Annotated in this window: 53 protein-coding genes and 4 pseudogenes (1 of these 57 only partly in view); 26 read left to right on the top strand and 31 right to left on the bottom strand. The window is 69.6% G+C overall.

The window, feature by feature from the left end:
* Window positions 1-30, bottom strand: the 5' end (the start) of a protein-coding gene (locus ACFY0D_RS26590) for a hypothetical protein (RefSeq protein ID WP_390800568.1). 117 nt of this gene lie to the left of the window's left edge; 30 of the gene's 147 nt are visible here — the first part of the coding sequence; it begins with the start codon at window positions 28-30; its stop codon lies beyond the left edge, outside the window.
* A gap of 268 nt (window positions 31-298) precedes the next feature.
* Between ACFY0D_RS26590 and ACFY0D_RS26585 the strand changes: the two genes are divergently transcribed.
* The 3 genes from ACFY0D_RS26585 to ACFY0D_RS26575 all read left to right on the top strand — a co-directional run bounded on the left by ACFY0D_RS26585 (window position 299) and on the right by ACFY0D_RS26575 (window position 2,387).
* Window positions 299-475, top strand: a complete 177-nt coding sequence (locus ACFY0D_RS26585) for a hypothetical protein (protein ID WP_390800567.1) — start codon at window positions 299-301, stop codon at window positions 473-475.
* A 16-nt stretch (window positions 476-491) separates the two neighbouring features.
* On the top strand, window positions 492-1,145 hold the full coding sequence (locus ACFY0D_RS26580) for a GNAT family N-acetyltransferase (RefSeq protein ID WP_390800566.1): 654 nt from the start codon (window positions 492-494) through the stop codon (window positions 1,143-1,145).
* A 372-nt stretch (window positions 1,146-1,517) separates the two neighbouring features.
* Window positions 1,518-2,387: a glycosyltransferase family 2 protein gene (locus ACFY0D_RS26575; RefSeq protein ID WP_390800565.1), complete on the top strand. Its 870-nt coding sequence runs from the start codon at window positions 1,518-1,520 to the stop codon at window positions 2,385-2,387.
* Window positions 2,388-2,704: 317 nt separating this feature from the next.
* On the opposite strand, the gene ACFY0D_RS26570 is transcribed toward ACFY0D_RS26575, so the two are convergent.
* The 3 genes from ACFY0D_RS26570 to ACFY0D_RS26560 form a co-directional block, all read right to left on the bottom strand.
* Window positions 2,705-2,923: a hypothetical protein gene (locus tag ACFY0D_RS26570; RefSeq protein WP_390800564.1), complete on the bottom strand. Its 219-nt coding sequence runs from the start codon at window positions 2,921-2,923 to the stop codon at window positions 2,705-2,707.
* A gap of 28 nt (window positions 2,924-2,951) precedes the next feature.
* Window positions 2,952-3,161 carry a hypothetical protein gene (locus ACFY0D_RS26565; RefSeq protein ID WP_390800563.1) on the bottom strand — a complete coding sequence of 70 codons (210 nt, stop codon included), beginning with the start codon at window positions 3,159-3,161 and terminating at the stop codon, window positions 2,952-2,954.
* 192 nt (window positions 3,162-3,353) lie between these two features.
* Window positions 3,354-3,725, bottom strand: coding sequence for a hypothetical protein (locus ACFY0D_RS26560; RefSeq protein WP_390800562.1), 372 nt, complete (start codon window positions 3,723-3,725; stop codon window positions 3,354-3,356).
* Window positions 3,726-4,199: 474 nt separating this feature from the next.
* On the opposite strand from ACFY0D_RS26560, the gene ACFY0D_RS26555 reads away from it, so the two are divergent.
* Complete coding sequence (locus ACFY0D_RS26555) at window positions 4,200-4,928, top strand: hypothetical protein (protein ID WP_390800561.1); 729 nt, start codon at window positions 4,200-4,202, stop codon at window positions 4,926-4,928.
* Window positions 4,929-5,139: 211 nt separating this feature from the next.
* Here the strand turns inward: ACFY0D_RS26555 and ACFY0D_RS26550 are convergent, their stop codons facing one another.
* The 4 genes and pseudogenes from ACFY0D_RS26550 to ACFY0D_RS26535 form a co-directional block, all read right to left on the bottom strand.
* Window positions 5,140-5,742 carry a hypothetical protein gene (locus ACFY0D_RS26550; protein ID WP_390800560.1) on the bottom strand — a complete coding sequence of 201 codons (603 nt, stop codon included), beginning with the start codon at window positions 5,740-5,742 and terminating at the stop codon, window positions 5,140-5,142.
* A gap of 226 nt (window positions 5,743-5,968) precedes the next feature.
* Window positions 5,969-6,280, bottom strand: a complete 312-nt coding sequence (locus tag ACFY0D_RS26545) for an immunity 53 family protein (protein ID WP_390800559.1) — start codon at window positions 6,278-6,280, stop codon at window positions 5,969-5,971.
* A 47-nt stretch (window positions 6,281-6,327) separates the two neighbouring features.
* Window positions 6,328-7,133: pseudogene (locus tag ACFY0D_RS26540) on the bottom strand (helix-turn-helix domain-containing protein).
* Window positions 7,134-7,300: 167 nt separating this feature from the next.
* A complete protein-coding gene (locus ACFY0D_RS26535; protein WP_390800558.1) occupies window positions 7,301-8,299 on the bottom strand; it encodes an AraC family transcriptional regulator in 999 nt (332 codons plus the stop codon).
* A 326-nt stretch (window positions 8,300-8,625) separates the two neighbouring features.
* Here ACFY0D_RS26535 and ACFY0D_RS26530 point away from each other — a divergent pair.
* A pseudogene (locus tag ACFY0D_RS26530) lies at window positions 8,626-9,484 on the top strand (IS5 family transposase); the annotation flags it as partial.
* 15 nt (window positions 9,485-9,499) lie between these two features.
* Here the strand turns inward: ACFY0D_RS26530 and ACFY0D_RS26525 are convergent.
* Window positions 9,500-10,249, bottom strand: a complete 750-nt coding sequence (locus ACFY0D_RS26525) for a hypothetical protein (protein WP_390800596.1) — start codon at window positions 10,247-10,249, stop codon at window positions 9,500-9,502.
* 330 nt (window positions 10,250-10,579) lie between these two features.
* Window positions 10,580-11,542 (bottom strand): alpha/beta hydrolase family protein, encoded by a 963-nt coding sequence (locus ACFY0D_RS26520; protein ID WP_390800557.1) that lies wholly within the window; start codon window positions 11,540-11,542, stop codon window positions 10,580-10,582.
* Window positions 11,543-11,710: 168 nt separating this feature from the next.
* Here ACFY0D_RS26520 and ACFY0D_RS26515 point away from each other — a divergent pair, with 168 nt between their 5' ends.
* Complete coding sequence (locus ACFY0D_RS26515; RefSeq protein ID WP_390800556.1) at window positions 11,711-12,307, top strand: TetR/AcrR family transcriptional regulator; 597 nt, start codon at window positions 11,711-11,713, stop codon at window positions 12,305-12,307.
* 403 nt (window positions 12,308-12,710) lie between these two features.
* Here ACFY0D_RS26515 and ACFY0D_RS26510 read toward each other — a convergent pair whose 3' ends face one another.
* Both ACFY0D_RS26510 and ACFY0D_RS26505 read right to left on the bottom strand, forming a co-directional pair.
* On the bottom strand, window positions 12,711-13,118 hold the full coding sequence (locus ACFY0D_RS26510; protein ID WP_390800595.1) for a hypothetical protein: 408 nt from the start codon (window positions 13,116-13,118) through the stop codon (window positions 12,711-12,713).
* Window positions 13,119-13,408: 290 nt separating this feature from the next.
* Entirely contained in the window at window positions 13,409-14,380 is a 972-nt protein-coding gene (locus ACFY0D_RS26505) for a helix-turn-helix transcriptional regulator (RefSeq protein ID WP_390800555.1), read from the bottom strand.
* A 101-nt stretch (window positions 14,381-14,481) separates the two neighbouring features.
* On the opposite strand from ACFY0D_RS26505, the gene ACFY0D_RS26500 reads away from it, so the two are divergent.
* Window positions 14,482-15,117, top strand: a complete 636-nt coding sequence (locus tag ACFY0D_RS26500) for a TIGR03086 family metal-binding protein (protein WP_390800554.1) — start codon at window positions 14,482-14,484, stop codon at window positions 15,115-15,117.
* Between the two features lie 164 nt (window positions 15,118-15,281).
* On the opposite strand, the gene ACFY0D_RS26495 is transcribed toward ACFY0D_RS26500, so the two are convergent.
* Complete coding sequence (locus ACFY0D_RS26495) at window positions 15,282-15,680, bottom strand: MmpS family transport accessory protein (RefSeq protein WP_390800553.1); 399 nt, start codon at window positions 15,678-15,680, stop codon at window positions 15,282-15,284.
* A 166-nt stretch (window positions 15,681-15,846) separates the two neighbouring features.
* On the opposite strand from ACFY0D_RS26495, the gene ACFY0D_RS26490 reads away from it, so the two are divergent.
* Window positions 15,847-17,016 carry a sensor histidine kinase gene (locus tag ACFY0D_RS26490; protein ID WP_390800552.1) on the top strand — a complete coding sequence of 390 codons (1,170 nt, stop codon included), beginning with the start codon at window positions 15,847-15,849 and terminating at the stop codon, window positions 17,014-17,016.
* Window positions 17,017-17,118: 102 nt separating this feature from the next.
* Window positions 17,119-17,775, top strand: a complete 657-nt coding sequence (locus ACFY0D_RS26485; protein ID WP_390800551.1) for a response regulator — start codon at window positions 17,119-17,121, stop codon at window positions 17,773-17,775.
* A 449-nt stretch (window positions 17,776-18,224) separates the two neighbouring features.
* On the opposite strand, the gene ACFY0D_RS26480 is transcribed toward ACFY0D_RS26485, so the two are convergent.
* Together ACFY0D_RS26480 and ACFY0D_RS26475 are read right to left on the bottom strand one after the other, a co-directional pair.
* A complete protein-coding gene (locus ACFY0D_RS26480) occupies window positions 18,225-19,421 on the bottom strand; it encodes a cytochrome P450 (protein WP_390800550.1) in 1,197 nt (398 codons plus the stop codon).
* Between the two features lie 252 nt (window positions 19,422-19,673).
* A complete protein-coding gene (locus ACFY0D_RS26475; RefSeq protein WP_390800549.1) occupies window positions 19,674-20,174 on the bottom strand; it encodes a hypothetical protein in 501 nt (166 codons plus the stop codon).
* A gap of 223 nt (window positions 20,175-20,397) precedes the next feature.
* On the opposite strand from ACFY0D_RS26475, the gene ACFY0D_RS26470 reads away from it, so the two are divergent.
* Together ACFY0D_RS26470 and ACFY0D_RS26465 are read left to right on the top strand one after the other, a co-directional pair.
* Window positions 20,398-21,999, top strand: a complete 1,602-nt coding sequence (locus ACFY0D_RS26470; protein WP_390800548.1) for an ISL3 family transposase — start codon at window positions 20,398-20,400, stop codon at window positions 21,997-21,999.
* 56 nt (window positions 22,000-22,055) lie between these two features.
* On the top strand, window positions 22,056-22,487 hold the full coding sequence (locus ACFY0D_RS26465; protein WP_266794119.1) for a DUF4259 domain-containing protein: 432 nt from the start codon (window positions 22,056-22,058) through the stop codon (window positions 22,485-22,487).
* A 225-nt stretch (window positions 22,488-22,712) separates the two neighbouring features.
* On the opposite strand, the gene ACFY0D_RS26460 is transcribed toward ACFY0D_RS26465, so the two are convergent.
* The 3 genes from ACFY0D_RS26460 to ACFY0D_RS26450 form a co-directional block, all read right to left on the bottom strand.
* Window positions 22,713-23,681: a WD40/YVTN/BNR-like repeat-containing protein gene (locus ACFY0D_RS26460; RefSeq protein ID WP_390800547.1), complete on the bottom strand. Its 969-nt coding sequence runs from the start codon at window positions 23,679-23,681 to the stop codon at window positions 22,713-22,715.
* A 339-nt stretch (window positions 23,682-24,020) separates the two neighbouring features.
* Complete coding sequence (locus tag ACFY0D_RS26455) at window positions 24,021-24,461, bottom strand: hypothetical protein (protein ID WP_390800546.1); 441 nt, start codon at window positions 24,459-24,461, stop codon at window positions 24,021-24,023.
* Window positions 24,462-24,710: 249 nt separating this feature from the next.
* The gene (locus ACFY0D_RS26450; protein ID WP_390800545.1) at window positions 24,711-26,114 is read right to left on the bottom strand and encodes an SMI1/KNR4 family protein; all 1,404 of its coding nucleotides are present in this window, start codon (window positions 26,112-26,114) and stop codon (window positions 24,711-24,713) included.
* A gap of 148 nt (window positions 26,115-26,262) precedes the next feature.
* Between ACFY0D_RS26450 and ACFY0D_RS26445 the strand changes: the two genes are divergently transcribed.
* Both ACFY0D_RS26445 and ACFY0D_RS26440 read left to right on the top strand, forming a co-directional pair.
* Window positions 26,263-26,520 carry a hypothetical protein gene (locus tag ACFY0D_RS26445; RefSeq protein ID WP_390800544.1) on the top strand — a complete coding sequence of 86 codons (258 nt, stop codon included), beginning with the start codon at window positions 26,263-26,265 and terminating at the stop codon, window positions 26,518-26,520.
* A 148-nt stretch (window positions 26,521-26,668) separates the two neighbouring features.
* Window positions 26,669-27,169, top strand: a complete 501-nt coding sequence (locus tag ACFY0D_RS26440; RefSeq protein ID WP_390800543.1) for a DUF6233 domain-containing protein — start codon at window positions 26,669-26,671, stop codon at window positions 27,167-27,169.
* Window positions 27,170-27,212: 43 nt separating this feature from the next.
* On the opposite strand, the gene ACFY0D_RS26435 is transcribed toward ACFY0D_RS26440, so the two are convergent.
* A complete protein-coding gene (locus ACFY0D_RS26435; protein WP_390800542.1) occupies window positions 27,213-27,830 on the bottom strand; it encodes a hypothetical protein in 618 nt (205 codons plus the stop codon).
* A 167-nt stretch (window positions 27,831-27,997) separates the two neighbouring features.
* On the opposite strand from ACFY0D_RS26435, the gene ACFY0D_RS26430 reads away from it, so the two are divergent.
* The 3 genes from ACFY0D_RS26430 to ACFY0D_RS26420 all read left to right on the top strand — a co-directional run bounded on the left by ACFY0D_RS26430 (window position 27,998) and on the right by ACFY0D_RS26420 (window position 30,505).
* Complete coding sequence (locus tag ACFY0D_RS26430; protein WP_390800541.1) at window positions 27,998-28,450, top strand: hypothetical protein; 453 nt, start codon at window positions 27,998-28,000, stop codon at window positions 28,448-28,450.
* Between the two features lie 846 nt (window positions 28,451-29,296).
* Window positions 29,297-30,310 carry an NAD(P)H-dependent glycerol-3-phosphate dehydrogenase gene (locus ACFY0D_RS26425; protein WP_390800540.1) on the top strand — a complete coding sequence of 338 codons (1,014 nt, stop codon included), beginning with the start codon at window positions 29,297-29,299 and terminating at the stop codon, window positions 30,308-30,310.
* 66 nt (window positions 30,311-30,376) lie between these two features.
* Window positions 30,377-30,505, top strand: coding sequence for a hypothetical protein (locus ACFY0D_RS26420; protein ID WP_390800539.1), 129 nt, complete (start codon window positions 30,377-30,379; stop codon window positions 30,503-30,505).
* A gap of 454 nt (window positions 30,506-30,959) precedes the next feature.
* On the opposite strand, the pseudogene ACFY0D_RS26415 reads toward ACFY0D_RS26420, so the two are convergent.
* From ACFY0D_RS26415 to ACFY0D_RS26405, 3 genes and pseudogenes are all read right to left on the bottom strand, one after another.
* Window positions 30,960-31,157: pseudogene (locus ACFY0D_RS26415) on the bottom strand (helix-turn-helix transcriptional regulator); the annotation flags it as partial.
* A gap of 47 nt (window positions 31,158-31,204) precedes the next feature.
* Window positions 31,205-31,789 carry a hypothetical protein gene (locus tag ACFY0D_RS26410; RefSeq protein WP_390800538.1) on the bottom strand — a complete coding sequence of 195 codons (585 nt, stop codon included), beginning with the start codon at window positions 31,787-31,789 and terminating at the stop codon, window positions 31,205-31,207.
* Window positions 31,786-32,115, bottom strand: coding sequence for a PadR family transcriptional regulator (locus ACFY0D_RS26405; protein ID WP_390800537.1), 330 nt, complete (start codon window positions 32,113-32,115; stop codon window positions 31,786-31,788). The genes ACFY0D_RS26410 and ACFY0D_RS26405 overlap by 4 nt, the downstream gene beginning before the upstream one ends.
* A 131-nt stretch (window positions 32,116-32,246) precedes the next feature.
* Between ACFY0D_RS26405 and ACFY0D_RS26400 the strand changes: the two genes are divergently transcribed.
* On the top strand, window positions 32,247-32,456 hold the full coding sequence (locus tag ACFY0D_RS26400; RefSeq protein ID WP_390800536.1) for a hypothetical protein: 210 nt from the start codon (window positions 32,247-32,249) through the stop codon (window positions 32,454-32,456).
* 15 nt (window positions 32,457-32,471) lie between these two features.
* Here ACFY0D_RS26400 and ACFY0D_RS26395 read toward each other — a convergent pair whose 3' ends face one another.
* Window positions 32,472-32,609 (bottom strand): hypothetical protein, encoded by a 138-nt coding sequence (locus ACFY0D_RS26395; protein WP_390800535.1) that lies wholly within the window; start codon window positions 32,607-32,609, stop codon window positions 32,472-32,474.
* Between the two features lie 89 nt (window positions 32,610-32,698).
* Here ACFY0D_RS26395 and ACFY0D_RS26390 point away from each other — a divergent pair, with 89 nt between their 5' ends.
* On the top strand, window positions 32,699-33,643 hold the full coding sequence (locus ACFY0D_RS26390; protein WP_390800534.1) for a LysR family transcriptional regulator: 945 nt from the start codon (window positions 32,699-32,701) through the stop codon (window positions 33,641-33,643).
* A 71-nt stretch (window positions 33,644-33,714) separates the two neighbouring features.
* Here the strand turns inward: ACFY0D_RS26390 and ACFY0D_RS26385 are convergent, their stop codons facing one another.
* Window positions 33,715-34,440 carry a class I SAM-dependent methyltransferase gene (locus ACFY0D_RS26385; RefSeq protein WP_390800533.1) on the bottom strand — a complete coding sequence of 242 codons (726 nt, stop codon included), beginning with the start codon at window positions 34,438-34,440 and terminating at the stop codon, window positions 33,715-33,717.
* Between the two features lie 273 nt (window positions 34,441-34,713).
* Between ACFY0D_RS26385 and tap the strand changes: the two genes are divergently transcribed.
* From tap to ACFY0D_RS26355, 6 genes and pseudogenes are all read left to right on the top strand, one after another.
* On the top strand, window positions 34,714-36,813 hold the full coding sequence (gene tap, locus ACFY0D_RS26380; protein ID WP_390800532.1) for a telomere-associated protein Tap: 2,100 nt from the start codon (window positions 34,714-34,716) through the stop codon (window positions 36,811-36,813).
* 234 nt (window positions 36,814-37,047) lie between these two features.
* Window positions 37,048-37,602, top strand: a complete 555-nt coding sequence (gene tpg, locus ACFY0D_RS26375) for a telomere-protecting terminal protein Tpg (protein ID WP_390800531.1) — start codon at window positions 37,048-37,050, stop codon at window positions 37,600-37,602.
* A 108-nt stretch (window positions 37,603-37,710) separates the two neighbouring features.
* Window positions 37,711-37,803: pseudogene (locus ACFY0D_RS26370) on the top strand (AAA family ATPase); the annotation flags it as partial.
* A 1,547-nt stretch (window positions 37,804-39,350) separates the two neighbouring features.
* Window positions 39,351-40,454 carry a bifunctional DNA primase/polymerase gene (locus ACFY0D_RS26365; protein WP_390800530.1) on the top strand — a complete coding sequence of 368 codons (1,104 nt, stop codon included), beginning with the start codon at window positions 39,351-39,353 and terminating at the stop codon, window positions 40,452-40,454.
* Complete coding sequence (locus tag ACFY0D_RS26360) at window positions 40,451-41,965, top strand: phage/plasmid primase, P4 family (protein WP_390800529.1); 1,515 nt, start codon at window positions 40,451-40,453, stop codon at window positions 41,963-41,965. The genes ACFY0D_RS26365 and ACFY0D_RS26360 overlap by 4 nt, the downstream gene beginning before the upstream one ends.
* On the top strand, window positions 41,962-42,336 hold the full coding sequence (locus ACFY0D_RS26355; RefSeq protein WP_390800528.1) for a DUF6009 family protein: 375 nt from the start codon (window positions 41,962-41,964) through the stop codon (window positions 42,334-42,336). The genes ACFY0D_RS26360 and ACFY0D_RS26355 overlap by 4 nt, the downstream gene beginning before the upstream one ends.
* A gap of 412 nt (window positions 42,337-42,748) precedes the next feature.
* On the opposite strand, the gene ACFY0D_RS26350 is transcribed toward ACFY0D_RS26355, so the two are convergent.
* From ACFY0D_RS26350 to ACFY0D_RS26340, 3 genes are all read right to left on the bottom strand, one after another.
* Window positions 42,749-43,054: a hypothetical protein gene (locus ACFY0D_RS26350; RefSeq protein WP_390800527.1), complete on the bottom strand. Its 306-nt coding sequence runs from the start codon at window positions 43,052-43,054 to the stop codon at window positions 42,749-42,751.
* Window positions 43,055-43,278: 224 nt separating this feature from the next.
* Window positions 43,279-43,695 (bottom strand): hypothetical protein, encoded by a 417-nt coding sequence (locus ACFY0D_RS26345; RefSeq protein ID WP_390800526.1) that lies wholly within the window; start codon window positions 43,693-43,695, stop codon window positions 43,279-43,281.
* Between the two features lie 51 nt (window positions 43,696-43,746).
* Window positions 43,747-44,451 carry a hypothetical protein gene (locus ACFY0D_RS26340; protein ID WP_390800525.1) on the bottom strand — a complete coding sequence of 235 codons (705 nt, stop codon included), beginning with the start codon at window positions 44,449-44,451 and terminating at the stop codon, window positions 43,747-43,749.
* A gap of 1,833 nt (window positions 44,452-46,284) precedes the next feature.
* Between ACFY0D_RS26340 and ACFY0D_RS26335 the strand changes: the two genes are divergently transcribed.
* Both ACFY0D_RS26335 and ACFY0D_RS26330 read left to right on the top strand, forming a co-directional pair.
* Window positions 46,285-49,134, top strand: coding sequence for a P-loop NTPase fold protein (locus tag ACFY0D_RS26335; RefSeq protein WP_390800524.1), 2,850 nt, complete (start codon window positions 46,285-46,287; stop codon window positions 49,132-49,134).
* A gap of 253 nt (window positions 49,135-49,387) precedes the next feature.
* On the top strand, window positions 49,388-49,729 hold the full coding sequence (locus ACFY0D_RS26330) for a DUF1330 domain-containing protein (RefSeq protein WP_390800523.1): 342 nt from the start codon (window positions 49,388-49,390) through the stop codon (window positions 49,727-49,729).
* A 247-nt stretch (window positions 49,730-49,976) separates the two neighbouring features.
* Here ACFY0D_RS26330 and ACFY0D_RS26325 read toward each other — a convergent pair whose 3' ends face one another.
* The 4 genes from ACFY0D_RS26325 to ACFY0D_RS26310 form a co-directional block, all read right to left on the bottom strand.
* Complete coding sequence (locus ACFY0D_RS26325) at window positions 49,977-51,068, bottom strand: ParB/RepB/Spo0J family partition protein (protein ID WP_390800522.1); 1,092 nt, start codon at window positions 51,066-51,068, stop codon at window positions 49,977-49,979.
* The gene (locus ACFY0D_RS26320) at window positions 51,065-52,249 is read right to left on the bottom strand and encodes a ParA family protein (protein ID WP_390800521.1); all 1,185 of its coding nucleotides are present in this window, start codon (window positions 52,247-52,249) and stop codon (window positions 51,065-51,067) included. Before ACFY0D_RS26320 ends, ACFY0D_RS26325 begins: the two co-directional genes overlap by 4 nt.
* A 331-nt stretch (window positions 52,250-52,580) precedes the next feature.
* Window positions 52,581-54,893, bottom strand: a complete 2,313-nt coding sequence (locus ACFY0D_RS26315; protein ID WP_390800520.1) for a tetratricopeptide repeat protein — start codon at window positions 54,891-54,893, stop codon at window positions 52,581-52,583.
* Window positions 54,890-55,366 (bottom strand): hypothetical protein, encoded by a 477-nt coding sequence (locus ACFY0D_RS26310; protein ID WP_390800519.1) that lies wholly within the window; start codon window positions 55,364-55,366, stop codon window positions 54,890-54,892. Before ACFY0D_RS26310 ends, ACFY0D_RS26315 begins: the two co-directional genes overlap by 4 nt.
* Window positions 55,367-55,477: the final 111 nt, after the last annotated feature.

The raw sequence follows: 55,477 nt of genomic DNA, 5'->3' as shown, positions 1-55,477 counted from the left end.
GGCGAACTGCCACAGGGTGGGCAGATCCATGACGTAGCCGCGCTCGTGGCCCGTATTGCGCAGACAGGGCGGCCCGGCCGCGGGCGGAGCCGCGGGCGGTCCGCCGCCCGGCGGGCCGCGCGCAGATTCGGGCTCTACCAGCGTGTATGTCGCCGGTGCGTCACGATCGTCTTGTCATCGCACAGCCGCTGCCCCGTCTCACTTGATCTCGCCTGTGGGGAAGGCAGTGATCAGGGGTGATGCAAAGACGGCTGAGACGGATCTGCGGCGAAGTCTCAGCTGGTGTTGCCTTCTCAACATGCGACGCCATGAACACGCCGGACCCATGGCGCTACGCGCCATGCAGGAGCTGGCCACCCGAACCTTCCCGGCGACCGGCTACCGGCACATAGGCGACCTCACCTGGAACTGGTGCCTGTCTCTCGACCGCGGTCTGGACCGCGGGCGACCGAACCCTGGCATGGGGCTGGCTTGAGCTACCGGACCACCTGATGCTCCAAGCCGACCCGGAGCTGGCCCACGATGTCCTCGCCTGGGCCGAACAAACCGCACCCGGACCGCTGCACGTCGAGGTAGCCGGAACCGAATCACACCTGGTCAAAGCGCTGGAACAGCGGGGATACACGCAGGCTGTCGACGGCCCGTTCATGGCGTGCCTCGACCTCTCCCTCACCGAGCTGCCGGACGTTGCCCCTCTGCCGGACGGCTATGCGATCCGAGCCCAGCATGACGACACCGACGTGGCCGGCCGGGCGGCCGCACACCGTGCCGCCTTCGGATCGACCAGGGTCACCACCGAACGCCGTGCCCGCATGAGGGGCACCTGGCCCTACCGCCCCGAACTCGATCTCATGATGACCGCGCCCGCCGGAGACGTCGTGGCCTACTGCCAGGGCTGGTACGACGAGGTCAACGCAACGGGCGCGTCCGAACCGGTCGGCACCCGTCCCGACCAGCGCCGTCAGGGCCTGGCCCGGGCCGTCTGCACCGCGGTGCTGCATGCCTTCGCCCGTGCCGGTGGCCGGCGTGCGATCGTCTACTCGCGAGGCGATGCCGCCTATCCCGTCCCCGAGCGGCTCTACGAATCCATGGGCTTCACCGCATACACCCGCACCCACACCTTCGTCGGCAGGCCAACGGGCTGAAGTGTTCTGTCAACCGCTCCCTTCCACCACCCTGTCTCACATGACGTTGCCCCTGAAGTGCGAAGCGGGCAAGGTCATGTGAGACAGAAGCAGGGGCCGGTGAGACGGGACAGTGAGAGAGAGCGCCCCCAGGCATCCCGCGGCAGGCCTGCGAGAAAGTCAGCCAGGTGTCCTGTCGGCGTTCACCCGGGGCCGTCGGGGGTGGCGGGGCAGGGCTGGCGCCGGGCTGGATGCTGTCGACCGGGGCGGTGACCGGCGACTGTGACGGCTGCCGGACCTGCCCGCGGTCGACAGCGCCACGTGGGCTGGGAGCAGCCCGTCCGAGGGCGGCTCCCGCAGTGGCAACCAGGCGTGAAAGGAACAGGCGACAGAATGCCGAAGATCGGGGTTGTGGTCCTGACCATGGGCGACCGGCCCGCTGAACTGGGAGCCCTGCTGGCCTCCGTGGCCGCTCAGGAAGGCGATCCGGCAACCGTCGTGGTCCTCGGCCAGGGCGTAAAGCTCCCACCCCTCCCGGACGACGTGGACGGTGTCGAGCTGACCGAGAACCTGGGCATCCCCGGCGGACGGAACGTCGGCGTCGACCGGCTGCGCGAGAAGGGCGGCGTGGACGTCGTAGTCGTCCTCGACGACGACGGCCTGCTCCCCCGCACCGACACCTTCCGACTCATCCGCGAAGCCTTCGCCGACAACCCACGCCTGGGCATCGCAGGCTTCCGCATCGCGGACGAGACCGGAGCGAGCCAGCGCAGGCACGTCCCCCGCCTGCGTGGCAAAAACCCGCTGATGTCCGGGCCGGTCACCACGTTCCTCGGCGGCGGCCACGCCATCCGCATGACCGTCATCGACCAGGTGGGCGACTTCCCCACCCCGTTCTTCTACGCCCACGAGGAAACCGACTTCGCCTGGCGGGCCCTGGACGCCGACTGGGAGATCGACTACCGGGCGGACATGGTGCTGCAACACCCCCGCACCGAGGCATCCCGCCACAAGGTGTACTACCGCAACACCGCCCGCAACCGGGTCTGGCTTGCCAAGCGGCACCTGCCCGCCATCCTGATCCCGGTCTACCTCGCAACCTGGGCCGGATACACGCTCGCGCAGCGGCCCCCTCTGTCCGGCCTCACGGCCTGGTGGGCCGGCTTCATCGAAGGCGTCCGCGTGCCATGCCCACCGAGACGGCCCATGCGATGGCGGACGGTATGGCAGATGACCCGGCTGGGCCGTCCCCCAGTCATCTGACACCACGACCGCCACCGCCCAGATCGGTGCGGTCAGGCGGGCTCGTACCCCTGCACGACCAGCATGGACTGGACCACCCCCGCAGGCCGGGGGCGGGACGACACCGCTGCCGTCGGCTCGCTCCTGCTCATCGCCGGACCCATCCCCGCAGGTGCGGGGTCGACACTTTCTGAGCTGTGGTCTCTTCGGCCCAGGTGGCTGTTCTCGTTCAGTTGCTTCGGGGCGGAGAGGACCAGCCAGCACAACCCGACGGCCGCACCGTGGAGCAGACACACCAGCGCCCACGACTCGAGCGGACCGGGGCTGTTGTTCGGTTTTCAGGCTTCGATGTACGCCACGATCGTGATGGTCCGCGAGGCGGTCACGTAGTAGATCACCCGTACCCCGTCGATCTCGTCCGCGTAGTCGCGCAGCAGGGTTCCGGGGACTTCGGTGCCGAGTTCGGGGTTGACGCTGATGGCGACGATCGCGCGGTCCAGGCGGTGCGTCTCGTTCGCGGTCGGTTTGGTGAGCTGGGTGAGGGTGGGTTCGACCATGACGACGCGCGAGCGGCGCGCGGAAGGGTCAGGCGAGACGGGGCTGCCCGTCGGCGAGGCGGGCGAGGTGGGCGTCGCGGGCGGTCTCCCACGCGACGCCGGTCTCCGGGGCGGGGTAGCCGTGGGTGGCGATGTCCTCCAGCACCGAGGCGAGGACGTCGACCTTCGCCCGCTGCTCGGCCGCGTACGCGAGGACGGACGCGGCGGCGTGCTCGTCGAGGGGCAGGCGTTCGGGCACGGGCGCGGTGGCCGCCGCCCGCCCGGCTCACGCGGGCTGCGATCCGCTCCAGCATGCCGACGGCGCGTCCCCAGCCGGTGCGCGTCCGCATGAGGGCACGCTCGGGTGCGGGGGCGGGGTGCCCGACCCCGTTCCCCGCTTGAGCGCTGCCCCTTGACCGTCAAGCCGCCTGTCGTCCGGTCTGGCGGACAGTCAGAGCTGGTTCTTGGTCTCGCACCAGAACAGACTGGACGGGTACGACACGGGCACCTGGCACTTCGCCCGCCTTTTAACGGGCTGGCCGGCGTCGAGCTGCTCACCCGTGATGGTGATCTCGCCCTTCCACCACCAACCGGATACGAAGGCCCATGTTTGGGGCGTCGCTATCCAGTCCGTACACACCAAGGTGTCCGACTGGTTGTGGCCGCAGATGAAAATCCTGTCCGAGTACCGCGTGCCGACCGCCACGGTCTGCCCATTGCTGGCGGCCGCAGCGGGCCCCGCCGTGGCGAGTATGCCGATGTACGCCATTCCCAGGGCCGCAGCCGTGGCACTGAGCCTGCCGACGGCACTTCTCTTCATCATGGGTCCCCCCGAGTCTCCGGTGCAGTGATCTTGAGGTGCGAGGCCATTGTGCATGTTCCGTACCGGCAAGCCCAGTTGATATCCCAAGCGGTAGATCACGGCAGTCCGGGCGTGCCTCCGATCAGGTCGTCGTCGGGCGAGCGATGCCGGTGGCCGCCCGACGCGGTCGGAACGCTTCGGTGTCCGTGCTGCTGCGAGGCACGCGCAAGGTGCCGGCGGACCGTCGCCGAAAGGGGTTGTCAGGCGGTTCAGGTGGGCGGCGAGGACATCGGGAGCTCCGGCTTCGCGGAGCTGCCGCATGCGGGCCGGGTGCCCCTGTCCAGACCCCGGTGGAAGTGCTTTTTTCGGTCTGCGGGTGAGTACGCGTACTCATGCGCCCGGGCCCGGCCGGGAACGAGGGTAGGCCTCGGAACCGATGAGACGGAGGCGGGGATGGGAAGGGCGAGGGGACCCAGGAGGCGCCTGGCGGGCATCGTGGCAGCACTCGGTGCGGCGGCCCTGACGAGCGGCTGCTCCGCGCTGCCCGATGACGGGGAGCTGCGCGCCATGGCCACGACCGCCGGCGCGCAGGAGAAGCGGGATGCCGAGGAGGCGAGGCTCCGTGCGCTGCTCGGCCGCTTCGACGGGATCGAGGGGCTGCGACCGGGCTTCACCGCGGTCTCGGACGTGTGCACCAGGCCGAGTGACGGGGGCTTCAAGAAGGAGGCCACCGTCCACCTGATGTCCTGTTCGATGAGCGCCGAGGCCGTGTACGGGGTCGAGGGCGACATCACCGAGGTCCTGCGCCGCATCGGCACCTCGGGCATCACCACCTGGAGTGCGAACATCAACGGCCCCGGCAGCGCCTCAGGCGGATCCCTGGACTACGCGCTGATGTACCAGCAGCAGAAAGGTGTGTATCCCCAGGAGTCGGGCGGGCTCCTGATGCCGGCGCCGAGCCTGCAATCGGAGACCGGGGACCTGTCCGTCGGCTGGGACTTTCCGCCTCTGCCCGGCCACCCGCCGCAGTCGGGGCAGATCGCGGAGAATCCCTCGTGCCGGGCCGACTTCATCCCGTACTCCCGCTGCGCCACCGACCCGGCCCGACCACCAGCCGTCGCGGACCTCCGCGCCTGGTACGGAACGGTCCTCACGGTGGCGACGGGCTCCGGCAGCTACAGGCCCTATCTCACCGTGCCCCGCCCTGGGAACAAGACAGGCTGAGGCCGGTTCGCGGACATCATTGGCCTTGTCCACGAGAACCGGTCCCGGCAGGCCCCGGCTGTGCACGCACACCCGAGCGCCGCCCGCACAGGACCGAGCCTAGGGAGACGAAGCAAGTCAGGACCCGCGGATGTTCCGGAGGATGCGGCGCGAGGCACCGGTCGTCATCGGCCGATCCGGCCGTTCGCTTGGTGAGAGCGGACGCGCGGTGTCACCTGTCCTGCGCGGCCAGGAGCATGACCAGGGCCTTGGAGTAGGTGGTACCGAGGGCGGTGGCCAGCGTATCGGCGGGCATGCCGTCGTCGCGCAGCGCGGCCAGCGGCGCGTCCGCGGCCGCGGCGTTCAGCTGTCCAGTCACCTCGGCCAGGAGTGCGGCCAGCGGCTCGGCGGCATCCCGGACGACGGACAGGTGCGCGGTCGAGTCCGCGAGTGGTCCGGTGAGGGCGACGTCCGCTTCGTACAACGGCCGGTCGCCGGCCGCCGCCCAGTCCAGGAGGTACTCGGCGGCGCCGCGCCATCCGCACGCACACAGTGCCCGCAGAACCTCCGCGCGCGGGCGGCGGTACCGGCCGTCGTACGCCGACCAGTGCCTGGTCGACGGCACCTCCGGACCACTCCCGACATCGAAGTAGACCGGACCCGGCTCACTGCCGCCGATGAGGACACCCACCGCACCCGCGTGCGCATCGCCGAAATCCACCGTCCACCAGTCCCGCTCCACCCTCGCCCACGTTCCCGCCGGCAGACCGGCCGGATCCCGTATGCCACCCTGCCCCGCCCCCGCCTCGGCCCACACCCAAGCCGCCTCAACCACCGGTGCAGGTGGGCCGAGTCGGCCGCATACGCGTACGCGGCGTCAACATCCACCCATGCGGGTGAACTTCACGTGGCCGGACTGGGCGTGGAAAGGCGCGGGCCGCCGGCGGGGGCGCCGCGTGCAGCGCCTCCTCGGCTCTTGGGCCGGTGCCGTCAACGACCGCGGCGCACGAGCACCACGATCAGGACGGCCACCAGCGGGGCCTGTATCTGGCCCTGTGTCATCAGAGAGCACTGGTGGTCGCCCATGTACGGAAGATCGCAAGAGCCTCGCTAAGGTTCCCGGGGCCGCACGCGGCGTGGAAAGTCTTCTCAGCGGTCCAGGCCCAGACCCAATCCTGGGCGTCGCGATTGACGTCCTGGCGGGGGTACTCGCGTCCTTCGAGGTCCGTCTGCTCTAGATCGATTTCGATCAGCCAGCCGGGGTTGTCGAGCGTGGCGATCTTCACGCCCCACTCGTGCTCCCAGTCGCCGTCGCACTGCTTCGCGTACCAGTCCTGTAGCCAGGCAAGAAGATGCTGCTCCGAATCGCTCATGAAGGAGAGGCTAGTGCTGGGACCGTAGTGGGCGCTGGGCTGGGTGGTCAGGCTGCTGTTCGTAGTGGTCTGCCGCCCCAGCGGATGCCTTTCTCACTGCGGATGCGGATGCGGATGCGGATGCGGGAGCGTTCGCGTCGTTGTGCTGTGAGAACTTCGGGGTGGTGCCCAAGAGGCGTAAGTCGGGGTGAAGCACAGCTCGACCTTGTTCCGCGCCGCCCACTTTCTCATCCGCCAGTTCGTGGGGGCGGAGAGGTTGTCGAGGATCACGTAGATCGGGGCGCCGTCCGGGCGGGCGGCTCGAATCGTCCTCAAGGCCGCCCAGGTGTGGTCGATGGCCCAGCAGGAACCGGCTGCCGGACGGATACCCAGCGGGCCGAACTCGTCGAAGGCGAGCCTGCGGTCGGGTCGCTTGTTGATCGCGTACTCGATCCGGTCCCGGTCCGGCTTGGCGTCGACGTCCGGGTCCGGGTCCGGGTCCGGGGACTCCTTCCGGGTCTTCGTGCGCTGGAAGGCAATGCCTCGGCGGGCCAGTAGGCACCGCAGTGCCTCCCGGCCGGTCCGACGGGCCTGGCCATGTCGCGCCGCGGGTGATCGGCGAGCTTGCGGATGGACCAGCGGGTGAAGGGATTGCCGACCTGGGTCGGGCGGGTAGCGGCCGTCTGGATGACGAAGTCCCCGTCGTCAGGACTGAGCAGGCGGGGACGGCCTCCCGCCCCGTGAGGGTGCAGGCATGCGAGCCCGAGCCGATCTCGTTGAACTTGTGGATCACGTCGCGGACGGTGTCCTCGTCCGCCTGGACCAGCCGTGCGATGACCGGGACGGTGCTGCCGCCGGCCGAGGCCAGCAGCATCATCGCCCGGCGGAACCGAACCGAGCTGGTACTGCCCCGCCGCACGATCCGCTGCAGTTTCTGCCCCTCCTGCTCTGCCGGCCTGCGAACCCGGACCGGTTGCGCCCGATCACTTCCAACCGGCACAACGAGCAACCCGGCGAACGTTCACGGTCACAGCACTGGGCCTAGGAGGCGTCCGCCCCGGCCAGGTCTTCCGCCCGGGCCTGCCCGCGGAAGGCCGCGGGCGGCAGGCCGTAGGCCTCGCGGAACGCCCGGCTGAACGCGGACGCGTGCCGGAAGCCCCTCCGGGCGCCGATGACGTGCACGGGCACCTCCTGGTGCAGCGGGTCCGCCAGGTCCTGGCGTGCCCGCGCGAGCCGCTGGCCCTGAAGGAAGGCCGCGACCGTCGCCCCGTTCCCTTCCTGCTGGAACACCCGGTGGAGATAGCTGACGGAGATGTGGTGGGCGGCGGCGATCGCGGGGACGTCCAGCAGCGGATCGTCGGCGTGGTCCCGGATGAAGGCCATCACGCGGAGTGCCAGGGCGCGCCGGTGCGTCTCCGGGGTCAAGGACCGCTCCGCTTCGAGGACGCCGGCGAAGAGCGAGGCGACGAGATCGGCCAGTACGCCGCTCAGGCGCGGGCCCTCGGCCGGCCGGTAGGACCGGCTGTCCTTGGTCACCTGGCCGAGGAAGGTGGCCAGCAGGGCCCCCATTCCCTCCCGGGCCGAGATGCGCTTGCCGATGACCCGGCCAGCGGTGTGCGGGGGCAGCGGCAGCAGCGCCTTGGGTACCTCGACCCCGATGATCTCGACGGAATGCGGGCCGGAACTGATCTCGAACGGCCGTGACGTGTCACTGGTGTGGATGTCGAACACACCGTGCACCACGGTGTCCTTGCCCAGCGTTACCGCTCCCGCCCCGCGTTTGATCAGCGAGAGGTGGAACGCCTCGGGGTCCGACCTCGCTATCAGCTTCGGTGTGCGCAGGAAGGTCAGGGGATGGCATTCCATCGGATAGACCGTGATCCCGCCGAGCGAGATGACGCGCTGGTTCACCCAGAAGTCGGCGGCGTGCTCACTGCGCATCTCCATGGGCGCATGCGTCTCCGACATCAGGGCCCGCCAGCTCTCGAAACGGTCGGCGGGCGTTAGTTCCGCACTGCGGAACGTTCTCTCGGGCAGCATGATCCCGGGTTTACACCGGCCGTGGCGGCCCGCGCAACAAGAGCCGGGGCCCGGGGCGCGGGCGGCGGGGCGACTCTCCGTCAAGACACTGTGCACGCCAGGCCAATGCGCGGTGCTCCGGGGCTTGGCAGAGTGGGCGCCGAAGGGTCGGTGAGGGGACGGGAAACCGGAGCCCCCGCCGACGACCGGGGGCCGCTCGCGGGCCCGGCACTGAGCTGACGCCGCCCGAGGACGGGGGTTTCGGGCGGCGTCAGCTCAGTGCCGGGACCAGGCCGTCCAGGCCGTCCAGGCCGATTCCTTCAGATCATCTGATTGTTTGTCGATGTGTGTCGTTGACTGATGCCCAGTGGGCGCGGATCGAGCCGTTGCTGCCGGACCGGACGCCCCGGGGCGGTGGGCGGTGGGCGGTGGCGTGATCATCGGCAGGTGATCGACGCGATCGCGTTCAAGTACCGCACCGGGACGCCGTGGAGGGACCTGCCCGAGTACTTCGGGTCGGGGTGGGGAGCCCACAACCGGCTGCGGATGTGGGCGGCCGACGGGACCTGGGAGAAGGTTTTCACCGCCCTGCTCGCCCAGGCCGACGCCGAGGGCGACCTGGAATGGGTCGTCGCGGTCGACTCCACGATCGTCCGGGCTCATCAGCACACCTCCGGGGCCCGTCAAAAGGGGCCCCGGCCGGCGAGCCGGCAGACCATGCCCTCGGAAGGTCCCGCGGCGGGCTGACCACGAAGATCCACCTCGTTGCCGACGGCCGCCGCAGGCCGCTGGCCGCCGGCCTTCGTGCTCACGCCGGGCCAGGCCGGTGATGCACCCGCATTTGTGCAGGTCATGGACCGCTTACGAGTGCCCCGGCGGACCGGCCGTCCCAGAATCACTCCGGACGTGGTCTTGGCGGACAAGGCCTGCTCGTCCCGGGCGATCCGCGGTCATCTGCGGCGCCGCGGAATCCGGGCGGTGATCCCGCAGCCCGCTGACCAGGTCGCCCACCGCAAGCGGCTGGGCCGGCTCGGCGGCCGCCCGCCGGCCTTCGACCGCGAGTCCTACAAGCAGTGGAACACCGTCGAACGCTGCATCAACAAGCTCAAGCAGTGGCGCGGCCTGGCCACTCGCTACGACAAGACCGCCACCATCTACCTCGCCGGACTCCACCTCGCCGCCATCTTCATCTGGTCAGCGAGGCGATCCGAAGGAAACGGCCTAGCCGCCCCCGCCCCCGCCCCCGCCTCCACCGCATCCGCTGCTGCCGCCGCAGCTGTAGCCCCCGGCGCCACTGATGCCGATGCCGGAGGGCCCGCCCCGGCCGCGGTTCCGGGGGCCGGGGTGGCGCCGGGGCGCGGGGCGGGTGGTGCGCTTGACGTGGAGTTCGAGCAGGACGGCCGGCCCCAGGGCCTGTTCCAAAGCCGCGAGGAGCTGTCGGGCGTCGGTGTCCGGCAGGAGGACAGCCCGGCAGACGTCGGAGTCGTCCCGGATCAGGCGCAGCGTGAGGACGCGGGTGGCGGGGAGGGGGTCCCCGGCGTACGGCTCCTCGATCTCCTGCTCCAGGCGCAGGCGGTCCGGCTCCTCAATCGGCCGCCACGGACCGCTCCCCAGGCCGCGCACCAGGCGCATCCCGGGGGGATCGCCGACGGCGGAGAACCTGATCCGGTACACCCGGAAGCAGGCCACGGCCAGTGCGCCCGCGAAGCCCGCCGCGACGGCTGCGGACACCATCCAGAGGGCCACCACCCCCACCGTGGCCCAGTCGGCGCCGGAGAAGAGCACGATCACCGCCACCGGCAGGACGAGGGCGAGCCCGAGAAGACCCGTACCGAGCGCGGTCAGCGCGGCGCTCCCCAGCGAGCGCGGCACGGTGAGCCAGGAGGCGCCGCCCGCCCGCAGCACCACGTCCGTCGTCCCCGACTCGCCCCGCTCCACGCTGCCGGGCGCCCCCGGGCTGTGTACCGTCATTGCCTCACGGTAGATCTGACGCCGGGTGACTGACCAGATGCCGTACGTGCGACATCGCGGGCGGCGGTGCGATGCGGTTGGGCCGTTTCGTTCGGAGCACCTCGCTGACCGGACGAAGATGGCGGCGAGTACGCCGGTACGGCAGGCTGCTGGACCCCATGCGCCCCTTCCGAGGTGCGGCAGGGGGTCTTTGCCGCGCCGCCCGGTTTCCTGCGTCTCCCGGACCCCCGGGTTGCAGCGCGTTCGTGGCGCGCGAGGGACTGCGGCCCCTTTGCGGCGAGCCGAGCGACGACGGCCGGGCCGTCCGATGCGCGACGTGGCTGCGCGGGGCTACTTGGATTCGACTTGTCCTGTCGGGTCGAGTCCGGCCGTCAGTGCCTCGCAGGCGATCTGCCAGGTGGAGGCGCCGGGGTGGAGCTGGGTGTGGAGGTAGGCCGCGGTGAGTTGGGCAAGGGCGGCGACTCGCTCGGGGTTCTCGTCGGTGGTCTCGGCGGCGTCGTATCCGGCGATCCCGCCGAGCCCGTGCTCCGCGCCGAACAGGGTGAGCAGGGTCTTGGGGCCGGGGGCGAGGGTGTAGGGGTCGGCGTGCCAGTCCGGCCCCATGTCTGTGAAGTGCCGGGAGTCGTCCTTGTCGCCGGCGACGACCAGCGCGGGTGCGGTCATGGTGGAGAAGTCGACGGCCCCGATGATCGGCCACTGCTCGGCCATGGGCCCGTTGAGGACCTCGCCGCCCCTGCCGGGCGCGGCGAGCAGTACGCCCGCCTTGATCCGGGGCTCGACGAGGTGCACCACGTTCCCGGTTTCGGGGTCGGTGAGCCCGGCACCCAGCAGGAGGGCGGCGGTGAAGCCTCCGAGCGAGTGTCCCGCGAGGGCGATCTTGGTGTGGTCGATCCGTCCGGCGAGCTGCGGCACGGCGTTCTCGATTACGTCGAGCCGGTCGAGGATGTGGGTCATGTCCTCGGCGCGGGAGCGCCAGAAGTCGGGTGCGCCGGGGGCGTCGGCGACCAGGTGGGTCAGTGTGCTGGAGGTGAGGTGGGTGGGTTGGACGACGACGAATCCGTGTGCCGCCCAGAAGTTGGCGAGCGGCGCGTAGCCGTTGAGTGAGGAGAGGTTGTTCGAGGGGCCGTGGCCGTGGGAGAGGAGGATGACGGGGAGGCTGGTTCCGGTCGCGGGTGCGGAGACGCGCACGTGGAGGTCCACGGGACGTCCGGGCACGGACAGGACTACGGGGCTGAAGGACAGGACCGGGACGGCCGTGCCCAAGGCGTCGGCGGTGGTGGTGGCTGTGCTCACGGTTGGATTCCCTTTCGGTGGCGCCTGCCGCCCGCCGGTCTCTTGCAGCCGGCGGGCGGACAAGGCGGTCAGGGGCGTCCCGTTTCGGCTAAGCTGAAACGGAACGTCGCTCCATTTAGTATCCGGAGCGTCGCTCCGTTTTGTCAACCGGTGTGGAAGGAGAACGCGATGGCCGCCGAGAGTCCTGCAGGGGATTCGCCGTCCCGAAGCAAGCGGGCCGACGCTCAGCGCAACCGGGAGACGGTGCTCACGGCCGCGGCCGAGGTGTTCGTGACCTCCGGCGTCGACGCGCCGATCCGCCAGATCGCGGCCCAGGCGGGCGTCGGGATGGCCACGATCTACCGCCACTTCCCGACCCGGGCGGACCTCGTCACCGCCGTGTACCAGCACCAGATCGAGGCATGCGCCGAAGCCGGCCCGAACCTGCTGGCCATCGCCGCCTCCCCGCTCGACGCACTGCGCCAATGGATCGACCTCTTCGTCGACTTCCTCGTCACCAAACACGGCCTCGCCGACGCCCTGCAGTCAGACAGCGACCGCTTCGCCGCGCTGCACGCCTACTTCCTCGACCGCCTGCTGCCCGTCTGCGCGCAACTGCTCGACGCCGCGGTCGGGGCCGGCGAAATCAGGCCCGGCACACAGCCGTACGAGCTGATGCGCGGCATCGGCAACCTCTGCATCGGACGCGACAACGACCCCCGCTACGACCCCCGACGCCTGATCGCCCTCCTCCTCCAGGGACTCCAGCGACCGCAGACGTCCTGATGCCGACGAGCGACATCGCGACCAGGCTCCCCCGGCTTCCACACGATCTGAACGGCCGTCGCCCAACAGCCGGAGACACCGGCAGGCAACAGCGTCTACGAAGCGCACGTGTCGGTCATCCGCGACGCGGCCGTCCCACTCCCCGAAGAGCTCACCGCGCTCGCTCCTCACCGAACTCGTCCGCCGGCTCGACGGCCTGGCCGCCAAGGAGCCGCGGGTCACGTTGAAGGCCCTCGCCGTCCTGCGGTACGTCATCGCCCAGGCCGGCCGGAAAGCGGCGTACGAACTCGCCCCCGGAACGTGCCGATCGCGGAGGTCGCGTCCGCCCTCGGCACGAACGAGCCCGCGGGCCGCGGCCCGCAGCCCGCAGCCCGCAGCCCGCAGCCCGCAGCTCGCAGCTCGCTCAACGACTATCACCACCCTGGCCCAGGCCGCCCGGGTTCGCACCGCTCGTCCGGCGCAGACGGCTACGGCCCGTCCGACGGATCTTGGTGGCCAGCCGCCAAGGCGGGAAGAGGCGCTGGACCGCCGCCGCGATGGCGGTGCGGCGGGCGGCCGCGAAGGATATGCGCTGTTCCTGGTCTGCGGGCAGCAGGTCGGTCTGTCCGGCCCAGGACGTGGCGAGCTGGTTGACGAACATCAGGATGTCGACCGGGTCCCAGTCCCATGCAGGGTCGAGGTGGCCGGCCTTCTGCGCTTCGCGGAGCTGCTCGGTCTTGTGGAGCACGGTGGCCTGAACGGGGTCGTCCGGGTCGGGCGGCGGAGCCGGTCGGGGTGCGCGGTGAAGTGGTCGTGGACGCGTCCGGCGCAGCCGGGAAGGTCGGTGGGGTCCAGGCGGGTGGCCTCGGCGACCACGGTCATCTCGCGGGCGATGACGGTGGTGTAGAGCTCTTCCTTGCCGCGGAAGTGGGCGGGCGTAGGGACGTGGACGGCAACGTGCACGTGCCGTGTCACGACTGCCACCAGCTCAGGACGAGCACGGAGTTCGGGGTTCCGCGACCCGCGACCCGCGATCCGCGACCGGGCACACCGGGCACACGGCCGGCGGCTGCTGCCCGGCAAGGTGCAAGAACTCACACCCCGAAAGCGGTTCGCCCTCGGCTACTGGCCGTGGGGTGCGTGCGGTTCCTCCCCCGCGTACATCCCCGTGAGTTCGGCGGCGATCCGGGCCAGCCACTGCCGTACCTCCGGCGGCTCCAGTACCTCGACCCCACCTCCCAGCCCGGCCAGATGCCCTGCCAGGGCCTTGGCCGCCGGGCCGTCGACCCACACCTCGATCCAGCCGTCGGGCAGCGGACCGCCGACGCGCACACGGCCGCCGAGGAACCGTTGCAGCAGGGCCAGCGTGTCGGGGTGGACCCGCGCCCGGGCGGTCACCGCGTACATGCCGTCCTGGAAGGCTCCGGACAGCGCCCGCCAGGCCGTGGCGAGGTCGAAGTCGGGCGGCCGGACCACCGGTTCGCCGGTCGGCTCGACGGAGGTGACCCGGCTGAGCCGGAAGGTGCGCAGGCCCTTGTCCGTACCGGCGACCAGGTAGTCCACCCCCGCCTTGACCACGAGCCCGAGGGGGTCGACGGTGCGTTCGCCGACTGGTTTGCCGACGCCCGCGTACCCGAGGCGGACGCGGATCCCGTCCACGACGGCGCCCTGGAGCGCGGAGCGGTGGGCGGCATCGGCGGTGGCGGCGTTGCGGGACCAGTCCGTGGCGTCGACGACTCCCGCGCGGGTCGCGGCCCGGGCCTGCGCCCGCATGGTCGGCGGCAGGGCCCGGACCAGCTTGCGCAGCGTGGTGCGCAGTTCGGGGGTGGCCGACAGGGGGCCGGTGACGAGGAAGAGCGCCCGGATCTCGTCGGCGGTCAGTCCGGTGAGGTTGGTACGGGCCCCGCCGACGAGGGACCAGCCGCCGCCGCGGCCGCGCTGCGAGTAGACGGGGATGCCGGCCGCGGCCAGGGCCTCCAGATCTCGGCGCGCGGTGCGCTCGGACACCTCCAGTTCGGCGGCCACTTCGGGGACGGTGACGCGGCCGCGTTCTTGGAGGAAGAGCAGGGTCGCCACCAGCCGGTCGGCTCTCATGTGCCCCTTTTCCTCCTTCGTGGGTGCCGCGTCATCGCCTCTCACCATTCTCTTCGGAAAACAGGCCAGAAGGTGGCCACTTTTGCTTTCAGGATGAACCCATGAACAAGACCGAGCAGCTCATCGAGACCCCGTCCGACTCCACCCGTACCGTCGCCGCCCCCTTCTCCTTCGATCCGCGGACCGACCTCGCCGCGGCCGTCGAGCTGGCGGGCCGTACGCTGGCCGCCGTCCGGCCCGAGCAGTACGACGCCCCGACTCCCTGCGAGGAGTTCGATGTACGGCGACTGTCGAGCCACCTCGTCGCCGTCGTCCGCCGGATCTCGGTGATCGGGCGCGGCGAGGATCCGTTCAGCGTCCCGTCCTTCGCCGACGAGATCGCCGACGGCGCATGGGCGGCGGCCTGGGTGCCGGGCGCCCGCGAGGTCGCGGAGGTGTGGGCGGATCCGGGTATCCTCGGCCGGCAGCTGCGCCTGCCGATGGGCGTCCTGCCGGGTGCGGCCGCCGCGGCCGTCTACACCCACGAACTCACGGTGCACACCTGGGACCTGGCCAGGGCGACCGGGCAGGACCCGGACTGGGACCCGGCTCTCATCGAGCGTGTGATCGGCGTCGTACGTCACGCGCTGCCGGCCGAAACCCGCGGCGGGCGGATCCCCTTCGGAGAAGTGGTGGCCCTGGACCCCGAGGCCCCGGCCATCGACCGGCTCGTGGCCTGGGCGGGACGCCGGCCCTGAGGGCCCGGGTGCGGGGGCAGCCTCCTGGGTCAGCTGGAAGGGACTGCTCAAGGTCAGCCCCGCACCCCCTCCAGACGCGACCACCCCGAGTTCGGACAATCCTCTGCTGCTCGACTGAAGCCCCGGTCCCGAGTGCACGGCCCTACCGCTGTCGCCGCCACGGGTCACTCCTCCTGCAGGTTGACGGAGCAGGAAACGATGCCCTGGGAGTCCGGCTTGTCCTGACTCTCCCGGAGCTTGCCGTCGACGTAGATGCGGCAGGCGGTGCCGGGCTGCGCGTGGAGAACGGCGATGCCGTTGAAGCCGAAGCCGACGTTCTGCGAGACGGTCCACGGCAACGACTCGCCCGTGGCCTTCCTCTGGCCGGTCTCCCCGGAGAAGTTGTAACCGATATCGGCCTGCCCCGTCCCCGTCCCCGTCACCTCCAACTTCACGTCCCAGTTCTTGCCGAAGAGGCCACAACCGGTGAGCGTTGTGGCGGCGAGCAGCGTCGCGCCGCTCGCCAGCAGCGCGGGACGGGCCACGCGGTGCAGGAGGGGGAAACGGGAAACAGCGGAATTCACGAGGGCTCCAGACGTTCAGTGTGCGCTTGCGCCGACCATTCTCAGCGGTCGGACCCGCCCCTCCCAGCGGTCGAAAGAACGCATTCGCACCGTAGGACTCCACCGAAAGTACGCACTCGTCTTCCCACCTTCGTCCCTCTGACCAGCGGCGTCTATCCTCTTCGCCATGCCGCCCCCGCTCCCGACCGCCCTCACCTCTCCCAAGCTCGCCGCCGGCCTCCTCGCCGCCCTGCTCGCGGTGGTCGACGCAGGTGTGGTCAGCAGGACCAGGATCGGACTCGCCATGCTGGCCTGCGAGGCACTCGTCTGCTGCACGGTGGCCGCCACGTCGCGTGCCCTTCGTACCGGCCGGCACGGGACCGCCTGGGTCCTGACCGCAGGTGCGTCCGTCCTCTCGCTGCTGGTGACCTCGGTGGTGCAGGAGTCCGTGCTGCAGCGGACCCCTGGCTGGGCGGAGCTGGCGGGACTGCTGCTTCTGGTGTGCGTGACCTGCCGCTACTCCCGCGGATTGCCGCTGGTGCTTTCCGCGGCCGCACTGTTCGCCGCGACGACGCGGCTCGGCCAGCGGGCACCCGGGCTCTCGGACGTGCCGCTGCTCAGCCCACTGGACGGGTTCTTCACCCTGCTGCCGGCCGCCTTCGCCCTGCTGGGCGTCTATCTGCGCGCCGAGGACCGCCGCCGGCGCTCGACAGCCGAGCAGGTGCGACAGGCCGAACGACTGGAGCTGGCGCGCGACCTGCACGACCATGTCGCCCATCACGTCACGGCCATCATCGTGCAGGCCCAGGCGGGCGAACACATCGCGGAGCGTGATGCCGCCACCGCCCGGCGGCTGTTCTCCGACATCGAGCGGACCGGTCAGGACGGGCTCGTGGCCATGAGCCGTATGGTGCGGCTGCTGCGCGACCCGGACACCCGCGAGCAAGCCGCCCCGACCACTCCGGCCCTCACCAGGGTCGGCGATCTGGTACGCCGTGCCGACACACCGGAACAGCACACCTGGCTGACCGTCTCCGAGGAGGTCGACAGCACCACCTGGTCTCCGCAACTGGCCAAGTCGGTCGAGAGACTGGTGCAGGAAGGGCTGACCAATGTCCGCAAGCACGCCCGTGGCGCAACTTCCGTGCACGTCGTACTGGAGAGCGAAGGGGATCGCGTCGTCATACGGGTGCGGGACAACGCGACCGGCGGCCAACGCACACGCCCCCGGTTCCGCCCCAGTGGCTTCGGCCTGATGGGGCTGACCGAACGGCTCACCGAACTGGGTGGCGAGCTCAACTGCGGCCCCATGCCCGAGGGCGGCTGGGAGCTGGCCGCCGCGATACCCCTCACATAGCCGGCGGCGGCCGCCGTTCAACCGCCGCACACAGCTGTGCCAACCACGAGCCCCGGCGGCGAGGCGTCGCCGGGACCCGACCGACCCGAGGAGCACCCACGCGTGACTGTCACCGTCGTGATCGCCGACGACCAGGAGATGGTTCGGACCGGGTTCCGGCTGATCCTGGAGAGCCACGAAGGCATATCCGTGGTCGGCGAGGCGTCCAACGGTGTCGAAGCCGTCGAGGCCGTGCGGCGGCTTGCCCCCGATGTGTGCCTGATGGACATCCGGATGCCGGGTCTCGACGGCCTTGAGGCGACGAGACTGCTGCGGACCGGCCCTCATGCCGCGGCGTCCGGCACGAAGATCGTCATCGTCACGACGTTCGACCTGGACGAATACGCCTACCGGGCGCTGCGTGCCGGGGCCAGCGGCTTCATCGTCAAGAACTCGGGCTCGCGACTGCTCGTGGAAGCAGTACGCGCGGCGGCCCACGGAGAGTCGCTCATCTCACCGTCCACCACGGTGCGGCTGCTGAGACACCTCAACAGGCTTCCGGCTCAGCGGAACACGGAGCAGCTCCAGCGACTCACACCGCAGGAGCTGAAAGTCGCCACCCTGGTCGCACGCGGGCGCACCAACAACGAGATCGCCACCGAGCTGACCCTGGCGGTCAGCACGATCAAGAGTCACCTGAGCCGGATCCAGGAGCGGCTCCCGGCCCGCAACCGTGTGGAAATCGCGGCGTGGGCCTGGGAACACGGCCTCGTCTGCTGAGCCCAGCGGGCGTCGGCGCGGGCTTGCGCGGGACTACCGTCGCCTGCTCGTCGGCCGGCCCGCTCGAAGGCGAGGTTCGCGTGCGGGCAGCCGGGCGTACGACAGCGGCGCCTCGCGCTCGGCCTGGTCCACCGCCAGGCCCCACCGGTGCTTGGTCGCCACCCACGCACCGAGGTACCGGCAGTGCACCGCCGGCGCCGGCATCCACGTCGCCGGATCCTGGTCGCTCTTCTGACGGTTCGAGCGTGCGGTTACGCCGACGAGGGTGACGCCCGAGCCCAGGTCGTCGGCGTACCGGCGAATTTCCAGGTGTGCGCGCTTCGTATGCCGGGATATCCGTTCACGGACATCCCGCGCACCGCACGGAACAGCTGTGGGCCGCATGCGACAACGCGTGCGGCCCACAGCCTTGTCAGGATCTGGAGTCGTGAGCTCTCAACGTGCCGTTCTCACGCGATCGGCTGTGCGGCCTTGTACTCCACCGGCAGCGTAAGCAGGCCACGGGCTCGTAGGGACGGTCGCCACCGGGGTTCGCAATCGGTCAAGGTCAGGCTGCTGAACCGCTCAAGGAGTGCGGCCAGCGCGATCTCGGCCTCGGCACGGGCCAGCGGTGCGCCGAGGCAGTAGTGGATGCCGTGACCCAGTGCCAGGTGCCCGGAGGCGTCGCGCTCGAAGTCGAGCCGTTCGGGGTGGGGGAAACGGGCGGGGTCGCGGTTGGCAGCGGACAGCGACAGCAGGACGGTTTCCCCGGCCGGGACAGTGACGTCTGCGATCGTCACGTCCTCGGTGGTGAAGCGGCGGATCGCCAGAAGCGCCGGCCCTTCGTAACGCGCCAGTTCCTCGATGGCTTCGGGGAGCTTCGACGGGTCCGTGCGGAGGCGTGCCAGATGCTCGGGATGGCTCAGGAGTACGTGCAGGGCATTGCCGATGAGCTGGACGGTGTTCTCGAATCCGGCGCCGAGGATGAGGAAGGCGAGCGACGTCAGTTCGTCCTCGCTGAGACGGTCGCCATCGCTGTCGCGGACCGCGATCAGGTCGGAGAGCAGGTCATCGGCAGGGTGCCGGCGCTTGTACGCGATGAGCTCGGCGAAAAAGGCGAGCATGGCGCCGCCTGCCTGCTTGGCACCCTGGAGGCGGCTGGGGTCCGGTGAGATCAGCTCGTTGGTCCAGGCGCGGAAGTCCTTGCGTTGGTCGTCCGGGATCCCGAGAAGGTCGCAGATGACAGTGATGGGCAGCGGGGCTGCGTACGCGGCGATGAGATCAGTTCGGCCCTCCGTGCCGAGCGCATCAAGCAGTCTGTCCGCGGTCCGGCGGATGGGGGCGCGCAGCGCTTCCACGCGTCGGGGCGTGAAGGCGCGGCTGACGAGCCTGCGCAGGCGGGTGTGGTCCGGCGGGTCCATGTTCAAAAGGTTGGCGTCCAGGGCCGGCGGCAGGAACAGGCCGCGGTACGAGCTCTCGGCGGCGTTGGCCTTGTCGAGGGAGAGGCGCGGATCCGCAAGGGCCGAGCGCACGTCGTCGTACCGGGTGACAAGCCAGGCCGGCTCGCCGGTGGGCCCTGCGATGCGCTGTACTGGCGCAGTGTCACGCAGGTGCCGGTAGGCATCGTATGGGTGCTTTATGAGGTCGCCCTGTAGATCCAGATCCATGGGGTCACCCTAATTTGACGGCGTCAGCCGGCTTCCCATGTCGTTCTGAATGGTGAGCAAGTCGGCTGGTTCAGCGCCGGCCACCGTGGCCGGGCTCCGCGTACTCGCCGAACGATGGGTCCTGTGCCTGCCCGTCCTCTGAGGTCACCACGTAGTCCGGCTCGGTCCTCAAAGTGGTTTGCCACAGGCCGATCGCGAGCGGGCAGGAGCGGGCCGGGCCGCCCGCTCCGTGCTCTGTACTGCCGTCAGTTGCTACGAGGTGGCAGGTCCGGGCAGTGGCATGCCGGAAATCCCGCTGCGCGTCACCTGAGAAACGATCTTGCAGAAGTCGGCTCGGTGGAAGTACTCACTCGGACGACTGCAGACGTATCCGTACAGGGTGATGTGCAGGTCCGTGATCAGTCGCTTCTCCCTCGTGATGACCTCGCGCGCACTGCCCAGAGGTTTGGAGATCCAACCGTCCACGAGCGAATAGCAGTGGTTCCGGGCCGCTAGTTCGTGGTCGCTGATCCGCTTCTCGCAGTCTGCCGACGAGCCGACCTTCACGTAGGGAACCGGGCCTTCGAAGGACAGCACGTAGATGCGGCTGCCCACCTCCTCAGGGTAGGGAAGTTCTTCCCTGAGCATCATGCGAACGAGCAGCGCCACCGCGGCGATGTTGCCGGTGAAGGGAGGCGCGACGCCGACCCGAAGGGCGGTGATCGCATCCTTCCGCGCCTCTTCCACCTCAAGCTCTATGTCCGTCTGCTCCATCGGGACTCCCCCCAGGGAGAGCCCTCGTAGAACTTTGCGGGAGATGCGTAACATCCCACGATCGTCACACCAGGCACTGACATGGCTTTGTTCTCGAGAACGGGTTCTGGCTCAGCTTCCGTGCAACAGTAACTCTGAGTGACAGCTGAGCGTCGACGGGCAGTGCTCGAAGTCGCCCGAAAATGAGCCGTGGTCAGGGCAGTTGGGCCGACAGTACGGGGCTGTGGAAGAGGTCGTGCTCCGACTGAAGGAGCTGTTGTTCCCGTCGATCGCGAACGTCACAGTGCTGTCGGTGGACGTGAACATCGCGATAGTGCGCGTTGACGCGAAGTGCACCACGACTGGCGCCGCCTGCCCGGAATGCGGGGCCTGGTCGACCCACGTTCACAGTTCCTACCTGCGGTTTCCTGCCGACGTGCCCAGCGCCGGGCGAAGGGTCGTGCTCCAGCTTCGCGTCCGGCGGTTCCGGTGCCGGACGGCCTTGTGTCGGCGCCGGACCTTCGTGGAGCAGATATCCGGCCTGACCCGCAGGCACGGTCAGCGCACGGAACGACTGCGCTCGACCCTCGCGGAACTCGGTCTCGCCCTGGCTGGCCGGGCCGGCGCCCGGCTGGCCGACGTCCTCGGCGTGTCCGTGAGCCGGAGCACTGTCCTGCGCCTGGTCAACGCCCTGCCCGAGCCGGAAGTACCGGCGCCGCGGGTGGTCGGCGTCGACGAGTACGCCACCCGCAAGGGCCGCCATTACGGCACTGTCCTCGTGGACGTCGAAACCCGCCGTCCAATCGATCTTCTCCCAGACCGGGAGGCATCCAGTCTGGCGGCGTGGCTCGCCCAGCGGCCAGGCGTCGAGGTGGTCTGCCGGGACCGGGCACCGTTCTTTGCCGAGGGCGCCGCCGCCGGAGCACCGCAGGCGGTCCAGGTCGCGGACAGGCGGCACCTCTGGCACAACCTGAGTGAAGCCGCCGAGCGGAGTGTTGCCCAGCATCGCCGCTGCTTGCACGTTCTGATACCCGAGTCACCTGAGCCCCAGACTGTGACAGTCCCGGCCGCGGGCCAGACCGCGTCGCCATGGCCACGCGGACACCGGTTCGCCGACCGGACCCGGTCCCGGCACGCAGCCGTGCACGCCCTGCTGAAGGCAGGGCACAGCCAACGCTCGATCCAGCGACAGCTCGGGATGACCTGGCGGACCGTCAAACAGTTCGCCGATGTCGCGAAGCCTGAGGACCTGTTCACCGGCCAATGGCAGAACCGGCCCTCCGTTCTCGACGACTACAAGCCCTACCTGGACGACCGCTGGAACGAGGGCTGCACCAACGCCTGGAAACTCTGGGAGGAGATCCTGCCTCTCGGCTACAAAGGCAGCTACCAGCGCGTCCGCGCCTACCTGCACGATAAGCGCACCTCACCAAGGCCGGTGACCGCACGGCCGCCCTCGCCCCGAAGGGTCGCCGGATGGATCCTTCGCCGCCCGGACACCCTCACCGAGTCCGAGCAGATCCAACTCAAGTCCGTCCGGACACACTGCCCCGAACTCGACGCTTTGACCCGCCACGTCCGGTCCTTCGCGACCATGCTCACCGAGCGCCAAGGCGAACGACTTCCGGACTGGCTCGACGCCGTCCGGCAGGACGACCTTCCCAGCCTCCACACCCTCGCCGCTGGCATCGACCGAGACCGTGATGCCGTCATCTCCGGGCTCACCCTGCCCTGGAACTCCGGAGTCGTCGAAGGCCACGTCAATCGGATCAAGATGCTCAAGCGCCAGATGTTCGGCCGCGCAGGCTTCCACCTTCTTCGCAAACGGGTCCTTCTGGCCCCGTAATCGTGTTGTCAGTGCCTAATGCGAGGATCCGGGCGACCATACGCAAGGAGAGCAGCATGGGCACCTGGGATACCGGCCCTTTCGACAACGACACAGCCGCAGACTTCGCCAACGCACTCGACGATGCCGAGCCCGAGGCACGCGAAGCCCTGATCCGAGGGGTCCTCGTCCGAACGATCGACGCAACCGGCTATCTCACGGAAGCGGAAGAGGCGGTGGCCGCTGCCGCCTTGATCGCGGCGCAATGCCCGGAAGGCGACGCTGTCGACACGCCCTACGGCCCGGAAACACCTATGCCCCTGTTCCCCTCCGACTTGCGCGCACTCGCCGACGAAGCCCTCGCCCGCATCGTCGGCGACGAGGATGGGCTGGCCTCAAACTGGGTCGACCCGGAGGACTGGAAGCAGTGGCGAGCCATACTCACGCGCCTTCGCGCAGTGCTTGCGCCGCCACCCCCTTCCATCGCTCTCTTCGATGTTCAGACGTAACGGAGCGTCACTCAGCACGGAAGCTGTGCCAGAACCCCACTTCGGGAGGCACTCGGGGGCCTGGCCGGAATTGAACTGCCGGGATGGCGTGAGACTGGTGGCTGCTTGCCCATTTCGGTGGTTGTTGTGTCCGGGTTGTGTTTCCATGGCCGCTCTGACGGGGTCCGTAGACAGTGAAGCCCTGGCCCGAAGGGGCCAGGGCTTCAGTTCCGGGCGGTCCTGCCGTTACAGCGCGAGCTGATGGACGCTGCCGTCGCTCAGGCCCGCGAACAGGCAGGGCTGTCCGGGGTCGACTGCCAGGGTGCGTACGTCACGCATGGGCAGGCCGGCGGAGGCATCGGTCCAGGTCTTTCCACTGTCCCGGGATTGCAGGACGCCGGCTGCTGTGATCGGCGCCGTGTCCCCCGGGTACGACGCACTGGACGAGGCAGCGAACAGGACGTCGTTGTGCTGGGCGAACGCGACGACGCGCAGGGGACCGTCATGGCCCTCGATGCGCGCGGCGTGGAACGTGGTGCCGTCGTCGTCGCTGTAGCGGATGGTGTCGCCACCGATCAGCAAGCGGCTGCCGGCGAAGTGAACGGCATTGGCTTCGTGGGTGGTCATGACCGTCCAGCTGCTGCCGAAGTCGCCCGAGCGGTAGAGGCCGTTGGTGTGGGAAGCCATCCAGACACTGTTGCCGTCGGGGTCGTTTGGGTCCGCCACGAGATCCAAGTAATAGCGGCCGTGGTCATGCTCCTCCCAGGAGTCACCACCGTCACTCGTCGTCCGCACGCCGAGGACTTCAACACCGTTGTTGTTCACGTAGCCGAAGCTGTGCATGACCCGGTCCGGGTTCAGCGGGTGGATATGGATGGCGAAGATGGACTCCGGCCACGATCCAGACGCCTGCCACGTCATGCCCGCGTCCTCGCTGCGCTTGACCGCGCACCGCCAGCCAACCCTCTCGGTCCGCCACACCAATGGCGGATCGTCCGCCCATACGTTCATGTCGTCGATGATGTGATCGTTGCTGGTGGGCGGTCCATCGGGTGACTCCCAGTCGGGCCCGGTGACGGGCAGGGAAGCACGGAGCAGGCCCGTCCCGGTCCCCGCCAGAACGGCTCCTTTGACAACGACCAGCACCACGACGGCCGACGCTGGACCACCAGCGCGCATGCATTGCTTCCAGCTCGTCGTGCTCGTCGACATCATGTCTCCCTCATTGGATCAAGAGAACCTCGGAAGCCCCGAGGGGCCGACACCGAAAGTAGCGAGGCGAACCCTCTGGGTAGTGCACTCGAAGGGCTTCCGACCGCAACGGTTGATCAAAATGGCCGAATCCCTGCCAGTTAGCCATCTGTGCCAGTCACCCATTCCGCTGTACTGGAAATAGAACAGTCACCGATCGCGGTGCTGTCCGTTCTCGTGAACAAAGCCACCAGGACAGCCGCCGAAGACCGAGCGCGATACCTGGCCCTGATGGACGACCTCGGTGCTCGGCTCGGCGCCGGCGGAGCCGCCGCTCCCCGGGAGACGGACCTACGGCCGAGGTCAGCAGGCCCGGTTGTCGTGTCCTGGCGGGAGCTGTTGACGCAGAAGGCTTGTGAACGCGCGACCGCACGCCAGCATGGGTTCGACGGGCAGGTCCGCGTCGAAGCCTTCGTCATGGCCGCCTGTGCCGTAGGAGTTGACGAGATCCTTCGGGATGGCGGGGGTCCATGCGAGCAGTCGCTGCAGGACGCGCTCCGAGAGGTACAGCGCGAGCGCGACCCGAGCGGGTTCCGTCCCAAGGTGCTCGTCCAGACAGGACGAGACGAACCCCACGAAGCCGGTCGTGGCCTGCATCTCCCCGTCGTCGCAGGCACCGGCCAACCACGCCGGAGCGTCAGCGACCGCCTTCGCCTCCTGCGCCAGCAGGTACAGCCAGACTTCGGCCTGCTCGTCGCGGACCCAAAATCCAGAGCCACAGTAGTCCAAGTTCGAGGTGGCCATGCCGCGAGTAGACCACGCAGGAGCGGGGACCCAGCACGGAACCCCCGGTCAGAGCCCTGATCGTCCCGCGGGCTCCTGACGCGGCGCTGCGGGCCATCCCGCGTGCTCAGGGGCCATCTACGGTGCACAGTGAGAAGATCCCGTTCGGGGCTGACAGCGGTCCCCTGGTCGGGTGGCCAGCGGCCAGGTACGTTCCTGCGACGCGCGGCTCGCCCCCACCGCCCCCGCCGCCCCCGCCGCCCCCGTCGGCTACGCCGGCGTTCCGAGATCTCCTTCGAGGACCGTCTGGATGATCTGGGGCCGGTCCCAGAGGGCCAGGATCTCGTTCGCGATGGCCACGATCGGCAGGGCGTCCTGGTAGCCATGCGCCTCGATGGATGCGGCCGACAGGCTGCGCGGTACGGCTCCGGCGTCCAGGAGGACCCGCCAGTCCTCTGGGCCGAGTTCCAGGAACTCCAACCCGGTGAGCTGGGCGATCTCCAACGGGTCGGCCAGGGTGCCGGGGTACGCCGTCAGGGTGCGCAGGCGGGGCAGCCCGGTGACGGGGGCGAGGCTGAGCGGCGCGCCGTCCCACACGCCGATGGACAGGGCTTCCAGGCCAGGGTGCGCGGCGGCCTGGATGCTGGGCAGCCTTGCGATGTTGACTCTGGCAACGGCAGGTGGCCGCTGCTCCCGGGGTCCGCCGGGCTCCGCGCCGAGTCGGCCCAGCACCAGGTCGGTGAGGGAGTCGGCAACGAGCGCGGCGCCGACACTCTCCTCGTGGGAGAGCATGATGACCTGGCCCGTGTGTCCGCGGGGGCCGGGTGTCAGATCGACGGCCAACTGGTTTCCGCCGCCATTGTCACCGAAGGCGATCCAGCCGGGTGAGCCGACGAGGCCCTGCACCATGGCGTCGGGCCGGGTGACGACCGCCTCCATCGCCGCGAACTCCCAGCGGCAGTGCCGCGACGCCGCGTCGGCGATGTACAGGCTGTCGAGATCGAACAGCTCGCAGCCGACCGCTGCGCAGTCGCGTATCGCTGCCTCGTAGTCGTCACCCAGGTCCTCCCACCGTGCCCGTGTCACCCGGTAGAGGACCTTGAGCTCGTCGGGCAGCGCGACGCCCAGGCGCGCTTCGGCGGCGGCGATCTCCTCCTCTGTCGCGCCGATGGCGTGTGGCAATCGTTCACGCAGCGTCCGCTCCAGCAACTCCAGGTCCGCCGAAGGGGCCGGCGCTGCCCCGGGAGCCGGTTCGGGGAGACGGCGCCAGGGCTCGGGGAGGTATCCGTCCACCAGGATGAGCGCACCCGGGTGCGGGGTGCCGATGCCGGGTTCCACAGCGGGGCTGGGACCCAGCAGGCGGAGCACGGTCTTCCCGGCCGGATGTATCTCCGCCGTGAACGAGACGTCGTCGACTCCAGCGTCCGCAAGCGCGCTCTGCACCCGCTTCACCGCGTCGGTTTCCTCCCGCATGTCCTCCACCTGAGCGGCCCGACCGGGCGGCGGCATCCGTCGCGTCAGAGCCAGACTCCAGCCGCCTCGGCCTATACGTCCTGCCACGCGAACGGACCTGGCAGCGTGCTCCTGCGCCTGTTCGGCCAGAAGGAGCCGCAGCACCGGCTCCCAGGTAGCGAAGTCGCTTATCGATGCCGTGGAGAGCCTCTGATCAACCATGCGCAGACCGTACGCGGGGCCGCTGACATCAGGGGACACCGGGCCCACAGCGCTCAGGAGCCACCTGTCGTGCTCAGTCACAACGACAACACCGATGGCTGGGACGTGGCGCTCGCCCAGGAAATCGAACACATGTTTCACTTGAGGTGTGAGACCACCGTTCCGCTTCCCCGATGACCTGCTCACCCTCCAAGGGGCGTGGCAGCAGACCTACGCCGAGCTCGCGCAGACCCCCGCCGGGGCCGGTACGACCGCGCTGCGACGCCGGCTGATCACCCTCTCCGGGAACCTGTGCACCCACTCCCACTGGGCGGCCTCCACCGCCTGGCGGGCCGGCGGCGTCGAGCTGCGACGCGCCGCCCGCACCCACACTTCCGCACAGACGGAAGGGGAGACAGCAGCATGAACGAGCAGACCACCACCAAGCCCCGCCCGCAGATCGGTCCCGTCACCTGGGCACCCGGCCAGACCGGCGCACGGGACGGCGCTCCGGCGTCACCGCTCTGTGTTCCCTGTCAGCAGGCCCGGCAAGAGCGGTTCGCCTGTCCCTGACCGTGACCGAACCCCCGCCGCCATCACCCGCACCGATCACGCTGCTCCTGCCGGACGGGCAGGAAATCGGACGCGTACGGCTCTACGAGCGCCGGCAGCTCGACACCCGTCTTTGGATGTACCGCATAGGCGTCCCCCTCTGGCAGACGGCCGCCGGGGGCGGGGTCGAGCCGGCCGAGTACAGCATGTGGGTCACCGCCGCCCAGCTGCGCCCGATCCCCGGCGTGAACCTGGACGCCGTACCCAAGCACCCCCGGAGCACCACCACGGCGCCGGAAAGGTGGGCATGGGTGCTGGACGGCCGTGTCCACGGGCGGCCCGCCACCGTCCACGCCGAGGGCTGCCGGAATGTCACCGACCGCGCGCACCCGCTGGGCACGATGCACGCGCTCGACGCGCTCGCCCGGCCCGGCACGACGGCGTGCACCGTGTGCGACGCGGCCGAGGCACTGCTGCCGATCCTCGCCCACGGCCAGGACGACGCGCCCGCCCCCGGCGACTGATCACCACAGGTCAGTACCTGCTTCTGATCCTCAAAGAGCCAGGTCAGACGTCGGCATCGAAGCCTGCTGCCGGTAGGGAGGCGGAGCCGTACCGCTGCCCGTTGCCGGTGGGAGGAAAGAGTTCGCGCTGTGCGTGCATGGAGCCCAGGTATCGCCACGCAGCGATCGGAACGAGGTCCTTCTGACGGGTTACCCGGGGCTGGGCCTCGGTGATGGGGGCGGCATCCGATGCGATGTCACCGGTGAGGGTGCCGGTGACCCCGTGAGTGCCGACGCCGACGTGGTGGTCCCCGTTCTGGGCCGTTGCAGCGTGGGCATTCGTCGTCAGGGTGAAGGTGATGCCGGCCAATGCCAGCAGCGTGAGGAGGCGCTTGGTGTGGGGCATGTCCTGGCTAACGGTCACCCAGGCAGGCTGTTGCGGGCCTGATCGCAGCTCCGCTCCCGTTTCCGCCCGGTGGCCGACGGTCGCGGTGCGGTAGGTGCCGGTGCGCGCCCGGCTGGAGGTGCCGTCCTCCAGCCGCGCCTCAAGCCGGTCAGCACGGTGACGGTGACGGCGTCCGCCGGGATCCGCCTCGTCCTCGGTGCCGACATCGCCCCCGTTTCGGCGGGCATCGCGGTGCTCCGGTTCGCCGACCGCTAGCACGGCGGTCCGGTCCGTCAAGTCACGAATTGTGGGGACATGTGGTGCGGGGGGCGGGGAGGGCTTACTGGAGCTGTTCCGCTTATCCGATTTCCCCCGAAGGAGACTTTCTTATGACCCGCTCATCCCGTAAACAGCGTTTTGCCCTGGTTGCCGTTTCGGCCGCGTTCGTCGGCGCCGGTGTGCTGGTGCCCAGCAGCGCCTTCGCGGCGTCGGCGCCCTCGTCGGTCAGTGAGGTCGCCACGATGACCGCGAGTCATCTCGACCTCGCCAAGGGTGACCGTGGCGGCCACAACGACCACCACAAGAAGGGTGACTGGAACGACAAGCACAAGAAGAAAAAGAAGAAGGGCAAGAACAACGGCAAGCCCAAGAACGTGAAGAACATGCCGGGGTGCAAGTTCTACAAGGGCAAGGTCTACTGCGAGCACAAGCCCGAGCCGGCCAAGCCAAACCCGGCCCCGGCACCGGCACCCGCACCGGCACCGGCACCCGCCCCGGCTCCCGCTCCGGCACCCGCCCCGGCTCCCGCTCCGGCACCGGCCCCGGCTCCCGCTCCGGCACCGGCCCCCGCACCGGCCCCGGCACCCGCACCCGCACCCGCACCGGCTCCGGCCCCGGCTCCGGCTCCCGGTGGGTGACCGAGCCCCCCGCACTACCCGGGACGGTGGGCTCCACCGTCCCGGACGAGCCCGCTGCACCACGCGGCGACGCCCTACCGAGCGCTCAGACTCCACGTCACCGCCGATCCGGAATCACCGGCCGAACCCCCACTCCTGGTCGGCGCCACCCTCTGGCAGCCGGCCGCCGGGGGGCGGGGACGACGGCCGCGCCCACGGACGCCCGGCCACCTCCACGCCAAGGGCTGCCCGAACACCACCGACCGCGCGCAGCCACTGGGCACGGCATGCACCGTGTGCGACGCGCCCAAGGCGCTGTTGCCGGTCCTCGCCCACCGCCAGGACGACATGCACTCCCCCGGCGACTGCCCACAGAGCAGTTCCCGTTGGGTGTAACCCTGGCCCGCCAAAATGACCGAAATGATCTTGGCTTCCTGGGCGTCGACGTTGTTGCTCAGCGCGTGGTTCGCAACGTTCTGCGAGTGGGTGGTACCCGTCTGGCTGTTCCCGTCTCCGTTGTCCAGGTTCTGGGCCGCCCTTCAGGGTTGTTTCCGACGAGGCCCGACGGTGTGGGGTCCAGCAGAGCGGGGACGGCGATGGCGGGGACGGCGAGCGCCACCCGCGAGGGCACCGACCCCGTGGTGGTCGAACGCGATTTCCCGCACTGGAGGCGCGGCCGGACGAGGTCCGGACCCAGCGCATGCTGAGCGAGGCCCACCGGGTGCTCCCCCGGCTACGCGGACGCCGCGCCGTCCCGCTGGCCCTGCGGCGCCCGGCAGACCCTGCGGCGGGCGGCGCGGCCGATACGATGCGCGGACCCGGCCGCTACCTTGGCGAGGGGCCCGCGTCCAGCGAGAGGACCCCGCAGTGACCCCGTACCGCTCTGCCCGTGCGGCGGTACTCTCGGCCGGGGCCTGGGGCACCGCCGTCGCCAAGATCATGGCCGACGCCGGTACCGGCGTCGTGGTGCACGCCCGCCGCAGCGAGATCGCCGACGCGATCAACGCCAGCCACCGAAACCCGGGTTACTTCCCGGACGTCGAGCTGCCCGCAGCCGTGACGGCGACGACCGATCCGGTTGCCGCTCTGGATGGCGCGGACTTCCTCGTGCTCTCCATCCCCGCGCAGTCCCTGCGGGCCTGCCTTGCCGTGTGGGCGCCGAACATCGGACCCGACACCCTGATCGTGTCGCTGATGAAGGGCATCGAAGCGGACAGCGGACTGCGTGCGAGCCAGGTCGTCACCGAGGTGACCGGCGTCCGCGCGGACCGGGTCGCGGTGCTGTCGGGCCCGAACCTCGCAGCTGAGATCATGGCCGGCCAGCCTGCCGCCGCCACGATCGCCTGCCCCGATGAAGACGCAGCCCGCCGCTTCCAAGCCGCGTGCCATACGCCCTGCTTCCGGCCCTACACCAGCACCGACGTGATCGGCTGCGAACTGGGCGGCGCGGTGAAGAACGTCATCGCCCTGGCGGTCGGCGTCGCCTCGGGCATGGGCATGGGCGACAACGCCGCGGCCATGCTCATCACCCGCGGGCTGGCCGAGGCCACCCGCCTGGCCACGGCCATGGGCGCCCACCCGGCCACCCTCGCAGGGCTTGCCGGCGTGGGCGACCTGGTGGCCACCTGCTCATCCCCGCTCTCCCGCAACCGGACCTTCGGCACCCACCTCGGCCACGGCCTGACCGTTGCCGAAGCCACGGCCGCCACCCGAACGACCACCGAGGGCGTCAAGAGCGCGGAGGCGATCCTCGCCTTGGCCCGCGCCCACGGCGTCGAAATGCCGATCACCGACGTGATCTCCGCCCTGCTGAACGACAAGGTCACCCTCGACCGGGCCGCGGCCGCGCTGATGCAGCGGCCCCCCAAGCCCGAGCGCTGACCCCGGCGCCCCGCCTCACGGGGCCTCCCACCACCACCTTCACCCTCCCAACCCGGAGGCTCCCCAATGAACATGTCCGTGCTGTCCTCTGCCCAGATCGCCGTCACCGCCGCCTTTGCGGCGTGGAGGATCACCGGATTCACCCGCCTGCCCGCCTGCCCGCCTGCCCGCCCGTCCGGCCGCCGGCTGCGCTGACGAGCACGCCGGTGTGTCTCAACCGGTCATGGCGGGCTTGTGCAGCCGTGCCACGCCGAGCATGGCCTGGTGCGTGCACCCCGGCTCTGCGCAGGCGGCGGTCAGTCACGCAGGATGTTCCGGTTCTTCATCCGTGAGAGGACGTGCTCGACCCGAGCACGGGCCCTACGGTGGACGGCGTTGTCGGCTTCCTGCTCGGGGCCGGGGTGTAACGGGGTCAGGCGGCCTCTCGGCCGAAGATCCGTTTGAGCGCCAGCAGCATGCCCATCTTCGGCGCCAAGAGCAGCAGATGGAGCGCGAACACCGCCGCTTCCTGCGGACTCAGTTGCGCCATCTCGTTGGCCCACTCTTGCCTGTAGCGCTCACGGTGCCCCATCGGCACGAAGACGAGGGCCAGAGCGATGCGTCGCTCAGCTCTTTCACGGACCGGACTCGCCGCTTGAGTCACCTGGAGTTTCGACCGGGCACCGGGTCGGCGGGCCGCCCATGCGCGGATGGTGCCGGCGTGCCAGTAGGGCCGGCCGCCCTCCACGTAGTCGGGAGGGGGGAGAAGACCGTGCCCGTGATAGGAGCGCACCGTCGCCCGCTGTACGCGGATGTGTGCGGCGATCTCCTTGTAGGACCACAGCTGTCGGGTGTTCGCCTTGTTCATCGCCCCGTCCGGATCCCTACCGACCGTGCTGCGGCGCGGACCGTCCATCAAGCGGGCCTGCGACCGAACGCCCTTTTGAGCCATAGCAAGATGCCCATCCTTGGTGCCAGCAGAAGAAGATGCAGCGCAAACGTGGCCGCCTCCGCGGGCCTCAGCTGCATCATCTCGTTGAGCCACTCCTGCCGGTAGCGCTCACGCTGACCCGGCGGTACGAACAGGAGCGCCAGCGCGATACGCCGCTCAGCCTCGCGGTCTTCCTTGCGAGCCGGTTCACGGGCGGCCGCCTCCGCAAGGGCCGCCTTGGACACGGCGGAGGCATGCCCGACGTGCGTTTCCCCACCCGCCGCCGCGTGCCTCGCACGCGCCTCCGAGGCACGCGCCTCGTGCATCGCCCTCTCGGCCCCGGCAGCATCCCCGAGGTCCTCCAGTTCCCTCGCTCGGGCCCACCACAGGGCCGCGTGTTCCGCCCGTGCTGACTCCTGGGGCTTACGCACGCGCACACGGCCCCTGACCCGGGCGTAACTCCGGCGGCGCTTCGTGCGCCCCGTCCGCGTCAGGTTGGACAGCATCACCAGTAACAGCAGGATGACGCCGGCGACGCCGGAGAAGTCGTTCATGACCCTCTCGATCACGCAGTGCCGCCTTGGGGGCGGGCGGACAGGAAGGTGCGGCGCTTGCGATCGCCCGCCTTGGCCATCGATGCGGTGGCCGCCTGGGCTCCACGCTCGCTCAGCCGGTAGTACCGACGCTGCGGTCGCCCTTCTTCCTGGGGGTTGATGTCCTCCCAGCGGCTCTCCAGCCATCCGCACTGTTCCAGGCGGATCAGGATCGGGTAGATCGTGCCGCCGGGAAGTTCGGCGGTCTCGGCGATCTGCAGCCCGTAGTGCTCGTCAGCAGGTTTGGCCAGGAACGCGGCGAGCACGGCCCGCGTGGCCAGTGTCATTCTCGGCTCACCCATACCCGGAGTCTACGTCTATCTCTATCTAGCTAGGTAGAGATAGACATAGGACCCTAGGTAGAGTAAGACTTAGGCATCGCCGTCGGCCGGCTGCGGCCTTCACAGCCGGCCCCGTTCAAGATGGACGTGTCATGACCGATTGGGCCTTCATCGCCCTGATCTGTGTGGTTGGAATCTTCCTCGCGTTCGCCGCCGGAGGGGTCGCCGCCGTTCTTCCCCACCCGCCGGCCGCTCGCTGGCCGGATCGACTCCGCAGCGGCACGAAGGGCTTCGTGGCCACGCTGACGCTGTTCATGGGCGTCGTGGGCATGGTCTGCATCCTGATCGCCGCACAGAAGTGACTGCATGCCGAAGGCCTACTGTGCGGCGGTTTCGGCGCCGTCCGCCTGCGGGCCGGCGTCGTTGGCGTGGATCTCGCCGACGACCTCGTCCAGGCTCACGCCCCGGGCGTGCGGGGTGTAGCGGCCGCGCAGAGTGACGCCGGCGGCCTTCACCGCGGCGGTTGTCTCGCCCCCGTGCCTCGAAGGCAGGCCGCCCGATCATTAACAACAAGTGCATGCTTGTTACTTGTAGAGTTCCTGCCATGCAACTGGATCTGAACCTGCTGACCGCCCTGGACGCCCTGCTGGAAGAGGGCAGCGTCGCCGGCGCGGCAGCCCGCCTCCACGTCACCGCACCGGCGATGAGCCGCTCCCTCGGCCGCATCCGCAAGGCCACCGGTGACCAGATCCTGGTCCGCACCGGCCGCAGCATGGTCCCCACCACCCGCGCGCTGGCGATGCGCGCCCAGGTCCACGCCCTCGTGCAGCAGGCCCACCACCTTCTGTCCGCGCAGGAGGAGCTCGACCTGGCGGCTCTGGAGCGGGTGTTCACCGTGCGCTGGCACGACGCCCTGGCCGCCGCTTGCGGCACCGCCCTGATCACCGCCGTCCACCGCCGGGCTCCGGGCGTCCAGCTGCGCCTGTCCGCCGAACCCGGGACGGACACTCCTGAGCTGCGCCGCGGCGAGGTCGACCTCGAATCGAGCTCCAGCACTCCGGCGTTCCCCGACATCCGCCACCGCCTCGTAGGCAGGGACCGCCTGGTCGTCGCCGTCCGACCGGGCCACCCCCTCACCGACGGCCCGCTGGACCTCGGGCGCTACGCGGCCGCCGAACACCTCACCGTCTCGCGGCGCGGACGCCTGAGCGACCAGGTCGATGACGTCCTGGCCACGCGCGGCCTCGAACGACGCGTCGTCGCCGCCGGACCCACCGCCGCCTTCGCGCTGCAGCTCGCGCTCGGCACCGACCTGGTCGTCACCCTTCCCAACGCGGTCACCCGCGCGGCCCGGGACCAACTCGGCCTGGTCACACTGCCGCTCCCCCTCCAGCTGCCCGATGTCCCCCTGTACCTGCTGTGGCACCGGCGCTACGACGACGACCGCGCCCACACCTGGCTGCGAGACCTGGCCGCCGAAACCGTCCAGGCACTGTTCGCATCACCGGCCACCACCCGGCAGCCCGTCACCGACCGGACCGGGCAGTGACGGACGCGTAGGCCCGGCTCCTCCCGGACCATCCCGTGCCATCGAACTTGAGTGGCGTGGATCACTGGGGATCAGGGGCGTCGTGCGAGGAAGACGAACTCATCGCCTGGCCTGTCAGGCGCATCGCGCACGTCCTGCACCACGTAGCCATGGGCGACCAGGTCCGTCTCCATCTCTTCGCGTCCTCGGAAGCGCAGCGTCGAATCCGAGGTCAGCACCTGCCCGTCCGCTGCGAAGACGAAGGTCCAGCGGAAGGTCACCAGGGGCCGGCTCACCTCAATCAGCTGAACCCAGCTCTCGACGGAGCCGACGCCCGGGATCTCCGTCACGCGGTGGGAGTTCTCGCGGGTCCACTCTTCCCAGGCGCGCCTCGCCGGGTCACGGGTCTCGAAGACCAGGTGCCCACCGGGCCGTAGCGCCTCGCAGGCTCCCCGCAGAGTCGCCTGCCAGGCGCCCGGATCAACGATGGCCTGGGCGACGTTCGCGGTCATCGTCGCGAGGTCGACCTGCACTGGCGGGAGGGCTGTCGCGTCACCGCAGATCCAGCGCACTCGCTCACTGCCCGGTTTGGCCCGGGCGACATCGATGGATGCCTGGGCGGGATCGATGCCGACGACGTCGACCCCGCGGTCGGCGAGGAGGAGTGCGAACACCCCTGTACCGCAGCCGATGTCCAGAACTCGGTGCGCCTCGAACTCTTCCGCGATGCGGAGGTAGGCATCGAGATCGCTGCGGTCGGGGTCGAGCGGATCGTAGATCGCGGCCAGTCGCGGATGCCCGAAGCAGTCGTCAGCCATGCACCGAACGTATGCAGGGCCGACCCCGAAGAGCCACTGGGTTTCGGCGGCCTCGGCCGCCTGGGGTTCCCGGGCGAGGGTGATGTAGAGCGCGTACGCACCCGCGAGCTGCGCCCCACCGCCCCTGAACTTAGAGGGCACAGGACACGAGCCGACGCCAAAGCGCTGCCCGCGCCTCATGGGCACAGCCACCCGGAAGAATACCCGCAAGGGCTAAATCCAACCGTGATTTCACGGTTAAAATAGACTAGTGTCCGGGATGGAGGTGGAGTGATGCCGAGTCAGGAAGAGCTGTTCGAGGCGGTGGACGCGCTGCTGGAGGGCGAGCCCGCGTTGCCGCCGCCGGCGGAGCGGGCCCGGCTGCGTGAAGCGGCCGGTGTTTCGCAGGCGAAGCTCGCGCAGGCGTTGAAGTCGACGCCGCAGACGGTGAAGAACTGGGAGAACGGCCGCTCCGAGCCGAGGCCGCCGCGTCTGCAGGCGTACCTGCGGCTGCTGGAGGGCTGGGCCGAGCGCTATCCGGCATCGGCCGCCGCACCCGCGCCTGCGGCCGTTCCGGAGGCATTCACCGGCCCCGTGGAGCAACACGCCGAGCCCGCCACCGCCGCTGCACCGGGTCCGGTGGTGAAGGCGCCGGTCGTAAAGGCGCCGGTGGTCACGGCCGGGCCCTCGGCGACATCGCGCCGCCCGGCGAGGAAAGCCGCCGCGCAGCCGGCCGTCGACCCGCGGTTCCCGCACGGTCCGCTCGCGGTCCTCGACGGCGACGGCACCGCGTACGGGGTGGACGGGATCGTGCTGGACTGCCCGGCCGCCACCGTCCCGGAGCTGGTGGAGTGGACGCTGAAGGAGTCCGGGCTCGGTGCCGCGCAGCTGAACCGCAACGGGAAGGACTCCGACCCGCTGGTCGTCCTCACCGCGGCCGCCGCCGTGCGGCTGGGGCTGCCGGAACACCTTGAGGGCCACGAGCAGCGCCGCTCGCTGCGCCTGGAGGACGACCACCCCGTCGTCAAGCAGCTCGTCAAGGCGAAGTGGAAGCTCACCCAGCGCGGCTTCGGACCGTGGCCGCGGGTCTACCGGCCTGCCGCGGCCGGGCAGCGGCAGTGTGTGCAGCTCGCGGTGCTGTCGTGGGACGCGCTCGATGCACGCTCCTGGCCCGGCGTCACCGGCATGGAGCCGGCCGAGATCGCCCGTGTCCTCGGTACGTACGCGTCCCGGGTGCTGACCCCGCGCGGCTCCACCGCCACCTCCGGCCTGGAGCTGATGACCGCGCTGCGCCCGCCGACCCGCGCCGTCAAGAGCGACCAGGGCGTATGGGAGTCCGGCTACAACCCCGGCAGCCTCGGCACCGAGCCGATGGACCCGGCACCGCCCGAGGCCCCTGCCGAACACCCTGTCGCGCAGGGCTGGACCGGCGGCTTCCTGGACGAGGAGGCGTTTCAGTGGGTGCGTGACGTGGACCTGCTGTCGGATGAGGAGTGCCTGCGGCCGTATGCGGTCGGCCTGGACATCAACACCGCGTTCCTCGCCGCCTCCGCGCGCCTGGTCGTCGGCCTGTCCGGCCCCGACCACTTCCACACACCGAAGTTCAACAAGAAGATCCCAGGCAGCTGGCTGGTGGACCTGTCCGGGTTCGAGCTGGACCCTCGCCTGCCCTCGCCGTTCACACCGTCCGGGCAGCGGCCGACGGGGCCGGCCTGGTACCAGACGCACACCCTCGCCTACGCCCAGGAACTCGGCTACGAGGTGCGGCCGGTGGAGGCGTACCTACGGCGGGAGACCGGCGCCTACCTGGATCCGTGGCACGACCGCCTCAAGACCGCCTACCTCGACACGCTCGCCGACCTCGGCGTCACCGCCGAACTGGACGACCGGCAGTTCCTCGCCGCGATGGAGCAGCACAAGCGGGTGGATCCGGGCTTGGCAGCCGTCCTGTCGGCGATCAAGGCGACCGTCAAGGGCGGGGTCGGGAAGCTGCGCGAGCGGCCGCAGGGACGGCACTACCGCGACGGCGAGCGGTGGCCGGCGCTGGAACGCCCGACCTGGCGGCCCGACATCCGCGCTGCGGTCATCTCCAAGGCACGCGTCAACATGCACCGCAAGATGGCCAACGTCGCCAAAGCCACCGGGCAATACCCGCTCGGCGTACTCTCCGACTGCGTCGTCTACGCGTCGTACGGGCCGTCCCCGCTCGACTTCCTTCCCTACACCACCTCCGGCAAGCCGCTCCCCGGCTCCTTCCGGCTCGGCCCCACCCCCGGCGCGGCAAAGGTGGAAGGCGTGCAGGAGATGGCGTGGGCCGTGGACCTGATGGAGAAGGGCCTCAACCCGGCCCGCCACATCAAGGGCGGCGACGCCGTCCTCGACGAGGGCGAGTAGGAGCATGGCGACCGACATCGGCACGCCCTCGCCGGAGGCCGGCGCGGAGCTGGAGCGGACGCTGGACCGCTTGGAGGCGCGCGGCGAGGCCCCGGCAGCTCTCCACGCGCGCCTACCGGGCCTCGCCGCGGTTCTCACCGTGGCGGTACGACCTGCGCGAGACACGCGGGACCCGGTTCCGGCTGGTCGACCCCGCCGGCCAGGACCCCACCCCGAAGGGAGCTGAGGATCACCGTGGGAGAGATTGAAGACGCGATCGAGCGCGCCGACCGGGAATCGTTCACCCGCGAGCCGCCCAAGACGTTGAAGGGCCGCATCAACTTCCTCATGAGCAAGCTGAAGACGACCAAGGCCGTCGCGCAGGAGCTCGGCGTCAGCCAGCGCTCCGTCGAGCGCTACCTCACCGGCGCACGCAAGACCCCGCCGAAGGCGATCACCGACCGGATCGACACCGCCGTACGCGCACGCTGGCAGCCAGTCGTGCGCGGCCGCCGCCGCAAGCAGGCCGCCACCGCAACCGGCATCACCGTGGAGACCCGCGCCCGGTTCGGCTACACCGCGCCCGTGGGCACCACCGACGACGGCCGCATGCGACGCCTCACCGTCCACCTCCCGCCCGCCTACGCACAGCGCCTCTTCGACGCCCAGCAGCAGGGCGCCCAGGATCCGGAACTGCGCGCGATCGTCGCCGAAGGGCTGCAAGAGATCTACTTCAAGGACGGCGGCACCCGCGCCGACGACCTCGAAGTCGAACTCACCGACATCGACTACATCGACGTGGCGTTCTGAGCTCGGGCCAACCCGATGGCACCTCCCGACGGTGTGCCGGGGCACGATAGTTGCCACAAAGGCAAAACCGCGGTCACCAGAACCGCGGGACGGGCGCGCAGGTCCGGGCAGCAGCTGACCAGGACGATCGCCCGCTACGGCCGTGCCGACGGCCGAGCCGCCGAACTCCTCTTCCGGGTTCTGACCGAACGCGAGGAGAAGGCCTGGCGGAGCCAGGCCTTCAGAAAGCGACCGCATCAGGCAGATGCGATACCGGCCAGTAGCGCATGGATCTCGCCGATGCGCGGGTTTTCCGGGTGGAGGTACCGCTCGCATGCGGCCAGCGCGCGTAGGGCTTCTGCCGCCGCTTCCTCGTGGCGGCCCAGGCCGTGGAGGGCGACGGCTGTGGCGAGTTCCAGCTCGCCCGCTGGCGAAAGGAAGGGACTCGGGGAAGGTCTTGCGTGACTCGGTCAAGGCCTCTTCGTGACGCCCTTGTCCGGACAGGCTGCGAACCAGCAGACGATGCAGGGCGGGCGCCAGCTGTCCGTCGGCGCGCTGTAGGTGCCAGCGGGCAACCTTCTCCGCTTCGTCGTGCCGGTCAAGGACGCACAAGGCCTCGCCCAGCAGGTGCAGGGCGCGCAGTTCGAGGAGCCGCACATCGCACAGGCGCTCGATCCGTGTCAGCGCCCGCAGGATCGCCCTGGCCTCGGCCTCCGCTTCAACGGGCCGCCCGCCGTCGATGAGCACCCATGCTCGGATCACCCGGGCGTCCAGCAGGAGGTCTCGCTGGGCGCCGGACAGATGTCCCAGTTCCCCGATCAGGTCTTCCAGTTCAGCCATCGCGGTGGCCCCTCGCCCATGGCTGGTGGCCGCCGCGATGGCGTACATCCTTCCCCACCAGATGGTGAAAGGGCGCCGGTCCCGGCCCCGAACGCGTTCACGAGCCGCGACGACAGCCCGCGCCGTCGCCGAGGTCTGCGGCCCACAGGCTCTCAACAGCCGCCAGCTGATCGGCTTCTGGAACACGGCCCGGCCGCGGGACGCCGGAGGGCGCCGTTGCTTGTCTGCCCGAGGGCCCGAGTGAGGGGAACTGGAGCCCGGCCAGGACCGGGCCGGCAGGTTGCTCCCGACCGCACACTCACCGCTGCGCCGAGATGACCAGCCAGGTCGAGACCGAGCCCGCGCTGCTTCAGTCGCTGTGAAAAGCCCCAGGTCAGCACTGGCTGGGACCGCGCTTGAGCGACTGAAGCGACTCAACTTCAAAACTGTGCTCATGCGACCTGCGCAGCCATTCTTCGGCCCCCTTGTCCACCGTCGCTGCGTCTGACTCTCATCGGACCATGGTGCTCAGGCTGGCCTCGGAGGCCGGGGAGCGACCTTGAAAAGTTGAGTCGCTTGCTTGAGTCGCTTGAGAAAACCGCAGGTCAGATAGTGTTTGGGAGTCCAGGCAGCGACTGAAGCGACTCAACTTCCGGTATATGAGGACATTCCTGTGTGCGCGTGTGCGTCATATATAGGGGGCTTCAGTCGCTTCAGTCGCTGTTGGAAGGGTTACAGGCTCTTGACCTGCGGCTTTCCTGACAGCGACTCAAAGCGACTGAAGCGGTTGGGTCGCTTTGGTCTTCCCGTCAGTCGCTCCAGGGCCCCCCGCCGGGTCGAAAGCCGACACGCCGGGCCGGACGGCCCCGACACGCTGCGCACGGTTCCTGGCTGACTTCGCTAGTCTGTGTTCGTTGTTGAGTCGCTTCAGTCGCTGTGAGGGGAAGTACATGCCTTCTGAGCTGCGGTTTTCTCGCAGCGACTCAGGGCAGCCGACCTCTGAGCGCTCGGTCGCCGGTCTGACGCTGGCACGGTGGTGTGCCAGCAACGGCTGGCCCGTCCACCCGCTTGCGCCTGGCCGCAAAACGCCCACCGCAAACTGCCGGGACTGTGCTGAGCCGGGCCACACTCACACCGACTGCCCCTGCCTGCAGGCCGGCCGGTGGTGTCACGGTTTCCATGCAGCGACCCTGGACTACTCCCGTATCGAGGATTGGTGGACCAGGAACCCGGCCCTGGGCGTCGGCGTTGCCTGCGGGCCCGCAGACCTGGTCGTCATCGACATCGATGCGCATGCGGGTGAACTGCCCTCCCGTGACCGGCTCCTGCCGGGGATCCCGGTCGGGGACGCCGTCGATCTGCGAGGCCTACGGACGGGCTTTCACTCCTTGGCCGTGCTGGCGGCTCTCCGCGGTGAGACCTCCCCCGCCGACGACGGCTCGACCTTGCGTGTACGGACGCCCTCGGGCGGCATGCACGTCTGGTACCGGGCCACCGACGGCCGTCAGTGGCAGTGCTCGACAGGATCCGGAAAGAGGGCCCTCGCCTGGCAGGTGGATGTCCGAGCGCACGGCGGCTACATCGTCGTGCCGGGCACGAGTACGCCCGCGGGGACGTACAAGCCGCTGGGGCAGGTCCGGCAGCCGGCCCCGCTGCCCGCGTGGCTGGCCCAGGAACTCCAGCGGACCGGTCACCTGCCGGCCTCGCACATTCCTGCGCCACGCCCCGTTCCACCGCGTGCCCGACAGGCCGTCCTCGCAGCCGGCGGAGGCCAGGACAAAACCTCACGTCTCCTGAGTGCGCTCCTCGCCGACGTCACGGCGTGCGCTCAGGTGACGGAAGGGGCCGGCTTCACCGAGAAGCTCAACAGGGTCGCGTACACCCTTGGCGGGCTTGTTGCGGCCGGCCACGTCACCGACTCTGCTGCCCAGGAAGCCCTGAGGGAAGCTGCCATGGCAGCCCGTCCCGGCCAGGAGCAGCGCTCGGCCCAGATCATCCGCAGCGGCATGGCCGCCGGCGCCCAGCGCCCCCTGCACCTTGGAGGCCGCCGGTGAGCCCCGCACCCGAAACCGACAGCTTCCTCTTCGACTTCGACCCCGAGGCCGTCGCCGCGCAGATCCTTGCCCAGCCCCCGCCGCCCCTGCCTGCGCAGGGCGGTGAACGGACGCACGTGGATCACGCGACTGCCGCCGGACTCCTGCCCGACACCCTCAGCGACCGTGGCAACGCCAAGCTCTTCGTCCGTCTGTACGCGGGTGACTACCGCCACGTTCCCGGCCTGGGCTGGTACCGCTGGGACACCACCCGCTGGCAGGTCGACGAGGACGACACGGTCGTCTGGGCCGCGGGCGACCTTGCCGAGGCCATCGCAACGACCGATCCCCGCGGTATCCACAGCAACCAGTCGCTGCAGAAGCACCGCCGCCGCGCGCTGAGCACCTCCGGAATGAACGCGATGCTGACCCAGGCCAAGTCGGCCCCCGGCATGGTCCTGCGGGCCGAGCTCCTCGACGCGGACCCGTACGCCCTGTGCACCCCCGCGGGCGTTGTCGACCTGTACACCGGACTCGTCCGCGCGCCCCAGCCCGACAAGGACTTCCACTCCCGCTCGACCTCCACCGGCCCCAAGCAACAGCCCACCCCCCGCTGGGAACGCTTCCTGACCGACACCTTCGGCACCGACGCCGAAGGCCGGGAGATGATCGACTTCCTGCACCTGATGCTCGGCTACTCCATCACCGGAGACGTCGGCGCCCAGGTCATGCCCTTCCTCTTCGGGGCCGGCAAGAACGGCAAGTCCGTTCTCCTCGACGTCCTGATGAAGCTCCTGGGCGACTATGCCGACGCCGCCCCGCCCGGCTTCCTGATGGCCCGCACCTTCGACGGCCACCCCACCGAACTCGCCGAGCTCCACGGCCGGCGCGTCATCGTCTGTTCGGAGGTCAAGCCCGGCGACAAGTTCGACGAAGCCCGAGTCAAGCTCCTCACCGGCGGCGACCGGATCAAGGCCCGGCGGATGAGGCAGGACTTCTTCTCCTTCGCCCCGACCCACAAGCTCTGGCTCATCGGCAACCACCGCCCCGAGGTCGGCACCGGAGGCTTCGCCTTCTGGCGTCGTATGAGGCTGGTCCCCTTCGAGAAGGTCGTCCCGGACGACCGGAAGATCGACAACCTCGCCGACATCCTCGTCACCGAGGAAGGCCCGGGCATCCTCGCCTGGCTCATCGACGGCGCACGCCGCTACCTGGCCGGCGAGAAGGACCTCACCGGGCCCGCCCCGGTCCGGATCGCGACCACCGCGTACGCGGAGACCGAAGACCACACCGGCCGCTTCTTCGAAGAATGCTGCACCTTCCACTCCGACCACCGGGCCGAACAAGCCCGCCTCTACAGCGTCTACCGCACCTGGTGCCAGAATGAGGGCGCACCCACCATCTCCTCCCGAGCCTTCGCGGCTCGGGCCCGCGAGCTCGTAGGCCTGGCCTCACCCAAAGAAATGATCTTGTCTAACTCGAAGAAGTACTACCCCGGCATCGGACTGCTCGCAGAGGAGGAGAACGCATGAGCTCGCTCATCTCCGAGGACGAGATCCACCACGAAGTCGACCTGATCTGGCTCGAAGACGTCACCGAACTCGACTACGTCCGCCAGTCACTCGACCGGCTCCCCACCCGCCGAGGCAAGCCCGCCTACCACCGCGACGGCCGCCTCGTCGGCTATGCGCAGCTGGGGCCGCAGGCGAAGCCCTCCCGCTCCAGCGGGACCTTCCGCCGACGTGTCTTCTGGCTCCTGCCCCACGATCGCGACACCGTTCCGGACGGTCTCTACGCCTCCGGAGCCCCGGCCGAAGCCGTCGACCCGACCACTTTGACGGCTGGCAGCAAGGGCCGGAAGACCCAACGGTCTGAGAGGCCCGCGCAAGCTGCCGACGTCTGACGTTTCCCGCCGGGATCCAAAGACGAGGACATGTGTCCGACCTTCAGTCGCTTCAGTCGCTGACCTGTTGGCGAAATGGCTGTGAACTGCGACTTCCTGGAAGCGACTGAAGCGAGATTGCCTGCGAAGGCCCCGGGACCGGGGGTGGCCGGTCGCCTTGGTCGTACGGGAAGGAGCGGGGGTCGTTTTCCGTGACCGCTCGGATGGTCCTGGCATGCCTGAAGTTCAGTCGCTTCAGTCGCTCCCCCCTCCGCGGCAGCTCCCCACCTGCGATTTCTTGAGCGCCTCAACCGGCTTCGGAGTTCCCCGTCGGTCGCTGGCCGGTGAGTACGCTCCTCACAGCCAGGGGTGAACGCAGCACCGGGAAGGATCGCCGATGCCGTGCTGTGACCCGCCATCTCAGCCTGTTCGGTCAGTGGCTCACGGCCTGGTCCACCAGGTACCAAAGGACCATCAGGGCCGCCCAGCCCAGGATGCCCAGCGAGCCGAGTGCGATCCCCGTGACCGAGGTGATCCGTCCGGAGGGTGCGGCCGCTCCGTGGCGTAGTGCCCGGATGCCCGATGCGACGGCCGCGACGCCGAGAGGCAGGGCAAGGAGGACGAGGTACGGCAGGGCCGGCAGGGTTCCGAGGGCCAGGAACGCGCTGATACCCAGGGTGAGGGATGCCATGCCGGTGTGCTGGCTGCCTGGCGCAAGGTCGAGATGGTCGGTGCTCATGGCGTCCACGGTAGGCCTGGCGCCGCGGGCGCGGTATGGGCGCAGATACTCGCTTGGGCGTGAGTAGCCGGCCGGGTCGCGTCCGGCGTCATCGTATGTGGCGTAGTGCGGCTGCCCGTTTCAGCTGGGCGGCGGATATACTGAGGAGACCATCTGTTACTCAGGCGAAGAGGGCCCTCCACCACTGCGGTGGAGGGCCCTCTTGCCTGTTACGTCGGCCCAGGTCAGGCGACCTGCAGCTTCGGCCGGCCCGTAGGAGCGGGCGGCGTCTGGTGGTAGGTGGGGAGCTTCAGATTGGGCAGGTCCCCGGCCTGGATGCGGACGAGGGTGTCCCGGAACGCGGCCTCCATGGCTTCGGGAGTCTCGTACTTCGCCGCGAGAGGGTGAAGGCGGTACGAGTTGCCGTTCCGCTCCTCACTGCGCGGTCTCAGGACGATGTTCAGGGCGCACAGGGGTGCCATGAGTCCGCTGACGGCCTGAGGCGTGACGCCGTATTCCGCTGCCATGTCCCTCTGTCGTACCGGAATTGTTCCCCCGAAGTCGCTTCGGTAGAGGAGGTACTGGAGGAACTTGACGGCGGATCCTGACAGGGGCAGGGCCCAGATGCGCTCCGCGACGATCGGAGACATGACATTAGCCATGGGATGGCCTTCCTCGTGTTCGGTTGCCCAGAGGTGGGCCTGGCAGCGCTATCACCCGGTTCGTTTCCTTCCACGGACGCCCGTGTCGGCTCCGAAGTCGAGGTCCAGTTCCTCCTGATGGGCGCTTTCGGGTCCCACCGCGTAGGGGAAGGCCTCGGGGTTACGGTCGTGGCGTCCGGCGATCTCGGCGAGGACGTCGTGTTGAGCGGTGCTGTTGCCGTGGAACCACAGGCGCACGTTCATCTGGATCCGGCCGTTTCCGGCCTTCTCCACCCAGTGGTAGCCGCACAGTGCCTGGACGGCACGGTTCACGGTGGAGCGTGTGATCATCTTGCCGCCCTTCTGAGCGGCGACCTTGTTGAGTCCGTCGGTGATCTCCTGCTGTGTGTACTGGGCGATTCCAGTGCCCGGTACCTGCCCGCCGGCTACGAACAGGAAAACGCAGAGCTGCGATTTGGTGATGCTGTTGGCGACGGCGAGCTGGGCCAGCAGCTGTGTGAACCAGTTGCTGGCCAGGCTGTAGCCGGCACCGCCCGCCATGTCGTGAACTGACCGTGGGTCGGCTGCGTACTCGAAGTGGACGCCCTTGAGCCGGCGACGGCCGCCGGGGTCGGCGGCCTCGGCCACCTTCTCCCCGAGTTGCCGGCCGAGGACGGCCAGGATGTCTCCGAACTCGGCATCGTTGCCTGCCGCGGTGGGTGCGGGGACAGGCCGGGGCCCGCGCTGTCGACGACGGGCGGGCGGATCAGATGTCACAGGACCTCCTTGTTACTCAGGCGATCCGAGACTATCCAAAAATCAACGCCTGCTTGTCTTTTGACGCACCGGCACGCCGCACAGGAACTCAGATGCCCCGCCACACCCGGCGACGCTCCAAAAATCCACGGCACGTGAAGTTTTTGCATCGCTGTGCCCCGAAAGTCCACCACCACTTGATTTTGCGTGTCGCGATAGCGGCACATCTCCGTGCGGTCCAGTGGGTGGACTCGGGTCTTCGCGGCCCTCGGCGCAGCGCTTCGACCTGCGAAGACTCGGCGCCTGATGGGCTGTCCGGAAAGTCAACGGGTGCTTGATTTCCGGGCCAAATGTGCTCGCCAGGTACACATTTCACAGGACCAAAGGTGCTCCACACAGCACATGGAGACTCAGATAGCTGCAGGTCAGAGGCATTTCAGCGCGCCGCCCTCTTCTAAAGAGCAGTGCGACCACCTGTCAGGGTCACAGGGCCGGCACGTCATGCGGGCAACCTGCTCGCATCACGCGCGACCACCGGCCCATCGGTCGGCATCTCTCTCCACGTCAGCCGCAACACCCTGGCACCCTCGTGTCCACCGGGTCCCGCCCGGTGACCAACCGGTCACGGGACTCTTCCTCAGGGCTCGATACCGGTACCACCGAATGCCGGCCACATCGGAGGGTTCCCCGAACACATCACGATCAGTGGCCACCTGCACCACCCACCGGCCTCAGCCACGCTGCCATTCTTCGAAGTCGACACAGCCGGCAGTCGCCGACTTTGCGTCACCGCCCCGGCGGGGCACCGCAAGCCCGCCAGGGCTGAGGAGCTACCGGCCCTGGGCGAGAGCGAGCGATTGAGCTCCGGCTCCCCCTACGGTTCGTTGCTGGTAGCCATGCGATCAGAAGGAATCAAACAGTTTCGACCAAAAGGGAAAAAAGCGAAGCCCACAATGGCCCTCTGGGGGGTCTATCTCAATCGGTCTGGTATGAATGGACCTTCCCTCACCCGGCAGAGCCCCAGCGGGGCTCACAGGGCTTTCAGGCCGCGGGGCCCATCCCCCACGACACCTGAATGGGTCAGTCCAGGCGGCTGGACACTCCCCAGCCGGCCGGCGCCTCCTGCACAGGGAGGGCCAAGGGCGAGCCGAGGATTCATCGATCGTCTCCCGCAGCGCCTACCGAGGCGGAGGTGTCCCAGCCTCGTACATTCCTGCCATGAGCGGCAGCGTCGGGTCACCTGTTCTGCGTGGAGTGCCGGTCGGGGAACCCCTGCCGAGACATGACGGCGGTGCGCTGTGGGGGGTATGGGGCGAACTGGATCGTCGGCCGGTGCTGGCCACTGGCGATGCTCGCGGCAGGGTGCGGCTGTGCGACCCGACGGGCGGAGCGCAGTGGGGAATGCCCTGGAGTGGCCACGAAGGGCCGGTGCTGTGGGGGGCGTGGGGGGATGTGGCGGGCCGGCCACTGCTGGCAACGGCCGGCGCAGAGGGCACGGTGCGGCTCTGGGACCCGGCCTCCCCCGACGGCAGGACCGAGGCGCGGCTATGGGGACCATCGCCGACCGGACTGGGTGAGCCCATGCCCGGGCCTCGCAGCGCGGCTGGAATGTGGGGGGCATGGGGCTCAGTCGGGCATGCCACCGTACTGGCCACCGGAACCTACACGGGACCGGTTCACCTGTGGGATCCGGTGGAACGCAGCGCGCTACTGGAGCCTCTGACCGGGCACAACAGCCCTGTGTTGTGGGGTGCGTGGGGCCAAATGGACGGCCGGCCGGTACTCGCCACCGGGAGTCAGCAGGGGGAGGTACGGCTGTGGGATCTCGCGGAGGTCGCTGCGTCAGCAGTCCTCTTGACCGGCCATTCCTCGCCCGTGGAATGGGGTGCGTGGGGCCGTGTCGACGGCCGTCCGGTACTCGCCACGGGCGACCGCGACGGGGAGGTACGGCTGTGGGACCCCGCACAGGGCACTGCGCTGGGCGAGGTCTTGAGCGGTCATGAGCACAGCGTGGAGTGGGGCGCCTGGGGTGAGGTGGCCGGTGAGCCGGTGTTGGCCACCGGCGGCTTCGACGGGACTGTGCGGTTGTGGGATCCAGCGACCGGCACCCTACGAGGGCAGCCTTTGACCGGCCACCGCGGTGGCCTGGTGTGGGGGGCATGGAGCAGCGTCGGAGGCCGGCCGGTACTGGCGACGGGGGACCGAGAGGGTGAGGTGCGGCTGTGGGACCCCGTGGAAGGCACGGCGTTGGGAGAACCCCTGCGCGGTCATTCCGGCAGTCTGGTGTGGGGAGCGTGGGGGAATGCCGACGGCCGGCCGACATTGGCCACCGGCGATGACGACGGGGGCGTTCTGCTGTGGGAGGTGGTGGAGCACCGGCCCGTTCCGCGACTGCCCACCTACCGTTCGGACGTCACCGCTTCCACCGACGAGCTCGCCAGGGCCGGGGAGGCAGCGGCGGTCGCAGAACTGATCACCGCACGCACAGCGACGCCACCACTTGCGGTGGGACTGTTCGGGGACTGGGGGCAGGGCAAGAGCCACTTTCTGGGACTGCTGCAGGAGCAGGTGGATGCGACGGCCCAGCCTGACAATCCGCTCGCACACAGCGCGGTGCGGCAGGTCAGGTTCAATGCCTGGCACTACGCGGAAACCGGTCTGTGGGTCAGCCTGGTAGCCGAGCTGTTCGCCCAGCTGGCCGCGCCGCTCGGCGGCGACGTCGACGAGGAGCAGCGCAGGCAGTCCCGTCTCACGGCCGAGTTGGTCGGTGAGCGCCGCCTGCGGGAAAGGCTGCACGCCGCACAGGCGCGTCGCGACGAGCTTCACAAAGTGCTCGAAGAACCGGAGAGCCTGTGGGACCGCCTTCCCGAGGAGCATCGGGCAGAAGTGCGGCTGCTCGCAGGTGAAGGGCCGGAAAAGGTCTACGCGGAGGCAGCACGGACCGTGGCCGCGCTGCGGGGGACTGGCCGGGCTTCGTGGCATCTTGTCCGGACGGCTCCGCGAGTTGCCGCCGCGGTCATCGCCGTCCTGGTCGTCCTGGCCGGCGCCACGATCGCGATGGCCTGGGGCCTTCCAGCGCTGTGGGGTTGGGCAGCGACCCTGCCGGGCATCGCCTGTCTGGCGGTGGCCGTGCGCACGGCGTTCCGCTTCGCTCGCGCGTCCAGGGCCCGTGCGAGCGCTGCATGGCAGAAGGCGGTGCAGTTCGGTGAGCAGCAGCGTCGCCGATTGGAGACCGCAGCCGACGTAGCCGATGCCGAGGTCGCCGAGCTCACCAGGCAGGTGCAGAACGTCACCGCGGCCGGTCAGCTCGCCGGGCTCGTCGCCGACCGGGCTGCCGCCGGCGACTACCGCAGTCAACTGGGGGTGATGACCCGGATCCGAGAAGACTTCCAGCGCATGGCGGAGCTGCTGGCCCACGTTGCGGACGACTCCCCCGGCACGCCCGGGCCACGTATTGACGAAGCCGGGGACGAGCTGCCGCGCATCGATCGCATCATTCTCTACATCGACGACCTGGACCGATGCCCGCCCCAGCGTGTGGTGGAGATGCTGGAGGCCGTCCATCTGCTGCTCGCCGTCGACTTGTTCGTCGTAGTGGTCGCTGTGGACCCCCGCTGGCTGTTGCGGGCCGTCAGCGCCCACTACCGGGACCTCCTCGACCAGGACGAGGATTCCAGTGCCACCGAAGGCGGAGAAGAAGGCTCGGTGGACCCCGACGACGAGGAACTCTGGCACTCCACTCCTGCGCAGTACCTGGAGAAGATCTTCCAGGTGGTGCTCACACTGCCGCCGCTGGACACCAGCGGGTACCAGCGGATGCTGCACACCTTGGTCGGCGTACGCGATGACCTGCCCGAGCCGGCGGTCGACCCCCAGCCCGCGGCCTCTCACCACGAGGATGCATCCGACACGTCGTCCGTGGGCAGTCCTTCGCCTCCCCCGGTTGAGGGCGAAGCCTTGCGGACAGGAACCGCGTTCGTGGTCCGTGCGAGTGACGAGGGTTCCGCGGTCGAGGACAACATCCACGGGGTCGACCTGCCGGCTGCGCGTGTGATCGAGCGGGTTGACCCGCTCACGCTGGAGCCCGACGAGATCGCCTTGCTGAACCTGCTCGGTCCGCCGCTCCTGGTGGCCACTCCCCGCGCGGTCAAGCGGCTGGCCAACAGCTACGGTCTGCTCACCGCGATCCGTCGGGACCACCGTGAAGCCGATCTCGATGAACAGCGGGCCGTGATCGTGGATCCCGGTGCCAACGCCTCCCGTGAGGTGCGCTACCGGCCCTACCGGGCAGCCATGGTTCTCCTCGCCGCACTCGTCGCCTATCCCTCCCTTGGCCCTGCCTTCTTCCTCCATCTTCACCACACGGCTGCCGCCCAGCCTGGCGAGACCTGGACGGGATTCCGGGCTTCGCTCACCCCTCGGCGTAGGAAGGGCGGGCGCTGGTGGAGTGTGGCGGATCCGAGCATGACGCCCGTCCAGGCCCAGCAGTGGCAAGCCCTGCTGGAAGGCCTTGCCGCAGCGGAGCAAGCCGCGGCGGAGAAGGGCCTGCACCTGCCCGAGCCCTTGTCCGCCTGGAGCCCCTGGGTTGTTCCGGTAGGCCGGTTGTCCTTCCCCACGGGGCGCATTGTCAGCAGCCTTGAGCGGCAACGCCCCCTGGGCAACCACCCGGAAGACGGTTCAGAGGAGGGCACAGGAGCAACGTGAGCCGAGCGGGGTTTCCCGGGGACATTGCGTCAATCCCATCGGTGCGGGGGTGCTAACGGCGTTAGCACCCCGGGCGTTGCGTCGTTCCGTCTCCCTGCGCCAGATCCGGTGAGAGGCAGACCGGCAGGGCGTGCGGCGGCCTCAGAGTGCTTCCTCGACCCCGCGGCCATTACCTCCGGGGTAATCGCACTGCCCAACCGCCCTCAGCTACGTTCGCGGTCATCACCCACCCCCGGAACGAAGGAGCCCCGTGGTGTCCGCTTACGGCTTCGCTCATCTCCGCAGCCGCCGGAATCACTCCGACGTCATCGAGTACCTGGAGCGCATCCAGGCGACCCTCGACCCCTTCGCAGGCCGCTTCGTCATCCACGGTCCGCCGGCCGAAGTCGTAGAGGGCAGTTGGCCCGGCAGCATGGTGCTGATCGAGTTCCCCAGCCTGGCCGAAGCCCGTGCCTGGTACGACTCTCCCGCCTACCGGACCATCCTGCACCTGCGTACCGACCACATCGAAGGCGACCTACTGCTGATCGAAGGTGTCGGGCCGAACTACCACCCGGCCGAACGAGCTCGCACACTGCAAGCAGAAGCCGGCTGAGCGGCGCGATCGGTCCGCCTTCCGTGGCCTGCGCCTCCTCCTCTCCCCCACTGACGGCTGCACCGCGCCGTCGACTCAGGAGTTCCAGATCCTGCGCAGGCTTCCAGTCCGCAGCTCGGCATCAGGAAGACAGCGCCACTGCTGTCCTGGGTGGGTGCTAACGCCGTTAGCACCCACCCCCTTCAACGCAGCGAGCCCGCCCGGCCAGATGGCCAAGCGGGCTCCGCACAGCGAACTCGAAAGGGTGCTACCCGTCGCCATGGGCGGCGAGGAGCCGCTCAAGGAGAACCTCGCGCTGCGCCTCATCCATCTTCTCGAAGATCAGATCGGCAACTCCGTTGCCGTCGTGCCATGGCACGCGGGGGAGCTTGAGGATGTCGACAAGGTGGGGCTCATCCGCTGCCGGGGCGGCAGTGGTCTGGTCGTCAGGCTCCTCTTCGAAGCGCGAACTGTCGCCGGTGTCTCCTACGGGAGCGGGCGCGGGCGCAGGGGCAGGGGCAGGGGTGCTAACGGCGTTAGCACTTGCTGCGGCCTGCTCGTGCAGTTCGACAGAAGGCGGGGTGCTAACGGCGTTAGCACCCGTGGGGCCTGCCTGCTTCCGCTGTTTGGCAGCCGCGCGCTTGGCCAGGGCTTCCTCCGCGGCGCTCTGCTGCTGTTGTGCGGGGAGCTGGCCGACGTTACGGGCGATCTCCACCGGGAGGCTGCGGTCCTCCACCGCTTCCTGGAGCTCCGGGGTGAGCTTGAGGAGTGCGAGGCGCTGGGTGACCCACGGACTGGACTTGCCCAGAGCCCTGGCGACAGCCCGCTGCGACCCGTGCACGTGGACGAGCCGCTGGAGAGCCTTCGCCTCGTCCAGGGGGTCGAGGTTCTCGTGCTGAACGGCCGCGGTGAGGGCCGTCTCCAGGAGGGTGTCGGCGTCCTGGGCGAGGGAGTCGTCGACGTGGACGGGAACGTCATCCAGACCGGCGAGGTTCGATGCCGCTAGGCGACGGTTCCCGTCGACGACGATGTAGGCGGCCTCTCCCAGCCCGTCCTCGTGGCCGGGGTGGGCAGCGAGGAAGGCCTGACGCGTGACGACCGTAAGAGGCTGGATGACGCCTCGTGCCGTGAGGCTGTCAGCGAGGTCGTCGACGGACTTGAGTTCCTCGCGCGGGTTGTAGGGGTTGTGGGCCAGGGTGTCCACGGCAACGCGCAGCGTCCCGGTCCGGCCGGTGGCGGGCTGTTCGGCGGCGGGGCCGTCCTGTCCGGAGAACCTCGCGAAGGATGCCGCGCGGCTGCTCATGGGCTGGGCGACCGCGTTGAAGGTGGGGGAGTCCCCCAGCATGTCCGCCTTGCTCATGGCATCCTCACCCCTCGGGCAATCTGCCTCATCTGGTGGGACTGCTCGCAATCGGGCGCGTAGTCCAGCAGCGGGCGCTGCTTGCGGACGGCCTCGCGCTGCTCCTTCACATCGGGCACCACGGCGAGGACCGGGGGAGTACCCAGGGACTTCCACTTGTCGAGCGACGACGTCGCGATGTACCCGCGCCGGCTGTCGAACTTGTTGACGACCAGGCCCAGCTGCTCGATGGCGATGTCGAAGTCCCGGGAGAGGGAGTCGATCTGCTGGATGAGCATCCCGTACGCCTGGGCGGAGGTGTCCTCGGCCTCGACGGGGATGACGAGGCCGGAGGCGCCCGGCTTCTCGTCGTCGCGCTGGCGTCCGTAGTTGAGGGCTGCGTCCATGGCGAGGCCGAGGCTGGGGGGCGAGTCCACGACGATGACGTCGAAGTGTTCCTCAAGGGAGGCGAGGGCCCGCTCAAGGGCGGCGTGGCGGGGGCCCCGGAAGACGGTGAGTCCCGAGTCCAGCAGGAACGCGTCGAACGCGGCGGGCAGGATCCGGAGCCGGCCGCCGAACCGGTCACCGTCTATGGCGATGGTCAGGTCGAGGAGCGACTGCTTGGCCTGCTCGCGGTGCAGCATGTGCGTGATGAGGCTTTCCTCGCCGGCGGGAATCGCGGTGAGGCCGAGCTGGTGGGTGAGGTGACCCTGCGGGTCGTAGTCGACGAGAAGCACCCGCAGACCACCGATCCCCGCACCGCCTGCGGCGCCGACGGCAGTCGGGTCTTCGGCCAGTGCCTGGGCGAGGCCGGCCGAGACGGCGGTCTTGCCGACACCGCCCTTCTGATTGCAGACGATGATCCGCCGGGTCGTCGCCTGGGCCCCGGCGGGGTGGTCGGCCAGCCACAGGACCACGGACTGGGCCAGCCCCTGGATGTAGGAGACGCCGCGCTCGCGGCAGTCGGCCTTGAAGTCCTCGTAGAGGCCTTCGGGGAGGTAGGTGCCGAACGAGTCGGCGCCCGCGGTGTTGACGGGGGGCAGTTCCTCCGTGCAGTCCCGCCAGGCCTGGATGCCACCGGCGACGGCATCCTGCATGTCGGTCTGGAGCTGCGCCGCGCGGACCTTGAGAGCTTGCTGGAGGTGAGCGGGCAGCTTGGAGACGAGCTTCTCCCGCTCACCTCCCGAGATGGGAGATGACATAGGCGGCAGCATACTGCCGTCAAGGTGGTTTCAGACCACACGTTAGGTGCGTTTTGCCTAGTTTCTGCGTTAGTTGCTGTCGGGGTGCTAACGGCGTTAGCACCCCGACAGCAACAACGGGGCACTCAGATCATCGAAAGCTGACCCCTCGACCCGCCTGGGATGCGTCCGCATCCGGCCTCCAGCCGGACGGTTCCCGCAGGTCTCTCCGCCCCGAGGGGCGAGCGCGCTCAAGGGGCAGGGCGGCTGGTGAAGGACCAGGCGCGGCGGGTGGATTCGGGTTGGGGGGTCGACACGGGTCGGGCCGGGTCGTCACGGAGGACCCGGTCGGTCAGTCCTCACTGGGCCCAGGCGGGCGAAGACTGGTCAGGCCGGCTGTCACCGTTCTCGTCAACGGATGGTCTTCGCCCAGTGTTCGCATCGCGTCGCGCAGGGTCCGCTCGTACAGGGAGTCGGCGAGGTCCAGGGCGCCCGCTGATTCATAGGCGGCGGCGAGGTTGTTGCGGGAGGCAAGCGTGTCCGGGTGGTCATCGCCGCAGAGCCGCTCGCGGTCCTTGAGGGTCCGCTGGAACAGCCGGATGGCCAGGCCCAGGTTGTCCGCCGCGTAGTGGGTGGAGGCGAGCATGTCGCGGCAGACGAGCGTGTTGGGGTTGTCCTCGCCCCAAAGTCGCTCCATGTCGTTCAGGGTCCGCTGGAACAGCTGGATGGCGGGACTCAGATTCCTCGCCGCGTAGTGGGTGGAGGCGAGGTTGTAGCGGTAGGCGACGGTCGACGGATCGTCTTCGCCCAGTGTCCGCACCGCTTTGTTCAGGTTCTGCTCGTACAGGGGGATGGCGAGGCCCAGGGCTCCCGCCGACGCGTAGGCGCCGGCGAGGTTGTTGCGGCACACGAGCGTGTCCATGTGGTCGTCGCCCAGCACCCGCGCCATATCGTTCAGCGTCCGCTCGAACAGCCGGATAGCCCGGTCCAGGTCACCCCTGTAGAGGGCAGCGGCGAGGTTGTTGCGGCAGATGAGAGTGTCGCGGTGGTCCTCGCCGAGTACCCGCACCGAACCGTTGAGGGCCTGCTCGTAGAGGGGGATGGCGAGGCTCAGGTCGCCTGCCGATTCGTAGGCCCCGGCGAGGTTGTTCCGGGAGGCGAGTGCCTTGTGGTGGTCGGCGCCCAGAACCCTCACCCGGGCATCCAGGGCGCGCTGGAGGTAGGCGGTGGCACGTCGGCTCTGGCCCTGGCCGTTGAGAAAGACGCCGGCCCCGTTGAGCACCACGGCGGCGTCCAGAGTGTCGGCGTCGGGTGCTGTGCGGTCGGTGAGGGCATCGATGTGAGGGAGCAGGGAGCGCCAGATCGGCCAGGTGGGCGGTTCCAGGGCCGGGAAGGCAGTGCGCAGGAGGGTGGTGGCGCGGTGCAGGGCGGCGGTGATGTCGTCGTCCTGGCGGTGGGGGTCGTGAGGGTCGGGTGTGCGGGCGACGGCCTGGACGAGGGGGTGGACGGCCAGGCCGTCGCCGCTGGTGGTGGTGATCATGCTGTAGGCGGCGAGGCGCCTTGTTGCGCGTTGGACGGCGACGGGGTTGTCGAGGGGATCGAGGAGAGCGCGGGGGATGCCGGTGGGCGCGTACCAGGCGAGGGTGCGCAGGATCTGTCCGGCGAGGGGGGTGTCGGTGAGGCGGTCGAGGGTGATGCGCCAGATCCGGGCGATGGTGCGTTCGCTGTCGTGGCTCTCGCCTGCTTCGCGGTACATGTCGGCGGGATGGTCGGCGAGCAGGCGCAGGTAGGCCCGGACGCTGATGCCGGATTCGGCGATGCAGGCGCCGGCCTGTTCGACGGCGAGTGGCAGGTGCCCGAGTTCGCCGCAGAGCTCCGTGGCGCCGTCGAGGGCGACGGTGCGGGTGCCGCCTTGGGTGAGGATGTGGGTGAGGAGGCCGAGGGACTCCTGCGGGGTGAGGACATCGAGAGGGATCGGGGTGGCGGTGTCGTGCCAGCCCGAGGAGCGGCGGCTGGTGATCAGAACCCGGCCGGTGCCGGCGCGGGCGAGCAGCGGAGCGATATCGCGGAGGTCGTCGACGTCGTCGAGGATCAGCAGCCAACCGGTATGGGTGGCGAGCCACTGCACGGCGCGTTCGGTGAGCTGTCGGGCCGGGAGTTGGGCGAGGGCGGGCTGCAGGGCGGCGGCCAGCGCCGCAAGGCCCGCGTCGAGGCCGGCGGGGCCGTCGGCGGCGATCCACCAGATGGGATTGTCCGTGCCGGCGCGGGTGCGGGCCCAGTGCGCGGCGAGGGTGCTCTTGCCGACACCTCCGAGGCCGTGCAGGGCCTGCACCACCGCAGCACCTGTGTCGTCGAGTGCTGCGTCCAGCAGGCCCAGTTCACGGGTGCGCCCGGTGAACGCGGTGTGCCTGGCGGGCAAGCTCAGCAGCCCTGGTGGGGCGTCGACTTCCGCAGGCGGGCGCAGCTCTCCTTGCGGCACCTGAACGATCGTGGCGTTGGCGCCGGTACTGGCGACGCCGAGGAACGGCGCTCCCTGGGTGTTGATCGCGATGGCCCCGTCACCCGAGGCGACGGTGTCGCCCGACCCCGACCCCGACCCCGACCCGGACCCGGCCGCCCGCGCGGCCGGGTCCGGGTCGGGATTCGTGGCCCGCGGCCACTTCACGGCGTCGGCCGGCCCGGCTCGTCTCCGGTGGTGACGTCTCCCTTGATTTTGCCGCGGAGGGCGGCGGCCCGGTCGCCGGAGGCCACCACGGACCCCGGCGGCACCGGCACCGGGCCGCCCGGCACGGCGGGGGTCTGACCGGCCACAGGAGGCACGGCCCGACCACCTCGGTTGCCCGTCGTGATGTTTCCCTCCACATCGCCTTCGATTGCGACCGCCCTGCCGCCGGAGGCGATGACCGTCGCCGGTGGCGGCGGCGCGGCGGTGGTCGTGGGGGAGGCGGCGAAGCTCTGGCCCCACAGGACGGCGAGGGCGGCCACCGCCGCGCCGAGAGCGGAGGCGACCGCCCAGCGCGTACCCGGGTCTTGTATCACCGACGGCAGCACCCACACCCCGCACACCACCGTCGGCACTGCGAACGCCACCACCGTCACCACGGCCGCCGTGAACCAGCGCCAAGAACGCCTCGACATACCCACCCCCAAAATCTCCCGATACTTGATGTCCCCGAGATGTGACCTACCGTCACCGCTGCCCCGCGAAACCATCCGCAGCCCAGGCCGCGACGGCGGCCTGCGGCGCCT

Origin of the sequence: Streptomyces sp. NPDC001502 (genome assembly GCF_042894785.1) — a bacterium.
GTDB lineage: Bacteria > Actinomycetota > Actinomycetes > Streptomycetales > Streptomycetaceae > Streptomyces > Streptomyces kutzneri.
The sequence above is the reverse complement of the archived record's forward strand: the minus strand, read 5'-3'. Positions and strand labels throughout refer to the sequence as shown.

What these genes read in the sequence shown, in the direction of transcription:
- ACFY0D_RS26535 (WP_390800558.1), bottom strand. Translation starts at nt 8,299, where the DNA reads ATGCTGCCCGAGAGAACGTTCCGCAGTGCGGAACTAACGCCCGCCGAC.
- ACFY0D_RS26560 (WP_390800562.1), bottom strand. Translation starts at nt 3,725, where the DNA reads ATGATGAAGAGAAGTGCCGTCGGCAGGCTCAGTGCCACGGCTGCGGCC.
- ACFY0D_RS26455 (WP_390800546.1), bottom strand. Translation starts at nt 24,461, where the DNA reads ATGGCCACCTCGAACTTGGACTACTGTGGCTCTGGATTTTGGGTCCGC.
- ACFY0D_RS26515 (WP_390800556.1), top strand. Translation starts at nt 11,711, where the DNA reads ATGGCCGCCGAGAGTCCTGCAGGGGATTCGCCGTCCCGAAGCAAGCGG.
- ACFY0D_RS26405 (WP_390800537.1), bottom strand. Translation starts at nt 32,115, where the DNA reads ATGGGTGAGCCGAGAATGACACTGGCCACGCGGGCCGTGCTCGCCGCG.
- ACFY0D_RS26545 (WP_390800559.1), bottom strand. Translation starts at nt 6,280, where the DNA reads ATGAGCGATTCGGAGCAGCATCTTCTTGCCTGGCTACAGGACTGGTAC.
- ACFY0D_RS26490 (WP_390800552.1), top strand. Translation starts at nt 15,847, where the DNA reads ATGCCGCCCCCGCTCCCGACCGCCCTCACCTCTCCCAAGCTCGCCGCC.
- ACFY0D_RS26310 (WP_390800519.1), bottom strand. Translation starts at nt 55,366, where the DNA reads ATGTCGAGGCGTTCTTGGCGCTGGTTCACGGCGGCCGTGGTGACGGTG.
- ACFY0D_RS26570 (WP_390800564.1), bottom strand. Translation starts at nt 2,923, where the DNA reads ATGGTCGAACCCACCCTCACCCAGCTCACCAAACCGACCGCGAACGAG.
- ACFY0D_RS26350 (WP_390800527.1), bottom strand. Translation starts at nt 43,054, where the DNA reads ATGAGCACCGACCATCTCGACCTTGCGCCAGGCAGCCAGCACACCGGC.
- ACFY0D_RS26585 (WP_390800567.1), top strand. Translation starts at nt 299, where the DNA reads ATGCGACGCCATGAACACGCCGGACCCATGGCGCTACGCGCCATGCAG.
- ACFY0D_RS26580 (WP_390800566.1), top strand. Translation starts at nt 492, where the DNA reads ATGCTCCAAGCCGACCCGGAGCTGGCCCACGATGTCCTCGCCTGGGCC.
- ACFY0D_RS26450 (WP_390800545.1), bottom strand. Translation starts at nt 26,114, where the DNA reads ATGGTTGATCAGAGGCTCTCCACGGCATCGATAAGCGACTTCGCTACC.
- ACFY0D_RS26355 (WP_390800528.1), top strand. Translation starts at nt 41,962, where the DNA reads ATGAGCTCGCTCATCTCCGAGGACGAGATCCACCACGAAGTCGACCTG.
- ACFY0D_RS26390 (WP_390800534.1), top strand. Translation starts at nt 32,699, where the DNA reads ATGCAACTGGATCTGAACCTGCTGACCGCCCTGGACGCCCTGCTGGAA.
- ACFY0D_RS26345 (WP_390800526.1), bottom strand. Translation starts at nt 43,695, where the DNA reads ATGGCTAATGTCATGTCTCCGATCGTCGCGGAGCGCATCTGGGCCCTG.
- ACFY0D_RS26385 (WP_390800533.1), bottom strand. Translation starts at nt 34,440, where the DNA reads ATGGCTGACGACTGCTTCGGGCATCCGCGACTGGCCGCGATCTACGAT.
- ACFY0D_RS26500 (WP_390800554.1), top strand. Translation starts at nt 14,482, where the DNA reads ATGAACAAGACCGAGCAGCTCATCGAGACCCCGTCCGACTCCACCCGT.
- ACFY0D_RS26575 (WP_390800565.1), top strand. Translation starts at nt 1,518, where the DNA reads ATGCCGAAGATCGGGGTTGTGGTCCTGACCATGGGCGACCGGCCCGCT.
- tap (WP_390800532.1), top strand. Translation starts at nt 34,714, where the DNA reads ATGCCGAGTCAGGAAGAGCTGTTCGAGGCGGTGGACGCGCTGCTGGAG.
- ACFY0D_RS26475 (WP_390800549.1), bottom strand. Translation starts at nt 20,174, where the DNA reads ATGGAGCAGACGGACATAGAGCTTGAGGTGGAAGAGGCGCGGAAGGAT.
- ACFY0D_RS26465 (WP_266794119.1), top strand. Translation starts at nt 22,056, where the DNA reads ATGGGCACCTGGGATACCGGCCCTTTCGACAACGACACAGCCGCAGAC.
- ACFY0D_RS26320 (WP_390800521.1), bottom strand. Translation starts at nt 52,249, where the DNA reads ATGTCATCTCCCATCTCGGGAGGTGAGCGGGAGAAGCTCGTCTCCAAG.
- ACFY0D_RS26400 (WP_390800536.1), top strand. Translation starts at nt 32,247, where the DNA reads ATGACCGATTGGGCCTTCATCGCCCTGATCTGTGTGGTTGGAATCTTC.
- ACFY0D_RS26420 (WP_390800539.1), top strand. Translation starts at nt 30,377, where the DNA reads ATGAACATGTCCGTGCTGTCCTCTGCCCAGATCGCCGTCACCGCCGCC.
- ACFY0D_RS26460 (WP_390800547.1), bottom strand. Translation starts at nt 23,681, where the DNA reads ATGATGTCGACGAGCACGACGAGCTGGAAGCAATGCATGCGCGCTGGT.
- ACFY0D_RS26525 (WP_390800596.1), bottom strand. Translation starts at nt 10,249, where the DNA reads ATGACGGTACACAGCCCGGGGGCGCCCGGCAGCGTGGAGCGGGGCGAG.
- ACFY0D_RS26505 (WP_390800555.1), bottom strand. Translation starts at nt 14,380, where the DNA reads ATGAGAGCCGACCGGCTGGTGGCGACCCTGCTCTTCCTCCAAGAACGC.
- ACFY0D_RS26325 (WP_390800522.1), bottom strand. Translation starts at nt 51,068, where the DNA reads ATGAGCAAGGCGGACATGCTGGGGGACTCCCCCACCTTCAACGCGGTC.
- ACFY0D_RS26365 (WP_390800530.1), top strand. Translation starts at nt 39,351, where the DNA reads ATGCCTTCTGAGCTGCGGTTTTCTCGCAGCGACTCAGGGCAGCCGACC.
- ACFY0D_RS26480 (WP_390800550.1), bottom strand. Translation starts at nt 19,421, where the DNA reads ATGGATCTGGATCTACAGGGCGACCTCATAAAGCACCCATACGATGCC.